Source organism: Dapis brunnea BLCC-M229, assembly GCF_050015995.1.
In the GTDB taxonomy this organism is placed as follows: Bacteria; Cyanobacteriota; Cyanobacteriia; order Cyanobacteriales; family Microcoleaceae; genus Trichodesmium.
Genome location: NZ_JBNHEP010000270.1, coordinates 1 through 57,671, shown reverse-complemented (window position 1 = coordinate 57,671; position 57,671 = coordinate 1). Strand labels below are relative to the sequence as shown.

The window sequence follows — 57,671 nt, the reverse complement described above, 5'->3', positions numbered from 1 at the left end:
AAATCTTTATATTCCTCTTCTGTGCGCCAATATCCCCCTGGGTTGGTAATCATCATTTGCACTGCTGCCAAACCAGGTATTGTGCCATCGGGATATTCTACAGGCGCTCCCAAAGAGGGAACTAAAGTTTGTAAAAGTATTACTCTACCATCTTTAGGGAGAGCTTCTCGACAGTTAGTCAGTACCTTAATTGAATCTTCGCGACTAAATACTGATAGAAAATACTTCATTGTAATTGCATCAGCACCTTTTGGTAAAGATTCTAAAGCACTACCACCTACAATTTTTACTGAGTCAAGAACTCCATATTTAGAGATATTATTAGGAGCAGTTTCTACCTCATGGGGTAAGTCAAATAAAATTCCTTTACAGCCAAACCTTTTAACAATATTAGCAATTAATGTTCCTTGATTTCCTCCTACATCCATTACTGTTTGAAAACGACTAAAATCATAAACTTCAAACAATGGATCGACAGCTTCAGCAGTTAGGAAACTCATAGCATTATTGAACAGATATTTACTTCGTGGATTTTCTGTCATAAAAGAACTGTAAAAATCCTTTCCTTTAGCTAATTCAAAAGGTACTTCTCCAGTCTTTAAACTACTTTCTAATTCTCGCCAACCATCCCACATATCAGGTTCTGTAATGTGCATTAAAAAATGACCTATGGATGGGGAATCATCTGTAATTAAAAGTTCTGATAATTCTGTAGCAGCAAAAACACGCCCTGGCTTTTCTACAAATATGCCTAAATGAGCTAAAGCACGCAGCACAACATAAAGTTTTTCTGCTTTTGTTCCAGTTTTTTCTGCTATTATTTCAACAGTTTGTGGTCCATAATGTAGTAAATTTGGGATACCTAAATTTGTAGCAGTATAAACGCATTGACTTTGCCAGTAACCGTAGATAATTCGGTAAATTTTCTTCTTAGATTCTGATGCTGTTCCTAACATAGTTCATCTCCAATTTTTTTACTGTTACTGTAAGTATTCAGCTATTAGCGGTCAGCTCTTAGCTCTCAGCTTTTTAATAAATGAAGCAAGTATTCGTTTAATTTCTACTATATTTTCAACCAGAGAATTGAAGCATAAGAACGACGAATTTAAGTTGTCAACCTATACAATTGTACAATTGCGTGGCGATAAATGTAGATATGTCTCAGAAGCTGATAGCTGTTAACATAGTTCCTCCGTTTGCGCAGCATTCCACAGGAAAATAGACTAGCTGAACGCTGAATGCTTACCTATTACTATACTATAAAAGCGTAATTATTAACTAACAAAACTGGTCAATATTCCTAAAATTTTTGGTAAGTTTTCCACATAATATTCTTTTCATTAATGGATAATTGATAATTGATAATTACAAGAAGGTTAAAACCGCTCGGGAATTGAGTATAAGGAAACATTATTTCTTCTCTCAAGGGGAGATTGGATATGGCGTTTCGCTGCGCGACATGAAACGCGTTTGCGGAGCATTCCGTAGGATAGCGTCCCGGAGGGAACGGAAACCTCGCCATCCCATCCTAACGGACTGCTCCGCAAACGACCGCTTTTCCCCTTGAAAGGGGAGGCTAATAAAGCTGAATTATTTAATTAATAATTAATAATTGTTAATTATTCGGTAAATCTAATACCACAGTTTCACCTTCTAACTCTAAAAATTGCCAAACTGTTCCAGTAGTAATAGCTCCATAAATTTTGGAAATATTGTTACCTTGACGTTGGTTGAAAATTTGAGCAGCAACCATTTCTGCTATACATTGAGCTAAACCAGATTTAAGATTATCGGTAAGCATTCAGCTATTAGCAGTCAGCTCTCAGCTTTTCCTGAGTCATGGACTAGTATTTCCTGGGTAGTGCTACTTAAACAGATGCATGAAAGTAATAACTTACTAAGTTTAGTTGGTGACCTTTTTCATATCGGACTTTTAATTTTCCTTAGAGACTAATTCCTCGTTCCAAAAGAATGAAGTAATAAATCATAGCTGATAACTGAGAGCTGACTGCTGAATGCTTACGATTATCGTTTTTAGCTTCTACTAAGGTAATAACTGGTGATTCGATGAACAATTGTTGCGTTGAATTGCTAATAATAAAATCGCAAAAACTATTTAATCCTAGTTCTGTGTCAACATTAAACTCAATAACAGAAAATAAACTTATTTGTTGGTTGAAATGTTTTCTAACTGCTACTAAGATTGGTGCAACTATTAATTCAGAGCGAGCTTTTTCAGAACCTATTGCTACTGCTAAAGGTAAATATTCTTCTAAGGCTTCAATAAGAAATTGACTAGGAGTAACTTCTGGTAAGTTATTAAATTTTCCTTTGTTGCCTGTAAGAATTATATTAAATTTTTGTTTCAGTTCCTCTAAAGTTAATTTACTGTAAGGCATAGATTTTTCAGTTATCAGTTAAATAAGCTAATAACTCATTAGCAGTTCTTTAATCAATAAAGTACAGTTATATATCCCCCCTTGGGTTTAAATCCCCTTATAAACGTCTATTCTTAATCCGTATATCCGTGCCATAATCTGTGTTAGCTCTACTTTAAATGTTCACTCAAATGTTCTGCTAATACTTTATTATTTGGTTCCTTGATAAATGTAAAATGATTACCTGGAACCATAACTACTTCCATATCAGCTACATCTAAAATAGCATACATTTCTACCCAAACTAATTGAGGATCTATGCCATGGGGATGCTTTTTTTGTGCCCGAAAAACCGTTACTTTTCCTGGATAAGGACGACGTTTATAAGCATAAGTGGCTTTTAAAGTACCAATTATCACATCAATAAAGCGTCGGTTTTGTTCGCGAGTAGCTTCCTTGGGAAATAACTCTAATTTCTCTGCCTTATCAATTATAAACTCTATTTGTGCTTCTGAATTTAAATCTAATAATTCATCTTCAGTAACTAAATTAGTTACACCAAACATACCTCCAAAGTAACGACTTAATACACCCCTCATATACAAATTATCAATTTTTTTATTAGGGTCTAATAAAATCGGAACCCAAGGGTCTAATAAAGCTAATAAACTAACTTCTTCACCTTGCTGAAGTAGTTTTTGTGCCATTTCAAAAGCAACAACTCCTCCAAAAGACCAACCACCTATTTGATAGGGTCCTTGTGGTTGAAATTCTTGGATAGTTTTGATATAGAACTCAGCCATATCTTCAACTTTAGTCAAGATTTTTTCCCCTTCAACAAACCCCTGTGCTTGTAAACCATAAAAAGGTTGATTATTACCTAAATATTGGGATAATTCCTGATAATAAAATACATGACCTCCGGCAGGATGTACGCAGAAAAATGGTTGTTTATTTCCTTGAGTTTGCAGGGGAACTAGAGAAGAAGAACTAACTTGACTTTCTCCTCGAATTAAACTGCCTAAATCTTCAATTGTCGGGTTGGTTAATAAAGTAGATAAAGGTAATTGTTTGGCAAAGCGTTGCTGAATTTTTGCCATTAAATTAACAGCTAAAAGAGAATGACCTCCTAACTCAAAGAAATTACTTTTAACTCCCACTGGATTAATATTCAGAATTTCTGACCACATTTGTGCTAGTTCTTCTTCTATACTATCGCGCGGTGCAACAAAATTATCGCTCTGACTAAAACTAGAAATATCAGGTGCGGGTAAAGCGCGACGGTTAACTTTCCCACTGGGAGTTAAGGGTAGTTCCGACAACACCACAAAAGCTGAGGGAACCATATATTCTGCCAATTTTTCCTTCAGATATTGTTTTAATTGAGGTACGACATCTTGAGTAGTTTCATTTTCGGGTACAACGTAAGCAACTAAACGCTTATTACCAGGTTGGTCTTCCCTTGCTAATACTACTGTTTCTTTGACTATGGGATGTTGACTGAGAGTAGTTTCAATTTCCCCAATTTCAATGCGGAAACCCCTAATTTTAACTTGGTTATCAATACGACCTAAAAATTGGATGTTGCCATCAGACAGATAACGAGCGAGGTCTCCTGTTTTGTAGAGGGAAATATTATCCCCCCTAACCCCCCTTTGTAAGGGGGGAACTTCATTTGGTCTCCCCCTTTCCAAGGGTGACTGAAGGGGGATTTCTTCTGGTCTCCCCTTTTCCAAGGGTGACGGAAGGGGGATATTAATAAACCTTTCCACAGTTAAGTCCGGACGGTTAAGATAACCGTTAGCAAGACCGACTCCACCAATATAAAGTTCTCCGGGAACACCAATAGGAACTGGTTCTAAATTTCTATCCAAAATATAAAGTTGATTGTTGGCAATAGGACGACCAATAGGCGGTAATTTCTGCCAATTTTTAGCAGCACCTTCCAGAGTGTAAGCAGAAACAACATGACTTTCTGAAGGTCCGTATTGGTTTTGCAGTTTACAGTCGGGAAGTCGGTTCATCATTGCCACTAAGTCTCGAGTCACCTGCAACTGTTCTCCTGCTGTGATAATTTCTCGCAATGGAGGTAAAGCTTGACATTGAGCAGCAACTGTTGCTAACTGCTGTAATGCTACAAAGGGCAGAAATATTCTTTCTATCTGAGTCTCAACCATAAATTTCATCAGAGCAAAACTATCGCGTCTGACTTCTTGAGAAACTAATACCAGAGTACCTCCAGAATACCAGGTTGCAAAAAATTCTTGGAAGGATACGTCAAAACTAATGGGAGAAAATTGTAATGTTCTCGCACCTTCACCTACATTTGCTTCTTCTTTTTGCCACATAATCAAGTTAACCAAAGCGCGTTGACTCATAGCAACTCCCTTGGGTTTACCTGTGGAACCGGAAGTGTAGATGATGTAACCTAGATTTTCTGACGTGACTCCACTGCTCAAATTTGCTGTAGAGAATTCCTTGATCGCTCCCCAGTCTCTATCTAAACAAACAACTTGTGCTTGATCCTCTGGTAAGGATGTCAATAATGATTCCTGAGTCAGCAACACTGACAGTTGTGAATCAGAAATCATATAAGCTAAACGTTCTGAAGGGTAGTTGGGATCTAAGGGTACATAAGCTGCTCCTGCTTTCAGAATTCCTAATAATCCCACAACCATTTCTAGGGAACGTTCGACACAAATTCCTAGATGTGCTTCTGGTTTTACTCCCAATTTTTGTAAATAGTGAGCAAGTTTATTTGCTTTATTATTTAACTCGGAGTAAGTCAGTTTTTCTTCACCAAAAATAACTGCTATTGCATCTGGTGTTTTCTCGACTTGACTCTCAAATAATTGATGAATAGATACTCCTTGAGGATAATCTTTTTGAGTATCATTCCATGCCACCAAAATTTTCTGTTTTTCCGCTTCACTCAGTATTGATAATTTATCTACTGGTGTATCAGGATTTTCTACAACTGCTGTTAGTAAATTCTGGAAATGTTCGGCGATTTGAGCAACAGTTTTCAACTCTAATACATCACTATTATATTTAAACTCAGCCAACAGAAATTCCGGTAATTCTGTTATTTCTAAACTCAGTTCAAAGTCTACTTTTTGTTCTAGCAGTTCAAAGTATCCTAATTCTAGTTCTTTTGCCTGGAATAATTTCTGAAATTTATGATAACCAAAACCCACCTGACAGATTGGATAATGACTCATATCGGCAGATTTTAATTGTTTAACAAGTAGAGCATAAGGATAATCTCGATAATTCTCAGTTTCAAATACTTTCTTGCTAACTTGATTTAAAAAATCTGTAAACTTAATATTATCTGAGACTAAATTTCTGACAACTGTAATATTAGTAAAATTCCCAACTACTTCTGCAAATGATGTTTGTTTTTCTCGGTTTTGCAATAAACCAACCAGAATATCTTCCTCTCCCGTGTAGCGGTAAAGCAGAACTTTAAATACTGCTAATATTATCTCCTCCTGTTTTACCTCTAGGGTTTTTGCTAGTTGTTGAATTTTTTGATTTAATTCGGAATCTATAGTTGATTTTAGAGCATTACCATTATAGGTTCTCATACTCGGACGAGAAAAACTTGTTGGTAATTCTAGGATAGGTAATTCATCCCCTAACTTTTCCTGCCAATAATCACCAATTTGTTTTCCTGACAAACTATTGAGAAATTCTAATTCTCTATCAACATAATCCGTATAAGTAGTATTTAGTGGTAGTAAATTTGAGCTAATATTATTAATTTGTGATTCGTAAATAGCTACAAACTCATCCACTAATATTAATAAGGAATCGCGATCTCCAGCTATTTGATGCAGAGTCAATAATAAAATATTTTCTGTTGCCAAAATACTAAATAAACAAGCCCGAAATACTCCACCAGTTTCCAGATTAAAAGGAAGTTTTTGTCGCTCCGATAATTGTTCATTTAATTCCGCATTATTCCAAGATGAAGCATCTATTTCTTCCCACTCAATCTCTACATTTTCCCGAATTTCTGAAATCAGGTTTCCATCTTGTTCAGAATATAAACTGCGGAGAATAGGATGACGTTCAATTAATATTTGTAGTGTATTTTTAACAGTTAGAATATCTATAAAAGATTTGATCCGAATTGCTATAGATATTTTATCTGCCAAACCTATTGGGTTGAACTTATACAGAAACCAATTTACTTGCTGTATGTGAGATATAGAAAGCGATCGCAGATTGGACATAACTTTATTGATGTTGTTTAAATTAACAAATCGGTGTATAAATTACTCTAGACCAGGGATAAATCCTACTGCAAAAGTAGTATGTTATACTAATTGAATGTTTTATTTCATGTTGCGAATATCGCACATATTTCCAAAAGCGGTGAGAATTTTACGCGGTAGTTGAGTATTAAGCCGACCGTGGGCAACCTGTAAGTTATCTATTACTAAAATGTCTCCTTGTCTCCACGGAAATACTGCAGCATTTTTCCATTCAGCTTTTGCCAATTCTGTTGCCTCTCCCTCTGTCATTTTCGTACAGTTTCCCTCTTCATTAACCAAACACATACTTAGCGTACTGCTTTGTTGTTGCAAATTTTCGAGTACTGTTGCTGTTGACCCTCGCCTTTCTTCTAATGTTTTATATAATTTAGAAGGCAGTGAATTGTAATAAAGTTCTTGTATAAATGGATAGCGTTGCCCAATATTTCGATACCATTTTCTCGTAACAAAACAATCACAAGTGGTGAGACCAAAGCACAGTTTGCCTGTTATCGGGTGATAGAATAGGGGAATGTAAGAACATTCAAAATAAAGAGAACCATCTGCTTTCCAGTGAAAACAAAATTCCTCCTCTTGAAGCATTTTTGTTATTTCCTCTCGCGAGAGTTTCTCAAAAACAATCCCTAATAAATGATTGGGAACAAATCTCACATATTTCTGAGGTGAATTAGCGAATTTATACTGCAATTTAGGAGACAATTCATTAAATATTTTTTCTGTATTAATAATGGGAGTTTCGCCATATAAAGCAGGTTCAATTTGACAGAAAAAAGCTAGAAAATTCGGCCTCAGTGGCACCATATTGAGTTCATTATGTGGCGGTATTATCATATTCGCTGGTGCTTCAGAAGAGGTAAAAACTTTATCAGTTATTCGTTCCCTTTGAGCGCTACCAAAATAATAATTTGATTCCAGTTTAACCTTCAGTAGCTTTAGGATGCTTTCAAATTGCACCGCAGTTTCTACTTCAAATCCCCGGAACAAAATAGCCCCGTAGATATCTTGCTGTCTATTAAACCAATCGCTATTTTCCCTGACTAATTCAGCGAGGGCTGTAAATGATTTTTCCTTAACTGGTTCTATGATTAGAGGCAGTTCTTTTTCGCAGGTAGTAAAGCTTTTTTCTTCATCACGCAAAAACCGCAATCTAATATTTGATGGTAGAGAATTTGGGAATTTTTCAATTGTTTGCATAGACTGAAAAATTGTTGCTTTGGGTAGTAGTGTACAAGTAGTGACATTCCGTTCAAAAGTCAACTAGGGATTAGGGAGAGTATTCTTTTGAAACATAGAATAGACTTGTCGCTTTATAAGCTTAAAAATCCCCGAAAGCCTTGTCCTGTAAGGATTATAACCATTGGCAATTAAAAACGCCTGAAATTTTTGCTCTGTCTAGGTTTGAGCGATTTTTCCCCTCTATTTAGCGACAACTCTAATGTGGACACTTTTTTGTTCCCTATTTCCGTACTCTATTATAAATCACTACTTCTACAGAACTACCGTTTTTTAATTGTATTTTCGACTTTCACAGATTAACATACTTAAATGCAGAACTGCAGGCAATGAAAGTCTGGTTAAACGAGGGCTGTAAATGATTTTTCTCTGACTGCTTCTATGACTAGAGGCAGTTCTTTTTCGCAGGTAGTAAAGCTTTTTTCCTCATCACGCAAAAACCGCAATCTAATATTTGATGGTAGAGAATTTGGGAATTTTTCAATTGTTTGCATAGACTGAAAAATTGTTGCTTTGGGTAGTAGTGTACAAGTAGTGACATTCCGTTCAAAAGTCAACTAGGGATTAGGGAGAGTATTCTTTTGAAACATAGAATGTGGAAACTTTTCTGTTCCCTATTTCCATACTCCATTATAAATCAATACTTCTACAGAACTACCGTTTTTTAATTGTATTTTCGACTTTTACAGACTAACATACTTAAATGCAGAACTACAGGCAATGCGAGTCCGGTTAGCTGCCACACTCCACAACTCCAAAGCCACATTCTCCAGACTTTGCCCATCAGCTTGAAGCATCCGCGAAATCATACTAATTTTTCCAAAAGTCCAAAATAATCCTGCTTCCAGCAAATAAGGCTCATTAGTTTCGGCGTGTACCCGAAAGTCATACAAAGAATAATCGCGACATCCCAATGCAATATGAGCTGTTTTAGCTGCATTCGCTAGTTTCTCAAATAACTCTGGGGTCACATTCGCCGGACAAATTGGCTTTGCTATAGGTTTCTCTGGTTGCTTTCCAGGGGTTCCGTCAGATTGGAGATCGTACTTATCATGTATAGTTCTAATAGGATGTTCTTTGCTAACTAAATACTCTATCATCGGTGGGACCCACAACTTACCCGCACTCTCAACCACGCCCACACGCAGTTCTCTGCCAGGAATATAATCTTCAACCAACAATAGATCGTCTAATTCAAACCCCCTATCCAAAGCTGCTTCTATCTGAGATTCATCCCACACCAATGTCACCCCTAAAGAGTTGTCTTCCGAGGTCGGTTTCACCACAAAGGGAGGCTTCATTGTTAAAGTATCTCCTCGCCTTAGTTGCTGCGCCTTAGCTACTTGTACTCCAGATGCTGACACAACGCTGCGTGTCTGAGCTTTGTTAGTTGCTAGTGAGGTAGAATGGCATGGTGACCCCACTACGGGTATACCCAGTAAGTCCTCAAAAAATGCTCGGAAACTGGTCATACCAGGAAAGCAAAACATGTGGGGAACTACAACATCAATTTGAGGCAGTCGCGGAATCATGTCCTGAAGTGACATTTTGTCTGACAATGAATCTAAAGACGTTCCCAACTGCCAAAAACCATCAGGATGTACCACTGCATAATAACTGCTAACACCGACTGGTTGGACTACTTCTTTGGCATAGAGTATTGATAGGTTGTAGTAGAAGTTGGAAACACGGGAACCTGCCAGGTGCAATACCCGCAATGTAGGCATTGTGTCTATTGTGTCTGGGGACGACTGTTGATTTTGATTAATTATTTCTGATTTCATCACTAATTCATTGTTCACGACTTACGCAAATTCTTAGACAATACGCTATCCATAGAGGGCGAATGCCATTCGCCCCTACTAGATCGGTTTTGCGTAAGTCCAGTTGTTTATGGTTTGACTATAGCAGGGAATAGTTAAGGTTGAAAACCCCTAAAATCTTAATTTTGACTTTTGACTTTTAACTTTTCACTACCTCTGAGTTGAGAGAAGACCTACTAGAGATTGCCAAATACATTCCCAATAAAATTATTAAGAAGCTTACCAAAGTCGATAGGTTAAGATTTTCCGAGAAAATTACCCAACCTTCGATCGCACTAATAGCAGGAATAAATAATGCAACTAAGCTAGTAAACCCAGCAGATAATTTTTTCAAACAATAAGCCCAAAGTCCTATACCTAGCATTTGACTGACAAGAGCTTGAGCAATGACTGGAAGCCAACCAGTTAAGGAGCTGGGAAAAAGTTGATTCTCTGTAATTAGAACTACAGGTAAGAGCAATAAAGCACTGGTTGTTGAAGACCAAGTCATAATTGTAACTGGATTGAAGTGAGTGCGAAGTTTCTGAACGATGAGTGGGTGTATACCAAAAAATATTGCTGAGAGTAATGCTGCTAAATCTCCTAATAGTTGTTCGCTAATTTTGAATGAGAAAAGGTCATTTATATCTAACAAGGCAGAACCACAGATCGCCACAAACATACCCAGTATAAATCGGCGATCGAAGGTCTGACTCAAAGCTAACCATGCTCCTAAGACAGTAAAGATAGGCACTAAATTATGCATAATGCTAGAGTGAGCAATGCTTGTCTGAGTTAAAGACCAAGACCAGAAGATCAAACCAATAGATAAAAGAACCCCATCTGCTATCAGTAGCTTGACTGCTTTCGCTAGATGGGGTTCTTTTGGTTCAATTTGAGTTTCATTTTTTCGTTTTCGGCGACGTACAGTTAGTAATTGGCTCAGTAACCCAAAGGTTATAGCTGCAATCCAAAAACGATTAAATATTGTAGCATTTGGACCAAGTTCATATTCGCTTAAACGGATAAAAATTGGTGTTAAAGATAAACAAACCAAGCTACCAAATAATGCAGCTAAGGAGTCTATCGGTAATAGTGATAAATGGTTGAATTGTAATACTTTAGCTTGAGCGTTCATCTTTTTCCCGATTTATAAAATTGACAAAGTAGTAGTATGGTTAGGACTTACGCAACACAACGTATTTCCGTCATTGCGACCGATAGGGAAGCAATCTCAAATCCCAGTTTTTCGTACCTTATGCGTAAGTCCTGATGATTTTATTCTTTACTCAAATTTTTAGGCTTAATCAGAAAATTAGCAATACCATAAACAAAAAAGCCTGCTGCCATACCGGGAAAGACTTCATAAGTAGCACTTGATAGGTTAAGTCCTAACTTCCAGATAATAGAAACAATTATACCAATAATCATCATTGTTATTGCCACTGGCACACTTACAGGTTTTTGCCATACCCGCAATACCAATAATGGACCTAAACCGCAAGCTAAAACTGACCATGAGAAAATTACCAAAGCAAATACACTATTGTCTCCTACTAGAGCGATCGCTAATACAATAGCGGTAACAACCAGGGTAGCAATTTTAGCCTTTCTATAAGACTGACCTGCACTAGGAACTAAATCTTGACTAGGAACTAAGTCTTGACTTAGTGCAGCAGAACATGATAATATTTGTGAGTCTGCTGTCGAAATCGCTGCTGAAAATAGTCCTGCTAACATCAATCCTACCAAAACTGCTGGCAATAATTCTATAGATAAATTCGGTAATGCTAACTCTGGGTCGCCAGATGTCATTAAGTCAGGTAACAAAACTCTTGCAGTTAATCCTATACCAAAAGCTGTAGCAGAATTCATTTGACCGCAGACAAATTTTATGTTACGAGCTAAGGCTATATTATCTGCGGAGTCAATTGCCATTCCTCTGACTAATATATGAGGTTGACCGACAGCACCAAACCCTGCCACCACCCATCCTAAAAAGTAAGGAAAAAATCCCCAAGCTAAATTAGCAGGTATCCAATTTGTTAGGGTAGGGTCAATAGCATTGAGCTTGACCCAAAGTTCTCCAAAGCCTCCACAAGCAATTAAACTTACTATAAACAAAACCCATAAAGATCCTATCATTAAAACTGCCTGCACAGAGTCAGTCCAGATAGAAGCACGGATACCTCCTGAAAAACAGTAGGCAACCACAATTACAGCTCCAATAATAATCCCTAGTTGATAGTTCCAACCAAATATAGCATTCAGTCCTTTACTTGCTGCTACCAGTTGAGCGGAGGCATAAGTACCGAGAAATGCTATGATAATTAATGCTGAAATAACTGTAATCAAGCGCCCTTGATTTTTTTGCCCCTGATTTTCTTGACCTAAGAATGAGGAAACTGTATCTGAGTCTGTTTGCTGAGAAACTAACCTTAACTTTTTGAATATTAACCACCAAGCAATATAGTCTCCTATTGCCCAAGCAACGGGTATCCAAATAGAAGAAAATCCCACTTTGTAAGTAAAACCAATCACACCAATAAATAGATACCCACTCTGACCTGTTGCCATCGCTGATAGTGCTGTCAACCAGGGATTGACATTTCTACTGGCGAGTAAGTAATCTGTTGTCGTGTTTTGTTTTTGGGTTGCAGAGTAAATACCTACTACTGTAAATGACAGTAAAAAGGCAATAAATGTTATCGCAATCCAAATTTGTTTTTCCATGATTAGGTTAACCGCTGGGTGGAACTCAAAAGTCAAGATATGATCTCGTTGAAAAATCAAAAACCTTATACCGTTTCACGGAAGTTAAAAGTCAAAAGTCATAAAGTAAGATTTTATAGACTCGAAACTTTGATGCCACAGTAATTTCAGCAAATTATTTCACACCTAAAGTTTGAACTATTTGTGACATCTTTAAAGTGAATTGGTATTACTAAACCGAAAGTATTTTTCCTTCTCCACAAATGAATTTAGGGGTTTATATCCGGTTAATTTTTTGGATCGGGTAGTAGGTTGTTGCTTGGAGTATTTTGAAACAAGCTTTATTTTACCATCAAACCAAAACTAATTTTTGGAAAAATTTAGATTACATTTTTGGGTAATTAATCTAATTTTAAACCACAAATAACTTTCCTTTAATCTAACATTAACCAGGTTTTCCTGGGCAAGTATTTTTACTAATTTTTTCTTGAGTTTTTGCGGGCTAATTTACTAGCGATCGCTCTCTGATTTCTGATTTTTTTAACTGTTTATAGCGGTTTTCAGGTAGGTAAACCACAGGGTAAAGATAACACCCTCGTAGGAAGGTTCGATGGAAACTCCCTACTGTAGTCTACTAATTATGAAAACGGCTTTAATCAATTAAGAACTAAGATTAACTAATATGTTTTTTTCCTCATACTTTGTTTTTCTCAATTTGTCAATAGTGTTTCTAAACTGAAGCTACAAAGCTGATAATACTTAGATACTTACCTTTAATCTCCTCCTAATTCTACCAGTTTTCCAATATTAAAATCAATTCTTACCCAACCTTTAAATTTGCGTAAATTATTGAGTAGTAATAAGAAAATTTGCCAATGGTGAACCATCAAAAATGGTAAGGGGTCATTGACTTGAAAAATACTATCTGTTCCTTGATTAATTCTTTTAATCCAAGCTTTGAATTGCTCTAATGACCTAATACCTATCAGTCTCCATAATTCATGGTAAGTCCAATAAGTAGGTTTACTATTTGGCAGTGGTAATATTGGAGTTTCATTTTCACTTTGACTATCTTTTAAATAAGCATCTGCTACCCCTGGATGGTCGTGAAAAGTTGTAATTGCTGAGTGAGTTCTGGGGTTACATTCTATGGGAAAAACTCGACCATCTTCTGTCTGAATAAAATCAAAGGAAATTTGCCCAGTAATATTTAATTCTCTGACAAATTTTTCTACCCAATCATAAATTTGAGGATTATTAACATGGTCATAATTGACTTGAAATTCTGATGATTCGCAACAGCAATACAGTCTAATTTTCCCTTTTCTGACAGTGCTATGGGTACAATATTCTTTGCCTTTAACAAATTCCTGCATAATCCAGGGTTTTTCTTGACTAATAGGCAAACTATTGACAAATTTTTCCATTGCTGGCTGAGAATCTATCGGCAATTTTGTCATATCTAAACGACGGACTGAGTCGTAGGGAATGCTTTTAAGAATATATTTGCTCCCATCAGCAGTAAAGTCAAAATTAAGAATTTGTTCTGGGTCTGTAATTAAAAATGATTTAGGTACAGATAAACCAAAACTTTTAGCTTTTTCGATAAATGTAAACTTATTATCTAACATTTGAGTAATCTCAGCATCAAAGTGCAAGACTTCACAATGTTCAGATAAAAGTGGTTTTGCTAAAGATTCATAATAGCTTCCTGCCGGACTAGAGACTGGAATAAATACATCTATATTTTCTTTTTTGACAATCTCTAATAATCCCTGACAATAACCATCCCAATCTTTTTGGGGATTGGGTACGGTATAGAAACCTGCAACGGCGTTAGAAAATCTATTTCCTGATAACCAATATTTATTTGTTTCTAATAAAAAAGCTTTGTGACCTGCTGCATGAAATGAACGGGCAAGTTGCAAAGATTTTGTCATTTTTGCACCGGTGATTAAGATATTTTTCGGATTTTCTGCTACTACTTTTTTTGGAAATGGTTTAGCGATAAAATTCCACAATAGTGACGGTATTACCTTCAATAAATTGAATGGTAAAAAAATTAATAGTAAGGCAAGAGTGCCGAGATTTTGGAAGAGTGCATAAGCACGTCCTTGAACAAATAATATTACTGCCATGTTATTAAATTAAGAAAGAATGTATAGCGCTACACGCAAGTCAAAAGTCAGTATGGGCGAATTGCCATTCGCCCATACAAAAGTTAAAAGTAATCTCACAAAAGAGTTTTCGGTGCCCAAATGCTCCACCAAGGAGACTTATACCATGTTCCCCCTCCGGGGGAGCTACGAATTGCCGATGATTAGTTATAATAAAATGTTTGTTTGTAGTTTTGCTCTAGCCCTTTAAATACTTGTCTTAGAGCTCTTGCCCAACTACGAGCCTAATTATAACTGTTCTACCGAACATGATATTACCAATGTCCGCATAAGAAAAAAGCAAGAAAGTGTTAATGTTTTGAGAGGATAAATTTAACTTAAGACCCTGGTTTAATACCATTTTATGGAAGTTAAAAGTCAAAAGTTATTCACTAATATTTTATAGGCTCAGAACTTTAAACCTACAGTAATTTCAGGAAATTATTTCACATCTAAAGTTTGAAACTATTTGTGACATCTTTACAGCGAATTCGTCTAAGTATTAGTTTTTCTTTAGAGGGTTATTCTTTTCATCGACTAGAATAACTTGGGGACGATGTAGAAGTGCTTCTTCTGGGGTCATTTGTGCATAAGCAATAACTATTATCTCGTCACCGACGTTATTCATCCGGGCGGCGGGACCGTTGAGACAAACGATACGACTGCCGTTCTACTGAACTTATCCAAACTTACCTAACCTGTGGTTAGGCTTTGGAGACGAGCTTCCTGCTTCATTGAGAACCACCGACCGCAGTCTGTAACCTTATTCTCTCGACAGGCTTAAAATCGGCGGGAACTCCACCTACTTATTTAAGTATAACATAAGCTTTGCCATTTACCAGTAAAAAATTTGAAAAAGCGATCGTTTGCGGAGCATGAGTAGGATGGGATGGCGATATCCCCCGCTCTGAAAGATCCGCTCCGCTTTTCATGTCGGCGACAGCCTTTCGCTACGCGACATATAAAGCGTTTGCGGAGCATTCCGTTAGGAAAGCTTTGCGCCAGCAAAACGCCATATCCAATCGACCAAGAGAAAAGTAGGTTTGAGGATATTTAGGTAAGATTTCAGCTTCTGTTTTTACTCCTCATAGTATAATTGTGCTTCGGTTACTGTGAGTCGATGCAGTTTGCTCTTAAAAATTGTTAGTAGCATTTGGTAATAGTTATTTATATTCGGTATAGCGCTACGCGCTAGGGAATAGGGAATAGGGAATAGGGAATAGTGAACTGTTAAAGGGTTTCAGGATTTAGAAATGTCCTAACCTTAATGCGTAGCGCTATAATATTTATGATGTTACCGAATATTGAGGAAGTTATACCGCTACAGGTCAGGCAAACGGCAAAAGACATCTTAAGCTTCTACCAATTTCCTAGCAGTTAACAATATCTTCCTCAAATCATAACTACTTTCGCCTAATAATAGTTACCCCATCTCGTAAAGGGAGTAAAACTTGTTCTACTCTGGGGTCTTTTGCCACAAAACTATTAAATTGAGCGATCGCTTCTCCATTAGGAGTACGTTTTTCTGGTGGGAGATAAGGTTCCCCTTGCAATAAGGTATTATCAATACAAATAAATCCATTTGCTGCTAATAAATTTGTATCCAAGAGCAATTTAAAATATTCTATATACTCTTTTTTATCAGCATCAATAAATACCAAATCAAAAGTTTCTCCTGCATCTGCCAACTTCCTCATGGTTTCTAAAGCTGGTGCAACTTCCACTGATATTTTACTTCCATCTGGAGATTTGTCAAAACAAGCTCTGGCAAAGTCAGCTACATATTGATCCACTTCACAGGCAACCATCCGCCCATCTTCTGGCAACGCTTCTGCCATTGCCAACGCTGAATACCCAGTAAACATTCCTATTTCCAGGATACGTTTCGCTCCAGTCATATAGACAAACATTTTTAAAGTTTGCCCCTCAATATGCCCAGATAACATTTCCTGTTCTAGCTGACGTACAGTCTCACTATTGGAAAATCTTAAATTCCAGGGTTCTTGGCTAGTCTTTTCTGCTAATGCTGCCAAAGCGGTTGATTCTTGAGTAGTATTTTCCTCTATATAGGGGTCAATACCTGCTCCTAATTGATAAGCTTGTTTAATAGCCTCAGCTAGTTCCGATGATATTTCTGTAGTTTCTGCCATCTTGACAATTGTTTCAAGTTGTTCTACTAAAATACCTAATGGTGTAACTGGTCTGGCGGTTTCTGTTTTCACAACGGTTGTCATTTCAGTTATCAGTTATCAGTTATCAGTACCTCTTAACTAAATTAGGAGGCTAGGAAAATCTAAAATTTCCTTTTTTATCCCCTTGTAGAGCTACAGCTCTTGGCTGCGCCAAGGGGAGACTATTGACCTTATTTCTTGGTCATATTTTTATTCCATTACTACTTAAATAACAGTAGTAGCGTGTCTAGCTTGAAAATTAAAATGTGCGTAAGTTTCATAAATTAAGACCTCTCCCCCAACTCCTCTCCTGCAAGGAAAGGGGCTTCTCATGCTCCCCCTTCCCTACTAGGGAAGGGGGTTGGGGGGTTAGGTTTCTTTACCCACAATTTTAGTCTAGAGGAGCTAGTAGGGTGGGCAAATATTGAGTTATCTATGACTAATCAAAAATTGTCTGATATTTGCCCACCATAAACATTTGTTTCTGAAGGGAGCACAGAAGAATGTATTGTTTTCTCTACTCCATACCAAAGACTCTGTTTCTTCTACTCCAGACCTAGGTCGCTTAAATACATTTCTTCTCCTTTACCTTCACCAGGTAAAGAAGCACAAAAATTCTTATGTTCCTCAACAGCAGATGTTAATAAGTCTGGAGGTACTTCACCAGCAAAAGCACAAGAACCAATTCCTGCAGGTAGAGGTGCCCACAACCCACTACTACCGCGCTTGCGGCGCATATTTTTTTGACCTTTAAGCATTAATTCTGTGTCTTCGATAATAGGATGGTAAACAGACAAACCTATAGAAGTACACAATGCAACTATGCGATCGCGGTCATCTTTCTTGATCCAACCCATCTCTAATGCTAAAGTAGCTCCAAATGCCATACCAATACCTACAGCATGACCGTGCATCAGTTTTGCTGCTGGTTCAAAACGAGGACTCCAGGTGTGACCATAAGCGTGAGGTCTGTCTTGATAAGTCTCGAACATATTTGTTCCTTCATGCTTCATGTAGGAATACAAAGCACGATAAATCACCTCATCAGCTATTTTTTCCAATTCCTCATCTGCATCAATATTAGCAAAATGAGTATCCACTAAACGCTTACCGTATTTTTCCATCAATTCAAATAATACTGGATCGTCGGTAACTGCCATTTTAATGATTTCTGCCATCCCGTTGCGAATATGACCTTTTGCCAAAGTACGGAACAAAGTACGGTCTACAATAGTTAGCACAGGAGGGTGGTAAGCACCAATACTATTCTTAAATAGATTACCATTTGTACAGGTACGAGGAGATGGTCCAGCATCAATAGCTGCAACAATTGAACTTCCAATCATCACATAAGGTGTCCGTCGGTGCTGCAAACTACAAGCTAAACCAGCAACATCGCTTAGTACACCACCTCCAATTATCAAAACAGGTTCGTTACGGGATACATCACAACCATCTTTACCCAAGAATGCCAATATTTTATGGACTGTCTCTGGAGTTTTGTCTGACTCCCAAGCACGACACACAAGAACTTCGAGAGGAATCTCATTCTGCTTAAAATAATTTTGCAGTTGTTCTCCGTAGAGTTCATCTACTGTCTTATCGACCACTGCTATACACCGACCACGTTTTTTGTAGACTTCAGCTAAAACAGGGTTAGATGGGTCTAAAACTCCCGTAACTAATCTTACTTCTGACTGGAGGGTAAATGTTGCATTAATCTGGAATGAGCGACCATCCTCTACTGCTCTAATTTCTCCACGACCATCATACCACTCTGAGGTGCGATATTTTTCTGCATGATCGCGCCGAATACTGGGGTCAAATGTGAAGTCTGCTTTGTTAACTTCTTCAATGACTGATACAGGAGTTGATATTGCGTTACTCATGATTGTATTTAGGTAATTGTTTGCTTTGAAGTGTTGTCTGTGTTCTCGCAAAAGAAATCTTTGCGCTTACACTTGAAGTCAGTGTCGCAACTTAACTTAACACCTTATTGCTAAGGTTAAGGCAACCCAAAGGGTTAGTCATTTCTTTGAAGTAGTTTCTAGGAAGTATTCAATTATAGGCTAAATTATTTTTATTGCTATTGTATACCTGAGTAGTGCTATCAGATTCCAAACATTGATAGCTTATCACATTTTTCTTGATTTTTGTCAGGAAGCAATTATTTTTAGAGGGAATATTTTCTGATTTCTGCAAAGATTAACATTATATCAGTATTTTTGTCAGGAAGCAATTATTTTTAGAGGGAATATTTTCTGATTTCTGCAAAGATTAACATTATATCAGTTTTATCCACAGCAAACTTGACAATTTTCCTAAGATAGAAAATTGCACAATGCAATCGCTTTTTTGTTCACACTCAAACTTACTTGAGTTTCCTAGATTAGGTTACCAAAACTGAACTGATGCCGTTATTGGTTTTCACTTATTTTTCTAGTTCTCCAAACTTCTATAGTGGAAAGTTGCTCTTCTTTTTTCTCGTCTAGCTTCCACTTTAGATTACAACCGTGATTCACGTTTTGATCTGGATTTAACGGTTCCTTGGTAGTTATGGTGTTTAGCATAGTTGTCAAATCCTTTATTAATGACTAAATAACTTACTTGGGAGTTTTAATTGTACCAACGTGAATTTTTTGGCATGAGCATTCTTAGTTAGTTTCTAGAGACTTCGCTATTGCTTATGGTGAAAGGCAGACTAAACAAGCAGTATAAAGTCCTTACCTGATGGAGGCTGTCGGAACTTCTTGCCTATTTTCAGAGGTGCTACGCTTTTAAGATCCTGTAGCAAAACAAGTTTAGCTGGCAATAGTCAAGTCATGGACTTGAAATCTTGATTTTTAGTCTTGTCTGTTAGTTTAACCCTAATTCTAGATCATTTTACTTAACATTAAGTTAATCTTTGTTAAGATTTAGCAATTATATATAACTTTGATTAATTTTTTATATAAATATTATCTCGATCTGATATAATCAAGCTTCTGGTTAATTATCATCATTGAAATATTATTATATACTTCTCCAACTTTGACATTAGATGTGTTTGATAACCTCCAATTAACCTTAGATATTTTGAGAGTAAATTATATGAGTATAAAAGGTCATAATTAGAATTAATTTTTGTTAGAGCAATAGCTGAATTAAATGGAGGGAAATTAACTATTAAGTCGGTAGAAAAAGTTAAAAGTAAAATAAATCTAGGAAGTAAATTTTCGCAAACATAGACTGAATTATGACTTGCTTTTCCTGACTCATGCTAATTGAAAATTAACTTTATTTATAACCATAAAATCAGGTCTCAAGTCTCCCCTTTAAAGAGGATAAAAAGCGGTCGTTTAGCTAGCGCACAACTATGTTTTTCATGTCGCTCCGCGTTAACGCGCGTTGTGCGAAGCAAAACGGCTATAGCCGACTTGAATTGCGGAGCTTGGAGTAGGATAGGATGGCGAGGTTTCGCTCTGAATGCAGAGCCGCTCCGAAGTGGGCCATATCCAATCGACTAAGAGAAAAGAAAATTCCGTATTTCAAGGCTACCTATTCCAGGAGGTATAGCACTACGCAAATAGGGCGCGGACATTTCTAAATCCTGAAACCTTTTGGTAGTCAACTGTTCCCAGTTAAGTGTTCCCTATTCCCGATTCAAGTAGCGCTATACTGCTAACTATTTTGCTGCGCGACATATTTGCGGAGCATTCTGTAAAGAAAAAGCATAGTTCTGACCTAGGAGGTTTTTCATATGGGTAACAAACTGTTAACGAAGTTACTCTGGTAGGAGGCTAAAAGTGTAATATTATGTCCGGATAATTAGTGACGAAAAAAGCTATCCTTTGCCTTCAAAAGCATATCTTCCTATTGTCTCTCCTCCCCTGTCTGGTACTCCCCTATTATTTTAATAACATCATATAAGTTGATATTTATGTATACAGCATTCTCATATTAATGAGATATAGTATTCTTTCTTTTCCCTTTGCCTAAAATTCAAAACTTGTGTATTTTGCCAATTTGAGAAAAGCAATATAATTGCAACTGATTCTGATAGTATAAGAGGTTGTAATATCATGTCCTGATAAGAGCGTGATAAAAACACTTCTTTCTCCTGATACATTCTTTTCTCCTGACTCCTGAGTTCTGTCTCCTGAGGACTCCCTAATTATTTATAACTGTTCATCCGGATATGATATAAGTTATAGCTCTGACTCAATAACAGTCATTACTATATATTGCCAAGAATAGCTTTTGATGAAAATATGGCGAATCAAGAATATCTAGCTTTACTTAATCGTGGTGTAATTGTATGGAATGAATGGAGACATAAAAATCTACATTTACAACCAGATTTTACTGATGCTAACTTGAGAGGTTTTAATCTAGAAGGTGTTAATTTTCAAGGGGTAAATTTAACAGGGGCTAATCTATCTTTAGCTCAATTGATTAATGCTAATTGTAGAGATGCTAATTTGACTTCAGCTCAACTCATTAATGCTAATCTAACTGCTATTAATCTTCAGGGTGCTAATTTAATAAATGCTAATTTTATTTCTGCCGATCTAAGAAATGCTAACTTAATTGAAGCTGATTTAGTTAATGCTAATTTAATTGGCACTGATTTACAAAATTCTAATTGTAGATATGTTGATGCAACTTCAGCTAACCTGAGTAGAAGCAACTTAGCCAACGCAGATTTAATAGAAGCCAACTTCAGTTATGCTAATTTTAGCCATGCTAATCTTTATGATACTGAATTAATTGGGGCATATTTTTACAAGACTAATTTAGACAAAGCAAATCTGATTAAAGCTCATCTGAGTGGGATTTATTTATCAAATGCTTCTTTAAGAGAAGCAAACCTTTATAGAGCAGATTTGAGATTTGCTGAACTCAAAAAAGTTGATTTGCAAGATGCAAATTTGCAGGAAACTTATTGCCGAGGTATTAACCTCAGTCAAGCTATTTTAATTAGAGCAGATTTGAGGGGAGCAAATTTAAGAGGAGCAGATTTAAGAAGAACTAATCTTACTGATGCTTTGATTGATAATATTAACCTTGTAGATGCTAATCTTCAGAAAACAATTATGCCTGATAGCAAAGTTAATTACAATTATTAACTTTATTAGTATTATTCACTAGGACCTTCTAGTATTTCTTGTACCTCAGTATTAGTTTTACCTAAAATTCTGGCTATGGGTGCTACTAAATTTTCCTCTACTGCTTTACCAGCATAAATATCCTTAAGTTGTTCAGGAGAGACTTTGTGAATATCACAGAATTTAATAAATTCATGGCCACTAACCTGTAGTTGTTCTTGCCTTTCCCGTAGTAGGAGAGCGATCGCTCTTGGTCCATATTTAGGTCGTTCTGCTAGAGCTATATATTTCTGCATTAAGTCATTGACTCTACTTCTTTTACCTCCTACCCGTCGCAGCAAATCTAGACAAGCTAACCTTAGAGCTTTGCGTAGTCTTTCCTGCTCATTCATAACTTCGAGCATTTCCTCAGCATATTCGGGTTTACAAATGCCCACTAATTCTCCATCATTTAAAATTGGTACATAGAAACCCATTCCACATTCCCAAGGTAATTCTTCTTTAGTAGTCATGTCTAAGCCTCCCGCTTTTCTTTAACTTGCTAGAATTAGAATAGTTTACTATATTAATATTTGCTAATATCTATTTTATAAAAAAAACGAGAACTCTGTCCTCGCTTTTTGATTCCGTATTGTTAGTCTAGATGAATAATTCCCATACCATAAAATAAAGCTAATGTCAACTATACTGACATAGGAGTAGAACTAGATGCTGCCAACTCCTGCAAACGCTCCTGTTGGTCTTGGGTAATGCAAGCTTGAACCACATTTTCTATATCTCCTTCTAGAAGAGGTGCAAGAGAAAAGTTCTGATTCAAACGATGATCTGTCGCCCGATTATCCTTATAATTATAAGTACGAATTTTTTCAGAACGGGAACCAGTACCTACTTGCGATCGCCTCATAGAACTTACTTCTGCTTGTTGCTCCTGGAGCTTAATCTCATAAAGTTTAGCTCGCAAAATTTGCATTGCCCGTTCTCTGTTTTGTAGTTGACTCCGCTCCTGGGTACAAAAAATTCTAATTCCCGTAGGCTTATGAAACAAATCTACAGCAGTTTCAACCTTGTTCACATTTTGTCCACCAGCTCCACCAGAACGAGCAGTTGACAATTCAATATCTTTCTGGTCTATTTCAACTTCTACATCATCCACTTCTGGCATAATGGCCACTGTTGCCGTTGAAGTATGTACCCTGCCACCTGCTTCTGTCACTGGAACTCTTTGCACCCGGTGAACTCCTGCTTCAAACTTCAGCTTACTATAAACCTGCTCCCCTTTAATTTCTAAAATTGCCTCTTTAAAACCACCCATATCTGCTAAAGACTCACTCAGCAAACTTACTTTCCAATTTTGAGTCTCTGAGTAGCGGGAGTACATTCTGACCAGATCCCCTGCCCAAATACTAGCTTCATCTCCTCCAGTACCAGCTCTAATCTCCAACATTATATTCTTGTCATCGTTGGGGTCTCGTGGCAATAGAGCAATTTTCATCTGAGTTTCCAGAGATTCTAGTTTAGCTTCCAACTCCTCCACTTCCAACTTAGCCATCTCTTGCATTTCTAGGTCACCAGCAGCTTCTTTCAATATTTCCTTAGCATCAGTTAATTCTTCCTGAGCATTTTTCCACTCTTGATAAGTATTTACCACTTCTTCCAGAGAAGAGCGTGCTTTAGCTATTTTTTGGAACTCGCTAGGGTCTTTAGCAATATCTGGATCGGCCAAACGTAGAGTCAACTCATTATAGGTTTGCTCTACAGATTTTAATTTATCTAATAAATATGTTTCAGCCATTGTCAGTTGTCCTTTGTCTAAATATTAGTGTTTTATTTGTAAGAGATTTTATTTGATATCTTGATGTTAATTGTTGCCTGTAATATTTAACAGACAACTAATTAAGGACAATTGACATTCTAGCTACTTCTTTTTACCTTTTTTAGATTTAGATTTAGATTTAGCAGATGGCTTAGTAGATTTAGAACCACTATCATCTTGTTTACTATATTTACGCATAAATCTTTCAACTCTTCCTTCAGTATCAATAATTTTCTGAGTACCTGTAAAGAAGGGATGATTTCCCGACCAAACATCAACATGAATTTCGGGTTGTGTAGAACCAATTGTCATTACAACTTCACCATTGCAATAAACTTTAGCTTCTGGATACCATTCAGGATGAATACCAGTTTTAGGCATTTTCTTTACTCTACTTAATTACAAATATTTTCTTTTCTCTTTGCTGTATTAACTTAACTCTACTAAGTTGCTAAACTTGATATGGCGTAGAATTTAATTAATCAACAGGTTAGATTCTAATAATTTACAGTTATTTTTATTGTATCAAATTCTTTACCAATTATTACAGAATTCAGTAGTAATAATTGGCAAATTAACTTTTAGATATCTCCGATAATTCACCTGAAACTACTATAAAAAGGTTGTTAAATCTTAATTTCCGAAGAGGTCTAATATAGTCACAGTCAGAATTTAACTTCTGACTTCTGACTTCTGACTTCTTCCATATCACCGTTTGGAGTATTGAGATGCTTTACGAGCCTTGCGTAAACCATACTTTTTCCGTTCCTTAGCACGGGGATCGCGAGTCAAATATCCTTCCATCTTCAGAGGTTTGCGATTTTCTGGGTCTAACTGACACAAAGCCCTAGCCACACCTAATCTAATGGACTCAGCTTGTCCTGTTAGTCCACCTCCTGTTGCTTTAACTAGAATGTCATATTCATTTTCCAAACCTAAAGTTTCTAGAGGAGCTTTTGCAGATGATAAGTAATTATAATTATATTGCAGGTAAAGTTCACCTTCTTTACCATTAATAATCAATTTGCCTGTACCTGGAACTAAACGTACTGATGCGACCGAAGACTTACGACGGCCAGTACCCCAGTACATAGCACGGCCACTTTCTGTTGCTTCCATTATGCTTGTCCTCCTGGAATAGTTTGAATACTTAATGTTTCAGGCTTTTGAGCTTCGTGAGGGTGGTTTGGCCCTGGATAAACCTTGAGTTTAGAATGAAGTTTTCTGCCCAGAGAATTTTTTGGTAGCATTCCGTAAACTGCCTCCTCAATAATTCGTTGAGGCAAACGAGCTTGCAACTTAGAAAAAACTTCTGTTTTCATACCACCTGGTCTTCCAGAATGGCGACGATAAAGTTTCTGACTACTTTTCTTACCAGTTACAGTTACTTTTTCAGCATTAACAACAATTACAAAGTCTCCTGTATCCAGATGAGGAGTATAAGTAGGCTTATTTTTACCCCTAATAATCATGGCAATAGCAGTTGCCAATCTCCCTAGACGCTGACCTTCAGCATCAATAACATACCATTTTTTGCCTTCCACATCCTGTGGTGGCAAGTAAGTTTTATTCATAGTTTTCTTAGTTAGTTATTGTGTTTGAATTGTTTATATTTGTCTTGACAAAGTACAAACGAAAAGCTGATATTTTCATAGGAAATATGGTTTTCATAATTTCTCAAAAAAGATATGAATGCTGACCGCTTATACCTGAATGCTTAACATTGATTGATAATTTAAGAACGTAAATGAAATAAGACCGGAAATTTCTGGTTTATACCCGGCAGACCTCTTGAGCCTAATTAATTTTATCCGGCTTTATTTTGTTCTCATTCCTTACCTATTCAATTAATAAAGGAGAAATTTAGGCATATTATCATACCAAACTTCTTGAGGAAAAGGAAATTCTGGATAACCAACCCGCAATAAACAAAGACCACTAGCTGGAGCTGAATGCTTCACAACCTCCCTTCTTTGATTAACCCAAATATCTGTAAAACTTTGCAGAGATAGGTCTTTTTGACCCACTTGAATCAGCAACCCTACTAATAATCGCATCATTCCGTACAGAAACCCACTTGCTTGAACCTCTATATGAATAAATGAACCCTCCCTTTGACAATTTACATCTTGCACATCTACCCAAGAATGGGGACGAGAAGAGCCAGCTCTTTGAAAAGCAGCCAAATGATGACGGCCAACTAAAGGATTCAAAGCTGCTTGAATCAATACTGGGTCTAAAGATGCTTGATAGTAATGCCAAACAAAAGGCATCAGAAACAAATTAGGCCGTTTATCTGTATAGATAGTGTAGCGATAACGCCGCCAAATCGCGGTAAACCTTGAATGCCAAGTAGATTCTACTCTAGCCGAGCCTCTAATCAAGATATCATTAGTTAATCGTGAATTGAGAATAGTAGCCCATTTCTGAGCAGGAATTGGGCCTGAAACATCAAAATGAGCTACTTGAGCCGCTGCATGAACTCCCGCATCTGTTCTACCCGCCCCATGTAAAGTCACAGGTTTGTTAATCACAGAAGAGATAGTATTTTCAATCTCTTCTTGTACGGTTCGTTGATTTGGCTGTCTTTGCCAGCCATGAAAATTAGTGCCTTGATATTGAATTACAAGAGCAACACGCTGAACTAAAGTTTGGTTATTAGCCATGGGAGATTTGCAGTTTCAAAAGCTTAAAAGTCAATATTTATTAACATCAATTTTTGACTTTTATCTAGTAAAATACTAACTTTTTATAATTAATTTCCCACTGCTTTTTAGCATCAACCTTAAATCAGTTCAATAATTGCCATTTCTGCATTATCTCCACGACGGCTAACAGTTCTCAAAACACGAGTATAACCTCCATTGCGAGAACCATATCTTTCTTGTGCGCCCTCAAATAAAGAGTGAACTAGCTGTTTGTCAAAAATATAGCCTAGAGCACGTCGGCGTGCTGCCAACGAGCCATCCTTAGCCAAGGAAATCATTCTTTCGGCTTCTGACTGTACAGCTTTAGCACGGGTTTTTGTGGTAGTAATTCGACCATGACGAATTAATTCAGTGGTAAGCGATCTTAACAGAGCGCGACGCTGATCTGTTGGCTTACCTAACTTGGGAACACGACGAGTATGACGCATAACTAATTTGATTATTTAGAATATTTTAGCTGGTGTTTAGGATTAGTTTTTCTCCTACTTTTACTAGCAGTTTAACAAACTTAATTCTTCACATTTGAAAGTAATAGCTTTTACGATTATTGCAGTTTTATTCTCCTTTTTTGATTGATTTTTTTTCGTAGAAAAAAACTGATTAAAACCAGTTTTTTTGTCTCTAAGTTGCTTTAGCTACTTTTTCTTGGGGTAGAGTTATTCCCAAGCGTTTTTGTAAAGCTTCTATCACTTCTTCAGCAGATTTTTGACCAAAGTTTTTGATTTCTAACAAATCTTCTTGACTATAATCAAGTAGGTCTGCAACTGAGTTAATTTGAGCTCTTTTTAGACAGTTATAAGCCCGAACCGATAGTTGTAATTCCTCTATAGGAATCTGACTTGTTGGGTCTGTTGGTTCTCCTGATGGAGCATCTGCCATATTGGTGATATCTTTAAGTGGTTCAAACAAACCCATTAAGATACTAGCAGCATGACTCAAGGCATCTTGAGGTGTATAACTGCCATTAGTCCAAATATCCATAATTAGCCTGTCTTGTTGTAAAGAACCACCTATAAGGGCATCCTCAACGGTATAGTTAACTTTACGAACTGGCATAAAAATGGCATCTATTTGCAGAAAATCTAGAGCACTTACATCATCACGAGTACGATCTACTGCTCTATAACCAGTTCCTTTTTCAATTCTAAACTCCAGCTCCAGAATTGCTCCTGGGGAGAGAGTAGCGATATATTGACTGCGATCAATTACTTCAACCTCCGAAGGTACATCAAATCTATCGGCAGTTACTGTTGCAGGTCCTTCAATCCGCAACCTACCAATTTGTGGTTGGTTGGAATGACTTTTGAGAACAACCTCTTTCATGTTCAGCAGGATTTCTAGAACATCTTCTCTTACCCCCTTGATTGTGGCAAATTCATGATTAACTCCAGCTATCCTCACTGATGTAACGGCTGTTCCTTCTAAGTTAGATAGCAAAACCCGCCTCAGTGCATTTCCGACTGTTGTACCTTGACCACGAGCTAGTGGTTCTATAATAAACTTTCCGTACTGACTTCGATCTTTGTCAGTTCGGGACTCTACACACTCATAATGAAACTGTGCCACGGAGTGACCTCCCTTTTCCATTGAACCCCAGAGTTAATAATTTGATTAGACTCTACGCCGTTTTGGTGGACGGCAACCATTGTGAGGAATTGGGGTAATATCTCGAATCAAAGTTATTTCTAGACCCGCCCCCTGTAAAGCCCTAATTGCGGTTTCTCTTCCTGCTCCTGGACCACTTACCATTACTTGAACCTGACGCATTCCTTGATCGTTGGCTCGGCGTGCTGCGCTTTCTGCTGCTGTCTGTGCAGCAAAGGGAGTTCCTTTTTTCGCCCCTTTGAAACCACTGGAACCTGCTGATGCCCAAGAAATTACTTCCCCATTTAGGTCAGCAATAGTTACAATTGTATTATTGAAGGTAGACTGGATGTAAGCTACCCCATTGGGCACATTCTTTTTTTGCTTTTTTGGACCTGTTTTTTTACCTGGTTGTCGTGCCATATCTCTCTGTATGAGTGGGATATCAAGTTAATAATGTACTTTTATAACAACAAGTAGACTAAGTTCTAATCTCATAAGATTTTTTTTTCAGTATTCTCAAACCTATATTTGTTAGAGCCTTAATGATTAGAAATACTTTTATTGGTGTTAAATCAAACAATTTGCTAGTTATTAAATGTTCAATATTATAGTTTTAATACTAGCAGCAGCACCTCACAGTTAGAGTCAACTTGTTGATTTGATAATTCTTGTCTCGATTTAGATTTTGTTCGACCCTCAATATAGAACCATGATTCTAAAATTTCTACCAAAGCTAAAATAGCTAATATTTTAGTTTTCCCCCTTGTGAATTTTTCTTACCTAAATCTATAAAATTAACTAGGAAGAAATTTTTATCTGCTGAATAATAGCTATAAATAGACAAGAATAATTGACTTTTCAAGTTAGAATTTCATTCAATTAACGTATTGTCAATCTGAGTGAGTTATATCAGCATAATTAATGTCAATTATTCATAATCTTTGCTAATTCGCCTGCGCTGATAGTATAAGTATTTGTAATTAAGTAAGCTATATACAATTGAGACATAAGTATAATCCAATCAAATAACACTCATTATTAAAGGTGTGACTCAATTTTCCTCAGCCTTTGTTTAATTAGAATTAGATAGAACACTACTAATGATGCTAATCTTTTCTTACCAATAGCTTCCCAAAATATACATACATATACAAGCAAACTTCTACTTCTTGGCAGCTGCTTTCTTCTTACCAGCTACAGTTCGGCGTACACCTCTACGAGTTCTTGCGTTGGTGCGAGTGCGCTGTCCTCTAACTGGCAAACCCATTCTATGTCGGCGACCTCGATAAGTACCAATGTCCATCAACCGTTTGATGCTCATGGCTTCAAATCTTCTGAGGTCTCCTTCGATCTGATAGTTATTTTGGACTACAGAACGAAGTGCTGCTACATCCGCATCACTTAAATCTTTGACCCGAATATCAGGATTTACACCTGTTTCAGCTAAAATGTCTTGGGACCGAGATAGTCCTATTCCATATATATATGTCAGACCAATTTCTATACGCTTATCGCGTGGGAGGTCTACCCCAGCAATTCGTGCCACTTTACTTTTTCTCCCTCAGCTTTAGATAGAATTTACATCAGGTTGATGAGTATGCACTACTATACTCTAATCTCTGTGTCCAAGTATGTCTAACCTTGACGTTGTTTATGTTTTGGGTTAACACATATCACCATTACTCGTCCTCGACGACGAATAACACGACACTTTTCACAAATTTTTTTGACAGATGCTCTAACTTTCATGCCTTTTTTGGCAACACTACAAATTTAATATTATATCATCTAGATATATTTTTAGCAACTAAACCAACCCTGGAGAAATTTGACAAAAATTTAAGTAGGTTTGATATTTTCTACTTTTTCCGAAGTCGATAGGTGATTCGGCCTTTTGTCAAATCGTAGGGTGTTAACTCTACTTTGACTCGATCGCCTGGTAGAATTTTGATGTAATTGCGACGGATTTTACCGGAAATATGGGCTAGTACATTAAACCCATTATCCAAATCTACCCTGAACATAGCATTAGGTAGGGATTCCGTCACTGTTCCCTCCATTTCTATGAGATCTTGTTTAGCCAACTTTTAAGAACCTCAACCCTGCAAGTAACCAATTTAGTTTGGGATTACCCTGATTATTTTAGGTGATTCCCTTAACATATCTTATCAAAAATTTTTAATTTTTAGAGGTTATTTAGCATTAGGGATAATATCTCTGCAAATATTTAGCTGGCATTAAGTAGCTTCAAATCTAATTTGAGGTATGATAAAGTATTATTTTTATACCTTTAAAATCTGATTCCAAGTTACTTCAGGTTAATTTATCAACCGCTTGTTTCAGAGAATTAGTCACAACATCAATAGAATGATTTCCATCTACAGTAATTAACTGTTGACGTGCTTGATAAAACTCAATCAAAGGTTGTGTTTGTTGATAATAAACTTGTAAACGATTCTTAATAGTTTCTTCGTTATCATCTTGACGACCCCTTGATAACAAACGAGCTACTAAAATATCATCTGGCACTTGTAAATTAATGACTTGAAAAGAATTGCTAATTTTAGCTTCTTCTCCTTCAGTCTCATTTTCATTTGTACTTATAGACAAAAGTTTTTTGACAAACTCCTCTGCCTGAGTTACAGTCCGGGGAAAGCCATCTAGAATCCAACCATTCTGAGCATCAGGGTTTTCGAGTCTTTTTTGAACCATATCAAGGATGAGTTGGTCGGGGACTAAATCTCCTTTATCCATATATTCTTTGGCTTGAATACCCAAAGGAGATTCTTGTGCTACATTAGTGCGCAAAATATCACCCGTAGAAATATGAGGAACTTGGTACAAGTCTGCTATTAGAGATGCTTGTGTTCCTTTTCCTGCTCCTGGTGGACCCAAAAATACCAGTTTTACCACTATTGCTTCACCATTCCTTCGTATCTTTGGGATATCACATAAGTTTGAATTTGTTTAGCTGTATCTATAGCTACACCTACTAGAATTAATAGAGAAGTAGCTCCTAATCCTCTAAATGTAGGTACACGGGTTGCACTTTCTACCGCAGTAGGAACTATTGCTACTAAACCCAGGAAAATAGCTCCAAGGAAAGTCAAGCGATTCAAAACTTTCTCTATATACTCGCTAGTAGTTTTACCAGGGCGAATACCTGGAATACTTGCTCCCATTTTCTTCAGATTCTGCGACATATCAATTGGGTTCATGATTAGGGAAGCGTAGAAATAACTGAAGAATAAGATCAAAACAAAGTAAAATAAAGCGTACAGCCAAGGTGTGGGACCACTAGGACTTATAGCAGTAGCAATCTGAGATATAATAGGACTATTGGCAAACTGAGCTAAGGATACAGGTAATATCAAAACTGCTGAGGCAAAGATAATTGGCATTACCCCGCCTTGATTCAATCGTAAAGGTAGATAGCTTTTTGTTTCCCTATATAACTTTCTACCTACTTGACGACGAGCTGACAGTATTGGTATCCTGCGACTTCCCTCTTGTACAAATACAATACCTACAATCATCACCAGGAACACCAGCAGCAAAATAATTGCCCGACCAACGATCGCCCGGTCTCCTCCTTCAAACAATTTAATTGTGTCCCCTAATGATTGAGGCAGTACAGCAACAATGTTCACAAAAATAAGTAAGGATGCGCCATTTCCAATACCTCTTTCTGTGATTAATTCTGATATCCACATCACAAACATTGAACCTGCGGTGATTGCCAAAATAGTTTTAGCAATAAATAGAGGTCCTGGATTAATTGCTACAGTTACCAGTTGGCCATTAATATTTACGGATGAGCTATTAAGATATATTGCTAAACCAAAGCTTTGTAAAACCGACCAACCCAATGCTACATAGCGAGTAATTTGAGAAATCTTTCGACGTCCTGCCTCGCCTTCATTTTTCTGCAAATTTTCTAAAGTGGGAAGGGCTGCGGTCATCAATTGAATAATAATTGATGCGTTAATATAGGGTATGATTCCTAATGCAAAAATACCTAGTGCCGAAAAACCACCACCAGAAAAAAGGTCTAGAAATCCAGTTAAAGCCTGATCTCCAATCCTTGCTTCAAAAGCATCTCTATTTATTCCTGGTACTGGTAAGTAAACACCTAGGCGGACTAACAGAAGTAAACCTATTGTCACTAGCAGTCGTCCTCGTAACCCCGCTGCTTGGGCCATCTGCAAGAATGTTTCTTGAGCAGTTGGTGACTTCTCTCTACTAATGTCCATATCTATTTAAGATTTGATTTTTTATATTTTTGATTTTAGCAAAGTTGGGCAAAATCCTCCGCGTCCAGATATTTTAGTTATTTTGTTGTCAACCGCTACCTTGGGGGAACCCCTATGGGGAACGCGGAAATCAAAAGTACGATCCCATTGATAAATCAAGGAACTTGCCAGACAGAAGATCAATCCGGGAACTTGTATTCAGTTGATTTTTTTGGGTCACTAAGAAAATTTTTTTGCAGACTGTCGCTATAACCGTTAACTTTTGACTTGAGTCCACCTTAAAAGACTAAAAGTTTATTTTTTGTCAGAGCCAATTTGTTCACAGCTACCACCAGCGGCTTCTATTTTGCTCCGAGCTGAAGCTGTAAAACCTGCGGCATGAACTTTGAGTGCGACGTTCAAATCTCCATTTCCCAGAATTTTAAGTGGACCATCGTCGCTGGTAATAATTCCAACTTCCATTAGGGAAGCAAGAGTTACCTCTGTATTAGCTGGCAATGATGCCAACTTACTCACATTTATAATCGTGTATTTTTTCCGATTTACCATCGGAAAACCTTTTAATTTTGGCAAGCGACGATAAAGTGGATTTTGGCCACCTTCAAAGCCTGGTCTGGTGCTGCCACCAGACCGAGATTTTTGACCGCGCATTCCTTTACCACAACTTGCACCTTGACCTGCAGAAATGCCGCGACCTAGTCTAAGACCACGCTTTTGGGAACCTTTTTTCGGAACTGCATCTTTTAATCGCATATTTTTTAATTTTGTTAGCTGTTAATTTACCATGAGAAAATTTAGGTATTGATTCCCAAATTAACCACTATTATAGTTTGGGATTAAGCATATAGATTTTCTATAGGTACATCTCTCTCTTGAGCTACATCTGCTAATGTTCTTAAAGCATCTAAAGCGTTAACAGCAGCTCTGGCATTATTTAATGGATTATTAGAGCCTAACTGTTTGGCTAGTATATTCTGAACACCTGCCAGTTCTAGAACTGTTCTGACAGCTCCTCCCGCAATAACTCCTGTACCTGGTGCTGCTGGTCGCATCATTACTTTGGCTCCCCCTCCAAAACCATCCACCCGGTGAGGAATAGAATTAGATTTGGTGAGTGGAACTTCTATAATATGTTTTTTTCCATCGGCCACTCCTTTCTTGACAGCACCGATAACATCTGCTGCCTTACCCACTCCTACACCTACTTGACCCCGCTCGTTGCCTACTACAACAATAGCCCGGAAGCTCAGGTTCTTACCACCTTTAACAACTTTGGTGACTCGGCGAATTTGGACAACTCTTTCTTGCCATTCACTTTCTTTCTCTTTTGTACGGCTGCTTTTTTTCCGACGTTGTTGTTGCTGCTCTGCCATAGTTTTTACCTCTTGTCAAGTTTATTGTTTATTTGTGTGACTTTTAATTACTTAGAAGTCTAACCCAGCTTCACGAGCTGCCTCAGCTAAAGCTTTGACACGACCATGATAAAGATTCCCTCCACGGTCAAAAACTACTTGTTCTATTCCTTTTTCTAGCGATCGCTTGGCAATTAATTTGCCTACTTCTGTAGAAGCATCACAGTTAGAGCCTGATTTAACATTTGATTTTACTTCTGGTTCTACAGTTGAGGCTGCAACCAAGGTATGCTGTTTAGTATCATCAATTACTTGTGCATAGATATGCATATTTGAGCGAAATACTGATAACCTAGGACGTTCTGGTGTTCCAGACACCTTTTTTCGGACTCGGCGATGTCGCTTTCTAATTGAATCTTGACGAGTGTATTTCATTGTTTATTTTTTACCTGACTTACCCGCTTTTAGTTTAATCATTTCTCCGGCATAACGAATGCCTTTACCCTTATATACTTCTGGTGGACGAACAGCACGAATTCGTGCTGCTGTATTTCCCACCAATTCTTTATTGATACCATTAACAATTACGTTGGTATTATTTTCTACCGCCATCTGAATACCTTCAGGAGCAGGCATTTCGACTGGCTTACTGTAACCCACGTTTAATATCAAAGTCTTGCCTTGAACTTGGGCACGATAACCTACACCTTGAATCAATAGTCGCTTTTCATATCCTTTAGATACACCTTCGACCATATTGGCAACCAGGCTGCGACAAAGACCATATCGCTGACGTGCCCGGCGAGAATCATTTTGTGGTTTAACAATGATAGTTTCTTCTTGTTGTTCCACTGCTATCTCAGGTGGCAATACCCTAGAAAGTTCACCTTTAGGACCTTTTACTGTTACTTTTTGACCCTCAATGGTAATGGTTACTTTCTTCGGTATTGGGATTGGAAGTTTACCAATTCTTGACATAACTTCTTTTTATATTAGGTTGCTAGATGTTTTTTTTTCTTGATGAATATAGCAACCAGGAATGATCTTATCTTCTCGCTCCTGGCTCCTGTCCAGACGTTCCATGCAACGTCCCTAATCCTGACTCCTTTTTCCATTCTGTCTCCTGACTCCTGAGTCCTGACTCCTTAATTACATTACCAAACATAGCAAAGAACTTCTCCGCCGATGCCTCTTTTTCTAGCTTCTCTATCAGTCATAATTCCACTAGATGTAGAAATAATAGCTATTCCTATTCCACCTAAAACCCGTGGTAATTCTTTACGATTTTTATAAACCCGGAGTCCTGGTTTACTAACTCGCTTCAAATATCTAATGATAGGTTGGCGATTTTTTCCTTTGTATTTTAAAGAAATTACTAAGTATGTCTTAATACCTTCGCCTTCCTGTTCAATTTCACCAATAAAGCCTTCTTCTTTCAAGACTTTGGCAATACTGCGAGTCATCTTTGTTGCTGGAACTTTTGTTGTTGTATGTTGCGCCATGCAAGAGTTGCGAATTCGCGTCAACATATCTGATATTGTGTCGTTAGCCGCCATTTTTTCCCCTTTTCTTTAACTACTTTAGTTAATTACTCTGGAAGGGCATTCCCATTTCTTTAAGTAGGGCACGGCCTTCTTCATCACTATTAGCTGTGGTAATAATTGAAATGTCCATTCCTCGAATTTGATCGATACTGTCATATTCTATTTCTGGAAAAATCAGTTGTTCTTTGATGCCCAAGCTGTAATTGCCTCGACCATCAAAGCTTTTAGGATTTATGCCTCGAAAATCTCTAATTCTAGGTAATGATAAATTAATTAGTCGATCTAGAAATTCATACATTCTTCCAGAACGTAGAGTGACCATAACTCCTACTGGCATTCCTTGACGAATTTTAAAGCCAGCGATGGCTTTCTTTGCCCTAGTTACTACTGGTTTTTGACCTGTAATTGTAGCCATTTCCTTCATGGATGAATCTAAGGCTTTGGCATTTTGAGATGCTTCCCCTAAACCACGATTAACTGTTACTTTTACCAGTTTTGGTACTTGGTGAATATTTTTATACTTAAATTGCTCCATCAGTTTAGGAACAATTTTTTCATGGTAATATTTCTTTAGTCTTTCTGCCATAATTTTGCTTATTAGTTGAAGAATTTACTTGGGTTTAATCAATAATTTCTCCTGTTTTTTTGAGCTTTCGTACTTTACGACCGTCCTCTGTAAATGTATAACAAATACGACTAGCTACTTTTTCTTTGGTAGAATAGAGCATCACGTTAGAACTATGAATTGGAGCTTCAACAGTGACAATTTTACCTGATTCTCCTTCTTGCTGAGGTTTAACGTGCTTTGTTTTGACGTTAACATCTTTAACTACCACTTTACTGATTTTCGGCAATACCTGGAGGATCTCACCTACCTTACCTTTATCTTTTCCAGCAATTACTTGAACTGTGTCACCTTTCTTAACGTGAATTTTATAGCGTACAGGTTTTCCCCTGGCGGTCATCAAGGGTTTTTTCTTTCTAGACATTACAGTACCTCCGGTGCTAGGGATACAATTTTAGTAAAATTTTTGTCTCGTAATTCACGAGCCACTGGGCCAAAAACACGAGTCCCACGTGGGTTGCCATCCTGGTTAATGATCACTGCTGCGTTATCGTCAAACCTAATGCTCATACCACTATCTCGGCGCAGACCTTTTTTAGTGCGAACAACAACAGCTCTAACTACATCTGACTTTTTCACAGCCATATTAGGAGATGCGTCTTTAACTACACCTATAATTACATCACCTATGCGTGCATAGCGACGATTTCCACCACCGATTACACGGATGCACATTATTTTGCGGGCACCGCTATTATCAGCGACATTTAATACAGTTTCTTGTTGAATCATGGTGGTTTTTCTGAAATTTCTAGATGTTTATGCCAAACCAATTTTATTTCTTAAGTTTAGTTGGGATTTTAATGTTGTTAACTTTAATAGTTTCAATACTTTTACTAAGACTAATAAAACCAACCATCACATCAACTAACCTTAGAACTAATTATTTCAGTAAGTTGCCAACGTTTAGTACGACTCATCGGGCGAGTTTCTGTAATCCGAACGCGATCGCCTTCGTTACATTTATTTTCCTCGTCGTGAGCTTTATATTTTTTAGTTTTAACAACTGTTTTACCATACCTAGGGTGAGCAGAGCGGTTTTCTATTGCCACTACTATTGTTTTGTCCATTTTGTTGCTGACAACTACCCCCACTCTTTCTTTTGCTGCCATAATTTTCCTTCTGCTTAATAAAATTCCTTCTGCTTAATAAAACCAATATAAAACGTCACAAACTGACATATTAATGTTTACTTCCTGCTTCTACTGAGACCGTCGGCGGTTACTCATCCACAAGCATTGACGGTCAAGCCGACCGCATTTCTCTATTTTATGAGTTAAAAGTGTTCTTTATTTTTACCCTATAAATAAAATTCTTATAGAAGTGTTAACAATAAATATTTTACTAACTGTAACACCTATTATTTTTTGATTTTTACTCAGGGTTTTCTACTGTTTCAACGGTAGTAGAAGGTTCTGCTTCTTTAGCTAATTCCCGTTCTTTTTCTATTGTTAATAACTGAGCCAATCGATGGCGGTTATGCTTGAACAGGTGTGGTTTTTCCATTCTTCCTGTAGCTTTGAGGATGCGTAAATCGAACAAGTCTCGCTTAATTTTAACTATTTCAGCAGCTAGTTCTTCATCACTCAATTCCCTAACTTCTGCTATTTTCGGGAAAGGCATAAACTAATCCTCCTCGCGTACAATAAATTTTGTCTTAATTGGCAATTTAAATGATGCCAAGCGCATAGCTTCGCGAGCTATTTCTTCTGCCACCCCGCCCAACTCAAACATTATACGACCTGGTTTGACCACTGCAACCCAGTATTCAGGGGCACCTTTACCAGAACCCATACGAGTTTCTGCTGCTCGCATTGTGACTGGTTTATCTGGAAATACACGAATCCAAATTTTACCACCCCTACGGATATAACGAGTCATGGCACGACGAGCAGCTTCTATTTGACGGGAAGTAATCCAAGAAGGTTCTAATGCTTGGAGTGCATATTGTCCGAAGGCAATGGTATTACCACTATTTGCATTACCTCTCATCCGTCCGCGTTGCTGTTTCCGGAATTTCGTTCTTTTAGGACTTAACATAGTCTACTATTTTGATTGTTTGATATAGAGTTCTCCAGGGTAGTTAACTAGACTTTACGAAAAAATATAGTCACAGTAAGAATTCTCAATTCCCTGAAATTCACCCTTCGTTCGACCTGTCTTCATATTGTTGACGACGTTTTTGTTGTCTACGTTTTGGTTGCCTTTCTTGAGCATTGGCAATTTCTTCTTGACCAGGAATTATTTCTCCTTTAAAAATCCAAACTTTAATACCGAGAATACCGTAAATTGTTTTAGCAGTACAATAGGCATAATCAATATCAGCTCTCAATGTATGTAAGGGTACACTACCTTCTCTTGTCACCTCAGTCCGAGCAATTTCTGCTCCGTTGACTCTTCCACTAACTTGTACTTTAATGCCTTCTACACCAGCTTTTTGCGCTCTAGTTATAGCTTGACGTACAACTCGGCGAAAAGATACCCTTTTCTCTAGTTGTTGAGCGATGTATTCACCAATGAGCATGGCATCAGTGTCTACTTTTGTGACTTCAACAACATTGATTCTGATTTGACGGTTGCTACCCAAAAGTTTTTGTAAGCCCACCCTCAAAGAATCAATCCCTGCACCACCTCGACCTACTACCACACCTGGTCTAGCGGTGCTAACTTCTAAATCAATCTGCTCTGCTTTCCTCTCAATTCTGATTTGAGAGATGCCTGCATTAGCAAGAGTTTCCTTCACGTATTTACGGATTTTGTGGTCTTCTTGCAACAGGTCTGGGTAGTTCTTAGCATCAGCGTACCAGCAAGAGCGATGCTCTTGGGTAACACCTAGTCTAAAACCAATTGGATGTATTTTTTGTCCCATTAATCTTTATCGAATGTTTTAATTTAATCGATTAAATTCCTCAGCTTACTTAATCAACTACAGAAGCAACTGCCACTGTAATATGACAAGTAGGCTTACGAATTTTGTAAGCACGACCTTGAGCACGGGGTCGATAACGTGGCAAGCAAGGCCCTTGATCGGCAAAAGCTTTGGATATAACTAAGGTTTCTGGATCTATTCCTTGGTTATGCTCCGCATTTGCTGCTGCTGAACGTAATACTTTACGAATTGGAACACAGGCTCGGTATGGCATAAATTCCAGGATGATTAATGCTTCCCGGTAAGAAATGCCACGAATTTGGTCAAGTACCCGCCGTACTTTAAACGGGGACATTCGGATATAACGGGCTATTGCTTTTACTTCTGTACTGGTATCTACAGGCATACCTTTCTCCACTTATCAATTCCAAATTTGAATTTATCTTTTTGACTTTCTATCTGAACCGTGACCCCGATATGTCCTAGTCGGTGCAAATTCACCTAATTTATGACCTACCATCTGATCGGAGATGAAAACAGGAACGTGCTGACGTCCATTGTGTACCCCGATCGTATGACCAACCATATCAGGAATAATGGTTGAAGCTCTTGACCAAGTTTTAATTACCTGTTTTTCATTTTTAGCGTTTAAAGCTTCTATTTTTTTCAACAGATGATCTGCGATAAATGGTCCTTTTTTTAATGAACGAGACATAATTGAATTTATGGTTGATTTAATACAATTAAAATTCGAGAAGTTAACAAGAGTTTCCAAACTTCTTTGCTGTGGGAATGATTAAAGTTGATACCCAAGATTTTGCTTCGATCGGCAATTAACCACAAACAAGTTTTAGCCCTGTCTACCACCTTTGCCTCGTTTGGAGGATTTACGCCGACGTTGTACGATTAAAGCATCACTCTGTTTTTTCTTCTTACGAGTTTTCATACCCAATGCTGGTTTACCCCAAGGAGTAACAGGTCCGCTTCTACCAACTGGTGCCCGACCTTCACCACCACCATGAGGGTGATCTACTGGGTTCATCACACTACCTCTAACGGTTGGTCTCTTGCCTTTCCAACGATTACGGCCTGCTTTACCTAGACTAATATTCCTATGCTCAATATTGCCTATTTGGCCTAGAGTTGCGTAGCAGCTTGCTCTGACTTTACGTCGTTCACCAGAGGGGAGTTTGATTGTTACATACTCACCTTCTTTCGCTACTACTTGAGCTACAGCACCAGCAGAACGCGCCATTTGTCCTCCTTTGCCAGGGACGAGTTCTATATTATGAACATCTGTACCCAAGGGAATTTTACTTAGAGGTAAGGCGTTACCAATTTCTAGTGGAGCGTTGATCCCAGCGGTAATTATTGCACCAACTTTTAATCCCACGGGATGTAGGATATAGCGTTTTTCTCCATCTTGATAATGTAGAAGTGCTATTCTGGCGTTCCGGTTAGGATCGTATTCAATTGCTGCTACTTTAGCTGGAATATTAAATTTGTTACGATGGAAGTCGATAACACGATATAGTTTTTTACTGCCTCCACCTCTGTGACGACAGGTTATTACACCACGGTTATTACGACCCTTTTTTCGATGTTTGAATTTTACCAGAGATTTTTCTGGTGTCGAGCGAGTTACTTCCGCGAAGTCGGAAACACTATGTTCTCGGGTACTTGGAGTATAGGGTCGGTAGGAACGAATACCCATAATTTATGCTCTATGCCAATATATTTTACAGATTAATTACTTGAAATTGATTTGAGATTTTTTTATAGGTCTGGGAACAGAACTTTCCTAATTGGTTCCCCATCTTCTAGGGTTACAATAGCTCTTTTATATCGAGGTTTAAAACCCATGAATTTGCCTACTCTGCGTTTTTTTCTTGGTAAGTTTAGGGTATTTATACCTGTTACTTTTACCTCAAATAACTGCTCAATTACTTCTTTAATCATTGGCTTTGTTGCCCTTGGATCTACATCAAATGTATATTGATTTAGCTCCATTAACCTAGTAGCTTTTTCTGTAACAACTGGGTTTTTAATAATATCTACTAAGTCTCGTGAATCAAGTTTCATCTCCGTAGACCTCCTGAATTTTGGCAATTGCTGTTGCAGTTGCTATAATTTTGTCTGCTGCTAGAATATCGTAAATATTCAAATTGTTAGCTAGGATTATTTTCAGCTTGGCAACGTTACGACCTGATAAATAGACGTTTTCTTGTTTCTCTGGTAAAACCAACAGAATTTTTGCTTCTGTATCTACTCCCCAGCGAGCGATCGCCTGCACCAATTCTTTTGTTTTTGGTTTTGGGAATTGTTCGGCAAACTCTTCTATAACTATTAAGTCTTCTGAGCGACTTTGGAAAGCAGTGCTTAGTGCTAGACGTTTCTCCTTACGGTTCATTTTGTGGGAATAGTCTCTTGGTTTAGGACCAAAAATTACACCACCACCACGCCATAGGGGTGAACGGATCGAACCTGCTCTTGCTCTACCTGTTCCTTTTTGTCGCCAAGGTTTACGACCACCACCTCTAACTTCCGATCTTGTTTTGGTACTAGCTGTTCCCTGGCGGTTATTTGCCATTTGTAGTCTTAGAGACCTGTGCACAATATGAGCAGCACTTTCTTCTTTCGCTACTCGTAAGTTCAGAGTTGCTTCCCCTGTTTCTTCACCTTGCCAGTTTTTTATGACACAATTAACCATCTTTATTTCTCTATATCTTTAGTTACTCAGCAGTTACTCAGCTTTTTTCTCAAAAATTTTATCTATTTTTGACCTACTATGTTTGCTGGAGCAATACTAACTAATGTACCTGGTTTACCAGGAATACTTCCTGTAATTAGCAATAAGTTACGTTCATTATCTATTCTTACTACTTTGAGTTTTCTAGTAGTGACTCGCACGTTTCCTAACTGCCCTGCCATTTTCTTACCTGGATAAACACGTCCTGGAGTTGTTCCTGGACCTGTGGAACCTGGTAAACGGTGGTTTTTGGAACCGTGAGCCATTGGTCCACGTCTAAAGTTATGACGTTTTTGATAACCTGCAAAGCCTTTTCCGATACTTTTTCCTGTCACATCAACAAGTTGACCTGCTTCAAATAGATCGACTTTTATTTGTTGACCTAATTCAAAGTTACCTGTATTATCTACTCTGTATTCTCGTAGATGACGTAAAGGAGTACCGCCTGATTTTACCAAATGACCTTGTTGAGCATTGGTTAAATACTTATTAACTTCTTTTGGTTCTTTTGTATTTAGTTTACGGGTTTTATTTTTGGCTTCACCATATCCAATTTGAACTGCAGTATAACCATCTGTTTGTTCAGTTTTGATCTGGGTAACTACACATGGTCCGGCTTGAACGACTGTTACAGGAATTGCTTTTCCAGTTTCAGCTTCAAATACTTGTGTCATGCCTAGTTTTGTGCCAAGGATACCAACTACCACTGTCGCTCTCCTTTATTTTTTATGCACTACAACAATATTTATTAATTGAAATAAATCGTCATTTTTATTATTCAATGACAAAAAATTTATAGCCATATCACAAATCATACTATATCTAAATATATAGATTAATATAGACTGTTTATTTTGATTTCTCCTGAATAGTCAATACTAAACTTAGGCTTGATTTGCTTGGTATTGGTTTGACTTTTGAAACAAAATGTATCAATCACTTTGGCATGAATACTGAATCAAATATTCATTAAAAAATACATTCAGGATTATACTTATTTTTTTCCCTAATTTTAAAGTCGTTGATTTTAGATAAATTCAGGATTTAATACTTAGCAAGACAAATTTTTATCGTCTATTGAAGACGACATTTACTTATGTTGCTACGCTATTATTTTTTTTAGCTTTTCATCTTTAGATTTATCTAATTCTGATTCTATGGTCGCTAGGACTTGAGTAGCTTGCTACTCAGTATCCGTTCCATCATCTGTTAATAGTCACTAACTATTGACATCCTCTCGACTTTGCGCTTACGCGACAACTCAGGATTCCCTAACATCACTGATAGGGGTTTTCTGCTTCAATGCACCTGCCTCAAAGGCCAAACCTTTTTTCGGTCTTACGGTCGCTCCACAGACTGACACTGCTAGCCCAGCAGCCTTAACCTACTTACAGTAGCATACTATCGTAAAAAGCACAACATTGATTGGTTTTAGCGGACGACGCTCCCCTAATAGCTGCCGCTAGGCTCCGCCAACGGGAGAGCGCGGGTCTTCAACCAACGTTGAAATAAAACTTTCAGGATCGAACTGACTGCCCAATAAGAAGTAATCCTATTTTTGCTTAAGCTTTAAATAGGCAGTTAACGATCTTAAGGCCAAATAAACCTTTTTTTCAGCGACAATATATTATTGTATATTATTTACTAGTACTTGTCTAGAGGTTGAAATAATTTTTTTTTGAAGTTGTTAGGAACACAAGTATCTTTGGTTTAAGGAACTATAATATAGACCAAATATAATCAGCTAGGATCTAAGAATTAGGGACAAGATTAAGCATGGCACTGATTACAACTGGTCGAGGAATGATTCGAGATTTAGAGAAGTCTGGATCTTTGGCCGTTTATGTTCCTTTGGAAGGAGGATTTGAAGGGCGTTATCAACGTCGTTTAAGAGCTTCTGGCTATGTAACTCACAATATTACTGCCAGAGGACTAGGGGATTTGGCCATGTATCTCACAGGGGTACATGGAGTAAGACCTCCTCACTTAGGTAAGAAAAGTCTGGGAAGTGGTGCAGCGGTTGGCTATGTCTACTATGTACCACCAATTGTGAGCTATAAATTGGAACACTTACCACCCAAGGCTAAGGGTTTGGTTCTGTGGATTATAGAAGGTCAGATTCTATCTAGTCAAGAAATTGAGTATTTAACTGCCCTACCTAAGTCAGAACCACGAGTAAAGGTCATAGTGGAAATGGGTGGCGATCGCTTCTTTAGGTGGACACCACTTCAAAATACTTTGGTGCCTGCCTAGGGAGTAGGGGAATAGGGGAGTATTTTTCAATCTTTTCGGTGTATTGCCTCTATCCCACTTCCTACTCCGTGGCTCAAAGGTTTAATCGAGGACATTCTTGGGGAGATAGGGAGATAGGATATGTTGGAGTATTTTTCAATCTGTGTATTGCCTTTATCCAACTTGCCACTCTGTGCCTCAATGATTTAATTACTATTAAAAAAGTAATTCCTGATGTCTTTGACCAAGGAATAAAGGGTTTGCCGTTTAACCCTGTGGTGGTCGAGCCACTACGAATAACTAGACTTTCAGACCTTTGAGTAAGTTTAGTTGAGCGGTACTTCACCTAAAAAAAATGTACCTCGATTTTTTCAGCTAAAAGCTACCATATAAGCGTGAGAGAACGCTACTATCCTTTAAATTCCCTAAAAGAAGGCCACTGGTTTAAGTTGATCTGTGGGGCCAGCTTTCAACACCTGCCAACGGTGAGAAATTTAACATTAGCTTATACTTTGGCAGGTGCAGATTGTATTGATGTGGCTGCAGACCCAGCGGCGATCGCTGCGGCGAAAGAGGCGGTAAAAGTTGCGTCTCAGCTCAAGTCTTGGGCGAAACATCAGGGATTTGACTACCAAGCAAGGCCATGGATAATGGTCAGCATCAATGATGGAGAAGATCCTCATTTTCGGAAAGCTGAGTTTGATCCTACCATTTGCCCCACAGACTGTTGGCGACCTTGTGAGAAAGTATGTCCGGCAGAAGCTATAGTTTTTTCTGAAAATAGAGATGGTGTAAGACCTGACTATTCAGGAGTGATAGATGAACTTTGCTACGGTTGTGGCAGGTGTTTGTCTGTATGTCCTAATCAACTAATACAGGCTCGCTCTTATGTATCTACTCCTAGTTCTATTGCATCATTAGTATTACCGACTGGTGTAGATGCTATAGAAATTCATACTCAAGTGGGAAGAGAAACTGATTTTCAGCGACTCTGGAAAAGTATAAAACCTTGGGTAAATGAATTAAAACTAATAGCAATTAGTTGCCCAGATGGGGAAGGGCTAATAGAATATTTATACAGTCTGTATGAAATTATCTCTCCTCTTCCCTGTGCCCTAATTTGGCAAACTGATGGTAAGCCAATGAGTGGAGACATTGGGGCAGGTACTACTGTAGCTACAATTAAATTGAGTCAAAAGGTGCTAGATGCAGGATTACCAGGGTATGTACAACTAGCAGGTGGTACAAATAATTATACCATAGCCAAGCTAATGGCTGCTGGTTTGCTAGCAAATAAGAACCAGGAACAAGACAAAGACCCCACCAATAATTTAAATACTCCCATTTCAGAAAATAAATTTGTTGCTGGTGTAGCTTATGGTAGCTATGCCCGTGTTCTGTTGTCACCAATTTTGGAAAAATTAGAAAAAATGCACAAATCACAACTCAAGGCAATTGAATATACCAAAGACGTTAATCAAAACCAGAGTCAAAACTCTCAACTAACAAAGCTAGAAACTGTACCAGAAATTCTTTGGGAAACTGTCAGTTTAGCTAATTCTCTAGTTTCCCAAATTAAAAGATTGGAGATAGGCAAGAGTCTGAATTAATGTCAGCTTTCATAAACCAAGGTTTCAGTTTTTGCCTCTCATTCATCTCTTTTATCACCCAGTAGATAAAGTCACTTTAAACAAAGCATGCACATTACAGACGACCTTTATAGATTATTAGAAATTGTGCCGGAGCAAATCAGACGGCCCCTACAGCAGCATCAAGAGCGAAATCATCTGATTGAAATTGTGATGGATCTGGGTCGTCTCCCAGAAGCTCGTTTTCCATCCCACGCAGAATATTTGGGGGAAATTCCTGTTTCGAGAAAAGACCTTAGTTATTCTATAGAACGAATTGGCAATTTTAGCAGTGATAATCGAGCAGGTATTGAGCAGACGCTACACCGAATTAGCGCTATGCGCAACCGCACTGGAGAAGTTATTGGTTTGACTTGCCGAGTGGGGCGGGCAGTATTTGGCACAATTACTATGATTCGCGAACTCGTGGAAACGGGAAGGTCAATTTTGATGCTTGGTCGCCCCGGTGTAGGAAAAACAACGGCACTACGAGAAATTGCGCGGGTGCTTGCTGATGAATTAGAAAAACGGGTCGTAATTATTGATACTTCTAATGAAATTGCTGGAGATGGAGATGTTCCTCACCCTGCTATTGGTCGTGCCCGACGGATGCAGGTTGCTACTCCCGAAGAACAGCATCGAGTAATGATTGAGGCGGTGGAAAACCATACGCCAGAAGTGATTGTGATTGATGAGATTGGCACAGAATTGGAAGCTCTGGCAGCGAGAACAATTGCAGAACGTGGCGTGCAGTTGGTGGGTACTGCTCATGGAAATCAGATTGAAAATTTGGTAAAAAATCCAACTTTATCCGATCTGATCGGGGGTATTCAGGCTGTAACTTTGGGAGATGATGAGGCACGACGGCGGGGTTCTCAAAAGACGGTTTTGGAACGTAAGGCACCCCCGACTTTTGAAATTGCTGTGGAAATGCTCGAAAGGCATCGTTGGGTAGTTCACGAGCAGGTTGCTGATACTGTTGATGCTTTGCTGCGGGGGCAAAAACCTAATCCACAGGTGAGGACTATGGATGATACTGGTGAGGTGAAGATTAAACGAGAGTTGAACAGTACCCCTGGATTGGGTGGGGGTGTTAATCGTAATGCAGGGGCGTTACTCGGACAGTCGGGGGAAATGTTGACTTCGGGTGGTGGTTTTCGGGATTCTGGTTATATGATGCCGTTGCCGAATACAGGTCAAATTAGTCAACCAGCAGAGTTTTCTGAAGCAAAGTCTTTTGAACAGTTGTTGGATGAGTCTTTATCTGGGAAAGGGATGTTTTCTCATGGCACAGGAGGAGGTTGGGAAGCTAAAGATACGGGGCCAAATGGTGAAGATTTGCCTTTGCATATCTATCCTTATGCTATTCCACGTCATCAAATGGAACAGGTGATTACTACTTTGGGTTTGCCTGTGGTTTTAACTAAGGATATTGATAGTGCAGATGTAGTTTTGGCTTTGCGATCGCACACCCGGAAACAATCTAAGTTACGTCATGCAGCGAAGACTCGTCATGTACCTATTCATGTGATTAAGAATAGTGGTTTGCCTCAAATTGCTAAGGCGTTGCGACGGTTATTGGATATGGAAGATCCTGCTACTCCTGAGTTTGCTGATTTGAATTTGTTTGCTGCTTCAGCTTCAGAAGATGAGATGGAGGCGTTGGAAGAAACACGGTTAGCGGTGGAGCAAATTGTGATTCCGAAAGGGCAACCTGTTGAACTTTTGCCACGGTCTCCGAAGGTGCGTAAGATGCAGCATGAATTGGTTGAGCATTATCGCTTGAAGTCTGCTAGTTTTGGAGACGAACCTAACCGACGTTTGCGTATTTATCCAGCTTAATTAAATTTAAAAAGTCAAGAGACTTCTTGACCAGAAACCTGATAAGAAACCGGGGAAAGTATTAGATGTCCTACAATCTTGACATCTGCTTGTGCAAACCTGGTTTCTATACCGTTTTATAATACCAATACTACTGGATTTAATCTGAGACTATATTAGTATTGGTTGATTATTTTTGCCGGAGGTCTATGCTGGAGATGTTTAATATTCAATAGTTAAAGTCAGAGTAGGAATTGAATATAAGTTATGTAATTTGGTAGTCATAAAATAGTAAGGCTCTCATAACTATTCAGTGACTCCAGTGTTCTATATTCTCTTTTATATTATGTCGGGTAGCATTAGTAATATATTAAGTAAGGAAGAAGGTAGAGGTTAGAGGGAACATGGTAAAAGTTTTGCTTTTGTTGCTAGTAAAATTCGTAGATTAGCTGATGAAAGTAGAAAGTCAGCAGAGAAAATCTATACATTAGTTGTTGATATTCAAACATCAATTAATTCTACAGTCATGGCAACAGAAGCAGGTACAAAAAATGTAGAATTAGGAGTAAAAATTGCTCAACAAATAGGAGCAGCTTTTAATGGTGTTAAAGATTAAATTAATAATGTGGTGTTAAATAATCAGCAAATATCTCTTAATGTTAAACAGGAAGCGATCACTATTAAGCAAGTATGTAGATGCGATGAATGAATTGAATACAGGGGCGCAAGAAACAGCGAGTGGTTTAGGGCAAATTCAACAAGGGATTCAACAATTTAATGAAGTTAGTACAGAGCTAAAGTCTATAGTTTGATAAGATTGATTAAAATATAGCTAATTCTCAAAGAGTGAGGACCTTTGCTATTTGCGATAAGTGTCAATTCATCCCATTGGTTTAAGCCTTGATATCTTGTTTACAAAGATGTAATTAAAAAATTAAGTTAACGGAAGAAAAGTGCTAGGATATTTCCACCAGGGTTCAATCCAGTACGGTTTCAACGAGAGGTAATTATCTATTATCAATTCTTGAAAGTAGATTCCAGGTTAATGTGGTTCGATTGATAGAATAGATATTTTTTGCCTGTTCCCAATCTCCCTAAAACTATAAATATATGTACTTCATCAAGTATAAAACTGCTGTATGTTTTCCCCTCTTAATTGTTGTTGATGTTTACTTAAAATTAATTCAAAAAACTACTAATTAGCTGATTTAACTTTTCTGCATCAAAAGGTTTAGTCAGATATTCTGTCGCACCAGCTAAATGTCCTTGAACTTTATCAAAAGAACTATCTCTGGCTGTTAACATAATAATTGGTAAAGTTGGAAATTGAGGAATGCTGCGTACTGTACGACATAGTTCCAAACCATCTATACCAGGCATCGAAACATCTAGTAACTGAACAGCGACTTGCTCATGGTAAATCATTGACAACCCATCCACAGCATTATCTGCTACTAACACCCTATATTTTTGACCCAAAACTTGTCTGATCATCTCATGCATAACCTTACTATCATCTACTGCCAAGATAGTCTTTTTTATACTTTTAGTTTCCGACATATTCTTACCTAAACTTAGTCCCCCTTTGTCCATGAGTAAACACCTTAAATATCTCTGCCTTATTCTAAGAAAATTATAGGTATTAATTTACTCCTTTATAACTGCAAATAAGCTATAAGCTTGGTTTGTAGTTAACTAATTTTAGTTTATGCTATGATCCTATAATAAAGCAAGATAGTTTGATAAATTTTAAAGTTGTTAATATATTCAAGATTATATTCTCAAATAATAGGGCACTACCGAATTATTGAATCATAAAGAATAAAAGTTTAAACTAAGGAAGGTAAATAAAATGGAAGTAAAATCATTATATCAGGTATTAGCTACCGAAACTTCCTTTCTAGAAATGGCAGAGTTAGCAGCATATATAGCTGAAACTCCAATTGCATTCATTAGCTTTAGAGATTCTAACTACCTTTGGTTAAAATCTCAAACAGGTATTAATAATAACAAGGATAGATACCTAAATTTTGTAGAAGTAATTCTAGGCTCCTCAGAAAAAAACCAAACCAAATTACAGAAAAAAGAAGCCAAATTATTGATTATATCCGATACATTAGCAGATGAAAGAATCGCAAATCATACCTTAGTAGTATCAGAACCAAAAATCAGGTTTTATGTGGGAATTTCCATTAATATTAATGGCAAACAAATCGGCATTTTATCATTAATGGACTATGTATCCAGAAGCTTAACAGAAAAATGTCAAAAACTATTAAAAAAACTAAGTCTTCATATCAGTAATCAAGTAGAATTACAAAGAAAGGTCTATAGTTTTAGTGGAAAGTTTATCAAATTACAAGAAATAGTTGACGCCCATCCAGAAGAAAAAACACTACTGCTGCTAGAAAGAGCGATATCAGCTAGCAACAATGGCATAGTAATTACTGACAATACCCATCCTCATAATCCAATTATTTACTGTAACCCTGCCTTTGAAAAAATTACAGGCTATTCAACTCAAGAAATATTAGGAAAAAACTGTAGATTTTTACAAGGTGCTGACACCGATCCTGTCGCATTATCTCAAATTCGCCAAGCCATAAAATCAGAAACAAATTGCTTAGTAGTTGTCAAAAATTACCGCAAAAATGGTACTCCATTTTGGAACGAATTAGCAATATCTCCAGTTAGAGATAATGATGGTCGTGTAACCAACTTTATTGGTATCCAAACAGATATTACCCAAACAAAACAAGCAGAAGAAGCGCTGCGAGACAGTGAAGCACGTTATCGACTCCTTACTAATCATTCAACTGACCTAATTTCTAAGCAAACCTCAGAAGGTATATATTTGTTTGCTTCTGCCGCATGTCGTCATCTCCTTGGATACGAACCAGATGAATTAGTGGGAAACTGTATATACGATCTATTGCACACAGCAGATCGAAAACTATATGAAACTAATATCTCTAAACAACAGGAAGGATACACCTTCACTCATCGACTACGCCATAAAAATAGCTCTTACATCTGGTTTGAAACCACTTGTCAAAAAATTCAAGACCCAGAAACAGGTAAAGTTATAGAATTAGTCGCAGTTTCACGAGACATCACAGAGAGAAAACGTGCAGAAGCAGCTTTGCTAGAGCGAGCAAGTTTATCAACTCTAGAAGCTGAAGTGGGAGTAGCACTCGGAGCAGGAAGTTCCCTCAGCGATATTCTCCAACATTCTGTAAAAGCGATAGTCGCAGAATTAGATGTTATTGGTTCAGGAATATGGACTATTAATACTCAAACCAGTCAACTAGAATTACAAGCATTATCCAGCAAAAACTTAAAATTAGACATAGAATATCAAGAAGAATTACTTACCCCAAAAAGCATCTTAACTTCTCAAGTTCTAAACTCAAAAGTTAACTCTAATAACGAACAGCAAATACAGACAAATAATTTTACTATAATGACCTTAGATAGTCGAATTGTTGGGGTAATGTGTGTATGGAGTCACAAAAGTCTTACAGGGTCAGCTAGAGACGTACTGACTTGGGTGGCTAGTGCGATCGCTACTGCAATAGACAGAGTTAGAACTCAAGAACAACTATTAAGTAACCGAGAAGCTTTACTATTTCGCCTCGCCAGTCAAATTAGAGATTCCCTAGATATTGACAAGATATTAGGAACTGCAGTTACAGAAATTAGAAACCTCTTACAAATTGACCAATGCTACTTCATTTGGTGCTTATCTGCTCAAATTACTAGCATTGCCATCACCCATGAAGCTTCTAACCCTAAAATATCAGTTCAAACCCCAGAATATTCCAGCGAACACATAACAATTTTATCAAATAAAATTCGGAATCGTGAAATTTTACAACTTGACAATATAGAAACAGTCAATCACAATCAGCTTACACAAATGCAGCAATATCTGCAAAAGTTGGGAGTGAAATCTACATTATTGTTACCATTGCAAACTCGTTCCGGTCAAATGGGAGGAGTTGTCTGTAACCAATATAGTAGTCATCGACCTTGGAAAGAAAGGGAAGTTGAATTACTCAAAGCAGTAGTAGACCAATTAGCGATCGCCATTGACCAAGCAGAACTTTATGCTCAAACCCGTGCAGCAGCTTTAGCAGCGCAAACTCAAGCTCATCAACTCAGTGAAGCTTTAAAGAACCTAAAGCAAAAAGAAGCTCAGTTAATTCAACAAGAAAAAATGTCATCTCTTGGTCAAACAGTAGCAGGGGTTGCCCATGAAATTAATAATCCTGTCAATTTTATTCACGGCAATCTCACCTACCTTAAAAATTATACAAGAGACATTCTCGAATTGTTAAACCTTTATCAAAAGTATTACCCAGATCCTGTAGCAGAAATTGAGAACAAAACTGAAGATATAGAGTTAGACTTTTTAATAGAAGACTTACCCAATATTCTGTCTTCAATGGAGATGGGAACCAAACGTATTCGTCAAATAGTTCTATCATTAAGAAACTTCTCTCGTTTAGACGAAGCAGACAAAAAAATAGTAGATATCCATGAAGGTATTGATAGTACCTTGCTAATTTTAGACAACCGGATTAGGTCAAAGGGGAAAGATTCTGGAATTGAGATTGTCAAAGAGTACGATAGTTTGCCCAAGGTAGAGTGCTATCCAGGGCAACTCAACCAAGTCTTTATGAATATTATTGCTAATTCTATTGATGCCCTTGAAGGTAAACCGAAACCAAGGATAATTAAAATTACTACCCAGTTAGACTCTGAAGAACCAGAAGCAGAATCTAATCTCAAATATGCTACAATATATTTTCAAGATAATGGCCCTGGAATGAAAGAAAATTTAATTAATCAAGTTTTCGATCCATTCTTTACCACTAAGCCAGTAGGAAAAGGAACAGGTCTTGGTCTTTCTATTAGCTATCAAATTATAGTTGAGAAACATAGTGGTATCTTGAAATGCACTTCACAATTAGGAGAAGGCACTAAATTTATCATTAAAATTCCCATCAAAACACCAAAAGCTCCCAAATAAATAATTTAAAGAGTTTCAGTCTGTCTCTCTGTTAACTCTACAGCACTCTCTATTAGTATTAGGAAATTATCAAATTCTCAAATTTAGTCACAGCAATAAATAATTTAACTTCTGATATCATGTGCCCCCTCCGGGAGACCTACGAATTCCGGATAATCAGTTATAAAAAAGTATTAGTTTGTAGTTTTGCTCTAGCCCGCTAAATATGTATCTGGGCTAAACCCCAACAAAAGAGCCTAATTATAAGTATTCAAGCTAACATGATATGACTTCTGACTCAACTATATAGCACTACCTATTTAGGGCGCGGATATTGGTAAATCCTGTTTGCAGACCATGAACTTAGGAAAACTCACTCAGAGATTACTTTTAACTTTTAAATTTTAAATTTTGACTTTTGACTTTTGACTTGCGCGTAGCGCTATAACTACTATCAAATTTAAGTCCATAACTCCTTCACAATCAAAACTTCAAAATTATGGAAAAAAACCCTTGACAAACTCCTAGATGTAGGTGCTATTATATTAAATGTTGACGAAATGGGGCGTCGCCAAGCGGTAAGGCAGCTGGTTTTGGTCCAGCCATTCGGAGGTTCGAATCCTTCCGCCCCAGTTAAACTAGATGAAATGAATAGACTGAGAAAATCTGTATCTAATCCTTGCTTAACTAATTGAAATAGCGGTCAGCTTTTATCAATCATCAGCATATTATGGGGGTTTTAATCCCCTATCAACCCATACCACTAATTGGAACAATATAGTGGCACACCTATACCCTTAGTTGTTTAACTGAAAGGTGGAAGCTGTTTGCAAAGCATTCCATCAGGAAAAGCTAATAGCTTGTTAATTCCTCACAGCTATCTTGAATTTTTGGGTTCTACTCTCATCAGTTGTCCCCCATTGTCTGTACGATAAACCCATTGATCTTTGTCATTAGACAAGACAAGACGCCAACCTTCTACTAATCTTTGTCCACAAAGCTCATCATTTTTTGGCAACCCCAAACAAGTATTTGGCCAAGTCTCTTGAGTGACTTCACTAACTTTGATTGTTTCAGGTGCAATACCTATTTGACTGCCTAAATGTTGGCGAACAGCGTCAACTATATCATTAGGGATTTTTTTAGCTTGATTGGCAAGTTTTTCTGCCTCGTCAAGAATTGGTTTACTGAACTTTTTCACATCACCAAAATTATCATTAATAGAGGTTTGTTTAACAACAAGTATGTGATTGAGAGATTTATTACTTAGGAGAAAAGGTGGAGAGCTTTCTGTCTGAGACTCAATTTTAGTCTCTGTTGCAGATTTTAAAAGATTAGCAAACTTATCAGCTTTGGAAGTAATTTTGCCATTTGTCTCTACTTGGGGAGATTGAAGAACTTTTACAGCAGCAATTGCTGTTTCAGTAAGATTTGGATATGCTTCAGCAGCTAAGATTCCAGTTAAAATTAATGCTAGTAAAAAAGGATGAGGGGATTTCCGATCGACTCGCTCATTTCCATCCGGTTGATAATTTTTAGAGTTAGATTTCATAGTTAAGATCCTTTGATTATTTATAGTTTTACTTATTAGTATTAGTTAGATGAGATGTTATCCTGGGGCTATGGAATTCTAATAGGTGGTTTAGACCATTGAGATTAAAGTTGAAGTTGGATTTTTTTATGCTTAGAGAAATTAATCTATAAATAATTTATTTCTAGGGTTTGCTAGGTTATGCTATGTTAAAAGATTAACAAACCTAAATTTTTTAAATCTCTGTCGATCAAAATAGGGACAGAATCGTAAAATAAATATGATTAATTAACTCAAGCTATGTATTTATACTTCATTTTTCAGCACTAAAACGGACTTTATTTTTTCCTCATGGTCTTATTAGTATCAGAGATGACAAATGTATCTAGATCAAATAGACTTAAAAAAATTCAGTTAGTTCCATAACAAAATCGTCAAAACAACTCTTTTTTAACTTCTATTTGACTTGGTGTGTTTTCCGGAAAGGAAATATTTTCTCAAAGCTTAAAAGTAATGAAAATTAACTTGGAAAATTTCAGCCAAATTACTTAATTAGAGCAAATACCAACAACTACCAACCAGATGCTACAATGCCAAACTCATCAAATCCCGAATTTTCACAGAAAAATTAAATTTGTAATTTCATCATAATTTAGAAGTTTTTACTAATGCAGAAAAAGATTTTCTTTGGCAATAGGCAAATAGTAAGTAAGTACAAAAAATTATTTATACTATCACCAATTTAGCAAAAGAAGCTCTATATTTTAATATAGCCAGAGGACTATCGTTAAATTGGCATAGGGATTAACTGGGAGATGCGGGGTTTAAATTATAAATTCAGGGATATAGCAGTTCTGATATTAATGAAGTACAGTATTTTTATCTATTTCCTATTCTCTGTTCCCTCTCTTGGTGCGCGTTCCCTCTCTTGGTCGATTAGATATGGCGAGGCAACCTCGCCATCCCATCCTAGGTCATGCTCCGCAAACGACCGCTTGCGACTTGCCTCTTGCCTCCTCCGGAGGAACTGCCTATGCGCAGAGGAGCTGCCTATGCGCATAGGATCTTCGCTAACGCTTAACTCTAAGGTCGTCGCGGGGTAGCACCGCTTGCGTATTGTGCACCCCGCGGTATCTGACAGCTTGCATCTGTCGCCGACACAGGGTATCATAGCTGTTCCCTAAAATCCAAAACTTATGTATCTCACCAAGGGTGAGAATTGCTATATAAAGTTTTGTATAGCAATCAGGAATGATTTTGATAGATATTTAAGAACAATTAAGAGCAATCAAAATCCTTTTATATTCTGAGGACTGACTCCTAATTACCACTAAAATCTTACAACTGAAATTTAATTGGTATAAATGGTATTAAGTAGAGCGCAAGTATCTTAATAGTTTTACAGACGATTTTGAAATTGGTATAAAATAACTAAACTAGATGACAAAATTACCAATACTCACAGAGATTAGCATTTTAAACTAGTTAATCAACTAGGCAACTTAGCCAATAATATTTTTGTTAATCTATTAACTTGATTTATTAGTAATATAAAGCCAGAAAAAAGAGTCTTACAAATAGCAAGAATGATTTAAAAACTTGAGATAATATGAAATCTGGTTATACAGTTATCGAAAAATTCCCTTCATATTTTCCAGACCTTCCAGAGAACACTCTTAAATAATTCCCACTATCAAATCTTCAGTATTCTAACTTATGACTCGGTTCTTCTGACTTCTAAATCATACAATAACTAATTACCAAGATTTGAAATGAAATATTGCATTATATTTATGGGAAACAGAACTTAGAGAATTTGCAAAAGTTGAAAATAATTATATATCAGCTAAGAAAAATAGCCAGAGATTAAAATTAATTAATGCTCAAGTTTGACAACAGACATGAAAAACTTTCGAGAGAATATTCTCTAAGATGAAAGCTAAAGGTTGTGAAAGTCTTAGATGCAATAAAAATATGACGAGCTTTGTCTTTTCAAGAATGTTAAAAAATTGCTTAGGTTGTGGTTAAATAAAATTACCTCAATATAGGATGAATAAAAATTAGGATTGTATCTAGGGGGTACAACTCAGCTTGTTTGAGTTGGTTATAGTTATATGTTACTGAAGTAATAATCCCCCATTACAATCTCTAATTTAACGGTGGGACTGTCAAAACCTAGATGTCAACAATCATAAATGAGATTAATCTTATGGACCCATTACTCGAAGGTGGTGCTGCTATACAACAGCGAGATTACACCTTAATAATTGACAAAAGTAACGATATGTATATATCTGGCTCTCCCACAGGTAGAAGACCATGGGATTTAATGCAAGACTCTATTATCAGATTAGCCAGTGAATGTGAAAAGCTAGATTTAGATGGACTAACAGTTTACCTATTCTCAGACTATTTTAAACGATATGACCAAGTAACATCTACCGATTTAGCTCAAATTTTCCTGGAAAATCAACCCTCCGGCAAAACTAATTTAGCAGATGCTCTCAAGGATGCCATAGATAATTATTTTGAGCGACGTGCTCTGAAGATAGCAAAACCTAATGGAGAAACTATTTTAGTTGTTACAGCAGGTGAGATAGAAGAACCCGATCGAGTCAAGCAGATTATTATCTCTGCTGCTAATAATTTACAGCAAGATGAAGAGTTAGGTATTTCACTTATTCAGGTAGGAAATAAACCTGAAGTGACTAATTTTTTTAAATTATTAGATAATCAATTACAAACAATAGGTGCTAAATTTGACATTTGCAATACCGTTACTATTGCCGATCTGGAAAACATGAATTTAACTGATGTTTTAATTAATGCTATCTTTGGTTAAGATGATTTCTAACAATTTGTCTATTGCACATCATCGGGAATGTTTTTTTCACTCATTGAGATTGAAATACTGGTTAATATGTCTTGTTTAAAATCAAAAAAAATCGATATTTTCTATTCCTCATATATCACATTTGATGTAGCAATTTCAAATGTTGAAATTTATAGCTTTCAGCATTCAGATACCCTCCTAGGTCGGAACTGCGTTTTTTCCTGACGGAATGCTCCCCAAACATGTCCCGTAACGTTTTTCATGTCGGCGACAGCCGAAACGAAGTTGTGCGGTAGCAAAACAGCTCAACTCAAAACTATTAGTTGTAAAGAATTTCAATTTTATTAACGTCCTAACACTATTTTTGTAGTGCTATATATAGCAATTATCACCAAGGGTCAGATAAACAAGTTTTTGATTTTAGGGAATACAAAAGAGAAAAAAATACTGTACCTCATTAATATGACAACTACTATATTGAACTATATTGAAGAATTTTGTGGTGAAATCCAAAACCATAAATTTCGTCCCAGCGCTTTGAAGTATAACTTGACTGGAAACTGGTAATAATCTATGACAATATTAACGATAATAGTCAAATGAGATAGAAAAGTTAAACCCGTCCAAAAAATCGGTAGCCAACATAAAGGAGTACCTGGTATTGGAGGAAAAAAGTAAGCACTTAATCCTATTAATATAGTTGGTAATAATACAAATCCAACTGCTAATAACTGGATTACCCAACTCCATTCTACTTGAGGATGATCGGCTTTCCATTTTTTGCCATTCCATCTCCAACTTAAAGGAGAAGAACTATCTGCCATTTTCAATGATTGCTTTACCAGATCGGCAGTAAAAATATGGTTACAAAAGTTACAAGAAAAAGCATCCATTAAAGTAATTGCTGAAATCTGACCATGATAGCAGACAGGACAAGTATAAACTTCTTCAATGCTCAAATTTTTATTGACATTATCGCAATTAGACATAGACTTTGAAAGTAAAGAAAAACAACTATATAGGTTGAATTTTAAACAGTAATCTCTAAAGTTATCTAGGGTCTGTGATAATTCTTAACTTTTAGATAATTAAGCAGAAATTAAAATTATCTAAACTATATTGTAGACAGTTTTAACTTGCCTAAATTCAATAAAAATTGGTTGTAGTTTTAGTTACGGTAAGCATTTCCTGTGGAATGCTGCCCAAACAGCAGTCAGCTTTTAGCTAGATTATAATTACCGAAATAATTAATAATTAAACAATTAAATAATTAGATGATTCAAGCCTTGA

General features: G+C 37.2%; 59 protein-coding genes and 1 tRNA gene (1 of these 60 running past the window's edge). 10 read left to right on the top strand and 50 right to left on the bottom strand.

The genetic code is table 11. From position 1 onward, the window contains the following. The 14 genes from ACP6PM_RS31200 to ACP6PM_RS31135 all read right to left on the bottom strand — a co-directional run. On the bottom strand, positions 1-956 hold the 5' portion of the coding sequence (locus ACP6PM_RS31200; RefSeq protein ID WP_426590751.1) for a methyltransferase. The gene continues 82 nt to the left of window position 1, outside the view; the window shows 956 of its 1,038 coding nt (coding positions 1-956); the start codon lies at positions 954-956; its stop codon lies off the left edge, out of view. A gap of 659 nt (positions 957-1,615) precedes the next feature. After that, complete coding sequence (locus ACP6PM_RS31195) at positions 1,616-1,801, bottom strand: hypothetical protein (protein ID WP_426590750.1); 186 nt, start codon at positions 1,799-1,801, stop codon at positions 1,616-1,618. Between the two features lie 142 nt (positions 1,802-1,943). Continuing rightward, positions 1,944-2,399, bottom strand: coding sequence for a hypothetical protein (locus tag ACP6PM_RS31190; protein ID WP_426590749.1), 456 nt, complete (start codon positions 2,397-2,399; stop codon positions 1,944-1,946). 149 nt (positions 2,400-2,548) lie between these two features. Further along, positions 2,549-6,619 carry a non-ribosomal peptide synthetase gene (locus ACP6PM_RS31185; protein ID WP_426590748.1) on the bottom strand — a complete coding sequence of 1,357 codons (4,071 nt, stop codon included), beginning with the start codon at positions 6,617-6,619 and terminating at the stop codon, positions 2,549-2,551. A gap of 102 nt (positions 6,620-6,721) precedes the next feature. Then, on the bottom strand, positions 6,722-7,855 hold the full coding sequence (locus ACP6PM_RS31180; protein WP_426590747.1) for a TauD/TfdA family dioxygenase: 1,134 nt from the start codon (positions 7,853-7,855) through the stop codon (positions 6,722-6,724). A gap of 380 nt (positions 7,856-8,235) precedes the next feature. Further along, positions 8,236-8,388: a hypothetical protein gene (locus ACP6PM_RS31175; protein WP_426590746.1), complete on the bottom strand. Its 153-nt coding sequence runs from the start codon at positions 8,386-8,388 to the stop codon at positions 8,236-8,238. A gap of 189 nt (positions 8,389-8,577) precedes the next feature. After that, entirely contained in the window at positions 8,578-9,696 is a 1,119-nt protein-coding gene (locus ACP6PM_RS31170) for a D-alanine--D-alanine ligase family protein (protein WP_426590745.1), read from the bottom strand. 160 nt (positions 9,697-9,856) lie between these two features. Further along, on the bottom strand, positions 9,857-10,834 hold the full coding sequence (locus tag ACP6PM_RS31165) for a DMT family transporter (protein WP_426590744.1): 978 nt from the start codon (positions 10,832-10,834) through the stop codon (positions 9,857-9,859). Between the two features lie 140 nt (positions 10,835-10,974). Further along, positions 10,975-12,429, bottom strand: a complete 1,455-nt coding sequence (locus ACP6PM_RS31160; protein WP_426590743.1) for a sodium/proline symporter — start codon at positions 12,427-12,429, stop codon at positions 10,975-10,977. Between the two features lie 752 nt (positions 12,430-13,181). Continuing rightward, positions 13,182-14,546: an ATP-grasp domain-containing protein gene (locus tag ACP6PM_RS31155; protein WP_426590742.1), complete on the bottom strand. Its 1,365-nt coding sequence runs from the start codon at positions 14,544-14,546 to the stop codon at positions 13,182-13,184. A gap of 520 nt (positions 14,547-15,066) precedes the next feature. After that, complete coding sequence (locus ACP6PM_RS31150) at positions 15,067-15,222, bottom strand: aspartate 1-decarboxylase (protein WP_426590758.1); 156 nt, start codon at positions 15,220-15,222, stop codon at positions 15,067-15,069. A gap of 745 nt (positions 15,223-15,967) precedes the next feature. Then, entirely contained in the window at positions 15,968-16,798 is an 831-nt protein-coding gene (locus tag ACP6PM_RS31145; protein WP_426590741.1) for an O-methyltransferase, read from the bottom strand. Between the two features lie 482 nt (positions 16,799-17,280). Next, positions 17,281-18,624 (bottom strand): sedoheptulose 7-phosphate cyclase, encoded by a 1,344-nt coding sequence (locus ACP6PM_RS31140; protein WP_426590740.1) that lies wholly within the window; start codon positions 18,622-18,624, stop codon positions 17,281-17,283. Positions 18,625-19,152: 528 nt separating this feature from the next. Next, positions 19,153-19,305 carry a hypothetical protein gene (locus tag ACP6PM_RS31135; protein WP_426590739.1) on the bottom strand — a complete coding sequence of 51 codons (153 nt, stop codon included), beginning with the start codon at positions 19,303-19,305 and terminating at the stop codon, positions 19,153-19,155. Positions 19,306-20,985: 1,680 nt separating this feature from the next. Between ACP6PM_RS31135 and ACP6PM_RS31130 the strand changes: the two genes are divergently transcribed. After that, positions 20,986-21,843, top strand: a complete 858-nt coding sequence (locus ACP6PM_RS31130) for a pentapeptide repeat-containing protein (protein ID WP_426590738.1) — start codon at positions 20,986-20,988, stop codon at positions 21,841-21,843. 11 nt (positions 21,844-21,854) lie between these two features. Here the strand turns inward: ACP6PM_RS31130 and ACP6PM_RS31125 are convergent, their stop codons facing one another. The 33 genes from ACP6PM_RS31125 to rplC form a co-directional block, all read right to left on the bottom strand. After that, positions 21,855-22,334 carry a hypothetical protein gene (locus ACP6PM_RS31125; protein ID WP_426542599.1) on the bottom strand — a complete coding sequence of 160 codons (480 nt, stop codon included), beginning with the start codon at positions 22,332-22,334 and terminating at the stop codon, positions 21,855-21,857. Positions 22,335-22,504: 170 nt separating this feature from the next. Next, complete coding sequence (prfA, locus tag ACP6PM_RS31120) at positions 22,505-23,614, bottom strand: peptide chain release factor 1 (RefSeq protein WP_426590737.1); 1,110 nt, start codon at positions 23,612-23,614, stop codon at positions 22,505-22,507. 123 nt (positions 23,615-23,737) lie between these two features. Beyond that, positions 23,738-24,016, bottom strand: coding sequence for a 50S ribosomal protein L31 (gene rpmE, locus ACP6PM_RS31115; protein WP_426590736.1), 279 nt, complete (start codon positions 24,014-24,016; stop codon positions 23,738-23,740). Between the two features lie 327 nt (positions 24,017-24,343). Then, positions 24,344-24,754 carry a 30S ribosomal protein S9 gene (rpsI, locus tag ACP6PM_RS31110; protein ID WP_426590735.1) on the bottom strand — a complete coding sequence of 137 codons (411 nt, stop codon included), beginning with the start codon at positions 24,752-24,754 and terminating at the stop codon, positions 24,344-24,346. Beyond that, positions 24,754-25,209 carry a 50S ribosomal protein L13 gene (gene rplM / locus ACP6PM_RS31105; RefSeq protein ID WP_426590734.1) on the bottom strand — a complete coding sequence of 152 codons (456 nt, stop codon included), beginning with the start codon at positions 25,207-25,209 and terminating at the stop codon, positions 24,754-24,756. The genes rpsI and rplM overlap by 1 nt, the downstream gene beginning before the upstream one ends. 273 nt (positions 25,210-25,482) lie before the next feature. Next, the gene (gene truA / locus ACP6PM_RS31100; protein WP_426590733.1) at positions 25,483-26,301 is read right to left on the bottom strand and encodes a tRNA pseudouridine(38-40) synthase TruA; all 819 of its coding nucleotides are present in this window, start codon (positions 26,299-26,301) and stop codon (positions 25,483-25,485) included. Positions 26,302-26,420: 119 nt separating this feature from the next. Continuing rightward, the gene (rplQ, locus tag ACP6PM_RS31095) at positions 26,421-26,771 is read right to left on the bottom strand and encodes a 50S ribosomal protein L17 (protein WP_293093681.1); all 351 of its coding nucleotides are present in this window, start codon (positions 26,769-26,771) and stop codon (positions 26,421-26,423) included. A 193-nt stretch (positions 26,772-26,964) separates the two neighbouring features. After that, positions 26,965-27,909, bottom strand: a complete 945-nt coding sequence (locus tag ACP6PM_RS31090; RefSeq protein ID WP_426590732.1) for a DNA-directed RNA polymerase subunit alpha — start codon at positions 27,907-27,909, stop codon at positions 26,965-26,967. 45 nt (positions 27,910-27,954) lie between these two features. Then, on the bottom strand, positions 27,955-28,350 hold the full coding sequence (gene rpsK / locus ACP6PM_RS31085) for a 30S ribosomal protein S11 (RefSeq protein WP_094675128.1): 396 nt from the start codon (positions 28,348-28,350) through the stop codon (positions 27,955-27,957). A 742-nt stretch (positions 28,351-29,092) separates the two neighbouring features. Continuing rightward, positions 29,093-29,476, bottom strand: a complete 384-nt coding sequence (rpsM, locus tag ACP6PM_RS31080; protein ID WP_426542613.1) for a 30S ribosomal protein S13 — start codon at positions 29,474-29,476, stop codon at positions 29,093-29,095. Positions 29,477-29,565: 89 nt separating this feature from the next. Continuing rightward, positions 29,566-29,679, bottom strand: a complete 114-nt coding sequence (rpmJ, locus tag ACP6PM_RS31075; protein WP_011612502.1) for a 50S ribosomal protein L36 — start codon at positions 29,677-29,679, stop codon at positions 29,566-29,568. A 110-nt stretch (positions 29,680-29,789) separates the two neighbouring features. Next, complete coding sequence (infA, locus tag ACP6PM_RS31070; RefSeq protein WP_008191178.1) at positions 29,790-30,014, bottom strand: translation initiation factor IF-1; 225 nt, start codon at positions 30,012-30,014, stop codon at positions 29,790-29,792. 229 nt (positions 30,015-30,243) lie between these two features. Next, a complete protein-coding gene (locus ACP6PM_RS31065) occupies positions 30,244-30,843 on the bottom strand; it encodes an adenylate kinase (protein WP_426590731.1) in 600 nt (199 codons plus the stop codon). Then, positions 30,843-32,183 carry a preprotein translocase subunit SecY gene (secY, locus tag ACP6PM_RS31060; protein ID WP_426590730.1) on the bottom strand — a complete coding sequence of 447 codons (1,341 nt, stop codon included), beginning with the start codon at positions 32,181-32,183 and terminating at the stop codon, positions 30,843-30,845. The genes ACP6PM_RS31065 and secY overlap by 1 nt, the downstream gene beginning before the upstream one ends. A 294-nt stretch (positions 32,184-32,477) precedes the next feature. Next, the gene (gene rplO, locus ACP6PM_RS31055) at positions 32,478-32,936 is read right to left on the bottom strand and encodes a 50S ribosomal protein L15 (protein ID WP_426590729.1); all 459 of its coding nucleotides are present in this window, start codon (positions 32,934-32,936) and stop codon (positions 32,478-32,480) included. Between the two features lie 83 nt (positions 32,937-33,019). After that, complete coding sequence (gene rpsE / locus ACP6PM_RS31050; RefSeq protein ID WP_426590728.1) at positions 33,020-33,556, bottom strand: 30S ribosomal protein S5; 537 nt, start codon at positions 33,554-33,556, stop codon at positions 33,020-33,022. 51 nt (positions 33,557-33,607) lie between these two features. After that, positions 33,608-33,970 (bottom strand): 50S ribosomal protein L18, encoded by a 363-nt coding sequence (gene rplR / locus ACP6PM_RS31045; RefSeq protein WP_426590727.1) that lies wholly within the window; start codon positions 33,968-33,970, stop codon positions 33,608-33,610. 3 nt (positions 33,971-33,973) lie between these two features. Then, complete coding sequence (gene rplF, locus ACP6PM_RS31040) at positions 33,974-34,513, bottom strand: 50S ribosomal protein L6 (RefSeq protein ID WP_426590726.1); 540 nt, start codon at positions 34,511-34,513, stop codon at positions 33,974-33,976. A gap of 176 nt (positions 34,514-34,689) precedes the next feature. Next, positions 34,690-35,091: a 30S ribosomal protein S8 gene (gene rpsH / locus ACP6PM_RS31035; protein WP_293100737.1), complete on the bottom strand. Its 402-nt coding sequence runs from the start codon at positions 35,089-35,091 to the stop codon at positions 34,690-34,692. 28 nt (positions 35,092-35,119) lie between these two features. Then, a complete protein-coding gene (rplE, locus tag ACP6PM_RS31030; RefSeq protein ID WP_426590725.1) occupies positions 35,120-35,665 on the bottom strand; it encodes a 50S ribosomal protein L5 in 546 nt (181 codons plus the stop codon). A gap of 34 nt (positions 35,666-35,699) precedes the next feature. After that, positions 35,700-36,068, bottom strand: a complete 369-nt coding sequence (gene rplX / locus ACP6PM_RS31025; RefSeq protein ID WP_094672506.1) for a 50S ribosomal protein L24 — start codon at positions 36,066-36,068, stop codon at positions 35,700-35,702. Next, positions 36,068-36,436, bottom strand: coding sequence for a 50S ribosomal protein L14 (gene rplN / locus ACP6PM_RS31020; RefSeq protein WP_293100730.1), 369 nt, complete (start codon positions 36,434-36,436; stop codon positions 36,068-36,070). The genes rplX and rplN overlap by 1 nt, the downstream gene beginning before the upstream one ends. A 131-nt stretch (positions 36,437-36,567) precedes the next feature. After that, positions 36,568-36,816: a 30S ribosomal protein S17 gene (gene rpsQ, locus ACP6PM_RS31015; protein WP_426590724.1), complete on the bottom strand. Its 249-nt coding sequence runs from the start codon at positions 36,814-36,816 to the stop codon at positions 36,568-36,570. A 262-nt stretch (positions 36,817-37,078) separates the two neighbouring features. After that, entirely contained in the window at positions 37,079-37,327 is a 249-nt protein-coding gene (rpmC, locus tag ACP6PM_RS31010; RefSeq protein WP_293100725.1) for a 50S ribosomal protein L29, read from the bottom strand. 3 nt (positions 37,328-37,330) lie between these two features. Continuing rightward, complete coding sequence (gene rplP / locus ACP6PM_RS31005) at positions 37,331-37,744, bottom strand: 50S ribosomal protein L16 (RefSeq protein WP_293100723.1); 414 nt, start codon at positions 37,742-37,744, stop codon at positions 37,331-37,333. Between the two features lie 100 nt (positions 37,745-37,844). After that, positions 37,845-38,573 (bottom strand): 30S ribosomal protein S3, encoded by a 729-nt coding sequence (gene rpsC, locus ACP6PM_RS31000; protein ID WP_426590723.1) that lies wholly within the window; start codon positions 38,571-38,573, stop codon positions 37,845-37,847. Positions 38,574-38,622: 49 nt separating this feature from the next. Further along, positions 38,623-38,979 (bottom strand): 50S ribosomal protein L22, encoded by a 357-nt coding sequence (rplV, locus tag ACP6PM_RS30995; protein WP_426590722.1) that lies wholly within the window; start codon positions 38,977-38,979, stop codon positions 38,623-38,625. Positions 38,980-39,012: 33 nt separating this feature from the next. Then, positions 39,013-39,288: a 30S ribosomal protein S19 gene (rpsS, locus tag ACP6PM_RS30990; RefSeq protein WP_293100715.1), complete on the bottom strand. Its 276-nt coding sequence runs from the start codon at positions 39,286-39,288 to the stop codon at positions 39,013-39,015. Positions 39,289-39,296: 8 nt separating this feature from the next. Next, positions 39,297-39,440 carry a hypothetical protein gene (locus ACP6PM_RS30985; RefSeq protein ID WP_426590721.1) on the bottom strand — a complete coding sequence of 48 codons (144 nt, stop codon included), beginning with the start codon at positions 39,438-39,440 and terminating at the stop codon, positions 39,297-39,299. Beyond that, positions 39,424-40,287 carry a 50S ribosomal protein L2 gene (gene rplB / locus ACP6PM_RS30980; RefSeq protein ID WP_426590720.1) on the bottom strand — a complete coding sequence of 288 codons (864 nt, stop codon included), beginning with the start codon at positions 40,285-40,287 and terminating at the stop codon, positions 39,424-39,426. Before rplB ends, ACP6PM_RS30985 begins: the two co-directional genes overlap by 17 nt. A gap of 62 nt (positions 40,288-40,349) precedes the next feature. Continuing rightward, positions 40,350-40,655: a 50S ribosomal protein L23 gene (locus ACP6PM_RS30975; protein WP_293100710.1), complete on the bottom strand. Its 306-nt coding sequence runs from the start codon at positions 40,653-40,655 to the stop codon at positions 40,350-40,352. Continuing rightward, positions 40,645-41,283 carry a 50S ribosomal protein L4 gene (rplD, locus tag ACP6PM_RS30970; RefSeq protein ID WP_426590719.1) on the bottom strand — a complete coding sequence of 213 codons (639 nt, stop codon included), beginning with the start codon at positions 41,281-41,283 and terminating at the stop codon, positions 40,645-40,647. Before rplD ends, ACP6PM_RS30975 begins: the two co-directional genes overlap by 11 nt. A gap of 62 nt (positions 41,284-41,345) precedes the next feature. Next, a complete protein-coding gene (gene rplC, locus ACP6PM_RS30965) occupies positions 41,346-42,029 on the bottom strand; it encodes a 50S ribosomal protein L3 (RefSeq protein ID WP_426590718.1) in 684 nt (227 codons plus the stop codon). A gap of 1,069 nt (positions 42,030-43,098) precedes the next feature. On the opposite strand from rplC, the gene ndhN reads away from it, so the two are divergent. The 6 genes from ndhN (at position 43,099) to ACP6PM_RS30935 (ending at position 47,815) form a co-directional block, all read left to right on the top strand. Beyond that, entirely contained in the window at positions 43,099-43,575 is a 477-nt protein-coding gene (gene ndhN, locus ACP6PM_RS30960) for an NAD(P)H-quinone oxidoreductase subunit N (protein ID WP_426590717.1), read from the top strand. 68 nt (positions 43,576-43,643) lie between these two features. Beyond that, positions 43,644-43,874, top strand: a complete 231-nt coding sequence (locus ACP6PM_RS30955; protein ID WP_426590716.1) for a hypothetical protein — start codon at positions 43,644-43,646, stop codon at positions 43,872-43,874. 75 nt (positions 43,875-43,949) lie between these two features. Continuing rightward, entirely contained in the window at positions 43,950-45,164 is a 1,215-nt protein-coding gene (ldpA, locus tag ACP6PM_RS30950) for a circadian clock protein LdpA (RefSeq protein ID WP_426590715.1), read from the top strand. 87 nt (positions 45,165-45,251) lie between these two features. Continuing rightward, a complete protein-coding gene (locus ACP6PM_RS30945) occupies positions 45,252-47,024 on the top strand; it encodes a R3H domain-containing nucleic acid-binding protein (RefSeq protein ID WP_426590714.1) in 1,773 nt (590 codons plus the stop codon). A 415-nt stretch (positions 47,025-47,439) separates the two neighbouring features. Beyond that, entirely contained in the window at positions 47,440-47,619 is a 180-nt protein-coding gene (locus tag ACP6PM_RS30940; RefSeq protein WP_426590757.1) for a hypothetical protein, read from the top strand. Positions 47,620-47,659: 40 nt separating this feature from the next. Further along, on the top strand, positions 47,660-47,815 hold the full coding sequence (locus ACP6PM_RS30935; RefSeq protein WP_426590713.1) for a hypothetical protein: 156 nt from the start codon (positions 47,660-47,662) through the stop codon (positions 47,813-47,815). Between the two features lie 367 nt (positions 47,816-48,182). On the opposite strand, the gene ACP6PM_RS30930 is transcribed toward ACP6PM_RS30935, so the two are convergent. Beyond that, positions 48,183-48,563, bottom strand: coding sequence for a response regulator transcription factor (locus ACP6PM_RS30930; protein ID WP_426590712.1), 381 nt, complete (start codon positions 48,561-48,563; stop codon positions 48,183-48,185). 292 nt (positions 48,564-48,855) lie between these two features. Between ACP6PM_RS30930 and ACP6PM_RS30925 the strand changes: the two genes are divergently transcribed. Both ACP6PM_RS30925 and ACP6PM_RS30920 read left to right on the top strand, forming a co-directional pair. Beyond that, on the top strand, positions 48,856-52,038 hold the full coding sequence (locus ACP6PM_RS30925) for a PAS domain S-box protein (protein ID WP_426590711.1): 3,183 nt from the start codon (positions 48,856-48,858) through the stop codon (positions 52,036-52,038). A 540-nt stretch (positions 52,039-52,578) separates the two neighbouring features. Beyond that, positions 52,579-52,650 (top strand) — tRNA-Gln (locus ACP6PM_RS30920). 244 nt (positions 52,651-52,894) lie between these two features. Here ACP6PM_RS30920 and ACP6PM_RS30915 read toward each other — a convergent pair. Then, positions 52,895-53,569, bottom strand: coding sequence for a hypothetical protein (locus tag ACP6PM_RS30915; protein WP_426590710.1), 675 nt, complete (start codon positions 53,567-53,569; stop codon positions 52,895-52,897). Positions 53,570-55,757: 2,188 nt separating this feature from the next. Here ACP6PM_RS30915 and ACP6PM_RS30910 point away from each other — a divergent pair. Beyond that, a complete protein-coding gene (locus ACP6PM_RS30910; protein WP_426590709.1) occupies positions 55,758-56,390 on the top strand; it encodes a VWA domain-containing protein in 633 nt (210 codons plus the stop codon). Between the two features lie 473 nt (positions 56,391-56,863). Here the strand turns inward: ACP6PM_RS30910 and ACP6PM_RS30905 are convergent, their stop codons facing one another. After that, on the bottom strand, positions 56,864-57,370 hold the full coding sequence (locus ACP6PM_RS30905; protein WP_426590708.1) for a hypothetical protein: 507 nt from the start codon (positions 57,368-57,370) through the stop codon (positions 56,864-56,866). Positions 57,371-57,671 lie beyond the last annotated feature (301 nt).

Coding starts and splice junctions, on each gene's coding strand:
- ACP6PM_RS31190 (WP_426590749.1), bottom strand. CDS start 2,399: ATGCCTTACAGTAAATTAACTTTAGAGGAACTGAAACAAAAATTTAAT.
- rpsE (WP_426590728.1), bottom strand. CDS start 33,556: ATGGCAGAGCAGCAACAACAACGTCGGAAAAAAAGCAGCCGTACAAAA.
- ACP6PM_RS31135 (WP_426590739.1), bottom strand. CDS start 19,305: ATGCTAAACACCATAACTACCAAGGAACCGTTAAATCCAGATCAAAAC.
- rpsS (WP_293100715.1), bottom strand. CDS start 39,288: ATGTCTCGTTCATTAAAAAAAGGACCATTTATCGCAGATCATCTGTTG.
- ACP6PM_RS30925 (WP_426590711.1), top strand. CDS start 48,856: ATGGAAGTAAAATCATTATATCAGGTATTAGCTACCGAAACTTCCTTT.
- rpmJ (WP_011612502.1), bottom strand. CDS start 29,679: ATGAAAGTTAGAGCATCTGTCAAAAAAATTTGTGAAAAGTGTCGTGTT.
- rpmC (WP_293100725.1), bottom strand. CDS start 37,327: ATGCCTTTCCCGAAAATAGCAGAAGTTAGGGAATTGAGTGATGAAGAA.
- ACP6PM_RS31180 (WP_426590747.1), bottom strand. CDS start 7,855: ATGCAAACAATTGAAAAATTCCCAAATTCTCTACCATCAAATATTAGA.
- ACP6PM_RS30930 (WP_426590712.1), bottom strand. CDS start 48,563: ATGTCGGAAACTAAAAGTATAAAAAAGACTATCTTGGCAGTAGATGAT.
- ACP6PM_RS31165 (WP_426590744.1), bottom strand. CDS start 10,834: ATGAACGCTCAAGCTAAAGTATTACAATTCAACCATTTATCACTATTA.
- ACP6PM_RS31160 (WP_426590743.1), bottom strand. CDS start 12,429: ATGGAAAAACAAATTTGGATTGCGATAACATTTATTGCCTTTTTACTG.
- rpsC (WP_426590723.1), bottom strand. CDS start 38,573: ATGGGACAAAAAATACATCCAATTGGTTTTAGACTAGGTGTTACCCAA.
- ACP6PM_RS31130 (WP_426590738.1), top strand. CDS start 20,986: ATGGCGAATCAAGAATATCTAGCTTTACTTAATCGTGGTGTAATTGTA.
- rpsK (WP_094675128.1), bottom strand. CDS start 28,350: ATGGCACGACAACCAGGTAAAAAAACAGGTCCAAAAAAGCAAAAAAAG.
- rplR (WP_426590727.1), bottom strand. CDS start 33,970: ATGAAATACACTCGTCAAGATTCAATTAGAAAGCGACATCGCCGAGTC.
- ACP6PM_RS31175 (WP_426590746.1), bottom strand. CDS start 8,388: ATGCAAACAATTGAAAAATTCCCAAATTCTCTACCATCAAATATTAGA.
- ACP6PM_RS31145 (WP_426590741.1), bottom strand. CDS start 16,798: ATGACAACCGTTGTGAAAACAGAAACCGCCAGACCAGTTACACCATTA.
- rplB (WP_426590720.1), bottom strand. CDS start 40,287: ATGGGTATTCGTTCCTACCGACCCTATACTCCAAGTACCCGAGAACAT.
- ACP6PM_RS30910 (WP_426590709.1), top strand. CDS start 55,758: ATGGACCCATTACTCGAAGGTGGTGCTGCTATACAACAGCGAGATTAC.
- ACP6PM_RS30915 (WP_426590710.1), bottom strand. CDS start 53,569: ATGAAATCTAACTCTAAAAATTATCAACCGGATGGAAATGAGCGAGTC.
- rplD (WP_426590719.1), bottom strand. CDS start 41,283: ATGGTTAATTGTGTCATAAAAAACTGGCAAGGTGAAGAAACAGGGGAA.
- rpmE (WP_426590736.1), bottom strand. CDS start 24,016: ATGCCTAAAACTGGTATTCATCCTGAATGGTATCCAGAAGCTAAAGTT.
- rplF (WP_426590726.1), bottom strand. CDS start 34,513: ATGTCAAGAATTGGTAAACTTCCAATCCCAATACCGAAGAAAGTAACC.
- ACP6PM_RS31185 (WP_426590748.1), bottom strand. CDS start 6,619: ATGTCCAATCTGCGATCGCTTTCTATATCTCACATACAGCAAGTAAAT.
- rplO (WP_426590729.1), bottom strand. CDS start 32,936: ATGCGATTAAAAGATGCAGTTCCGAAAAAAGGTTCCCAAAAGCGTGGT.
- prfA (WP_426590737.1), bottom strand. CDS start 23,614: ATGGCTGAAACATATTTATTAGATAAATTAAAATCTGTAGAGCAAACC.
- ndhN (WP_426590717.1), top strand. CDS start 43,099: ATGGCACTGATTACAACTGGTCGAGGAATGATTCGAGATTTAGAGAAG.
- rplP (WP_293100723.1), bottom strand. CDS start 37,744: ATGTTAAGTCCTAAAAGAACGAAATTCCGGAAACAGCAACGCGGACGG.
- secY (WP_426590730.1), bottom strand. CDS start 32,183: ATGGACATTAGTAGAGAGAAGTCACCAACTGCTCAAGAAACATTCTTG.
- truA (WP_426590733.1), bottom strand. CDS start 26,301: ATGGCTAATAACCAAACTTTAGTTCAGCGTGTTGCTCTTGTAATTCAA.
- ACP6PM_RS30935 (WP_426590713.1), top strand. CDS start 47,660: ATGTTAAACAGGAAGCGATCACTATTAAGCAAGTATGTAGATGCGATG.
- ACP6PM_RS31155 (WP_426590742.1), bottom strand. CDS start 14,546: ATGGCAGTAATATTATTTGTTCAAGGACGTGCTTATGCACTCTTCCAA.
- ACP6PM_RS30945 (WP_426590714.1), top strand. CDS start 45,252: ATGCACATTACAGACGACCTTTATAGATTATTAGAAATTGTGCCGGAG.
- ACP6PM_RS30905 (WP_426590708.1), bottom strand. CDS start 57,370: ATGTCTAATTGCGATAATGTCAATAAAAATTTGAGCATTGAAGAAGTT.
- rplE (WP_426590725.1), bottom strand. CDS start 35,665: ATGGCAGAAAGACTAAAGAAATATTACCATGAAAAAATTGTTCCTAAA.
- rplM (WP_426590734.1), bottom strand. CDS start 25,209: ATGAATAAAACTTACTTGCCACCACAGGATGTGGAAGGCAAAAAATGG.
- rplQ (WP_293093681.1), bottom strand. CDS start 26,771: ATGCGTCATACTCGTCGTGTTCCCAAGTTAGGTAAGCCAACAGATCAG.
- rpsI (WP_426590735.1), bottom strand. CDS start 24,754: ATGGAAGCAACAGAAAGTGGCCGTGCTATGTACTGGGGTACTGGCCGT.
- rplX (WP_094672506.1), bottom strand. CDS start 36,068: ATGTCTAGAAAGAAAAAACCCTTGATGACCGCCAGGGGAAAACCTGTA.
- ACP6PM_RS31195 (WP_426590750.1), bottom strand. CDS start 1,801: ATGCTTACCGATAATCTTAAATCTGGTTTAGCTCAATGTATAGCAGAA.
- ACP6PM_RS31125 (WP_426542599.1), bottom strand. CDS start 22,334: ATGACTACTAAAGAAGAATTACCTTGGGAATGTGGAATGGGTTTCTAT.
- ACP6PM_RS31140 (WP_426590740.1), bottom strand. CDS start 18,624: ATGAGTAACGCAATATCAACTCCTGTATCAGTCATTGAAGAAGTTAAC.
- rpsH (WP_293100737.1), bottom strand. CDS start 35,091: ATGGCGGCTAACGACACAATATCAGATATGTTGACGCGAATTCGCAAC.
- ACP6PM_RS30975 (WP_293100710.1), bottom strand. CDS start 40,655: ATGAAACTTGATTCACGAGACTTAGTAGATATTATTAAAAACCCAGTT.
- rpsQ (WP_426590724.1), bottom strand. CDS start 36,816: ATGGCAGCAAAAGAAAGAGTGGGGGTAGTTGTCAGCAACAAAATGGAC.
- rplV (WP_426590722.1), bottom strand. CDS start 38,979: ATGCCTGTAGATACCAGTACAGAAGTAAAAGCAATAGCCCGTTATATC.
- rplN (WP_293100730.1), bottom strand. CDS start 36,436: ATGATTCAACAAGAAACTGTATTAAATGTCGCTGATAATAGCGGTGCC.